Origin of the sequence: Cytobacillus sp. Bac17, from assembly GCF_024519925.1 — a bacterium.
GTDB lineage: Bacteria > Bacillota > Bacilli > Bacillales > Cytobacillaceae > Cytobacillus > Cytobacillus pseudoceanisediminis.
Genome location: NZ_JALJRC010000027.1, coordinates 1 through 57,671, shown reverse-complemented (window position 1 = coordinate 57,671; position 57,671 = coordinate 1). Strand labels below are relative to the sequence as shown.

The following is a 57,671-nucleotide window of genomic DNA, read 5'->3' as shown; positions in this document are numbered from 1 at the left end:
AAAAACTTTTTGTTTGCCCAAACATGATAATCATACAATTCTAATGCATGATGTTTTCTCATCAAGGATACCCTCCTTTTAGTTATTGTTCCCTAACTAAATAATTCGGTCCTCACTGTAAAAAACCCTGCCCGTTTGTTGAAGAGAGCAAAAGCACCATTTACTTTAAGTACAAACCTTCACAAACTCTTCAAACCAACTAAATTTGTACAAAATCATTTAATTGTAAAACTCCATATGTGTTTTTTCCTTTTTGTAAAAATTTAGTCTGTCTTGTAAAGTACCTGTATGAAATTCAAACTTGTGCCCATCTGGATCAGTAAAGTAAATAGACTTTTTATCTTTTTCGTCTCTTGGACGCCCTGACAGAATGTTTACCTTCAATTCTTTTAGCTTACGGTACATATTATCAAATTCCGCTTCTTCTATTGAAAAAGCTATATGTGTATATGATTGGCAAATTTCAGTACGAGGTATATCCTTTTCTTCATTGAGGGCAAGCCATATACCGTTTAAGTCAAAATAGGCAGTACTTCTTCCCTTAACTAACAACTTTGCACCAAACACATTTTTATAAAACTCAATAGAAGCTTCTAAATTGGAAACTGAAAATAAAAAATGATTAATGCCTTTTATTGACACCAAATCACCCCAAACTAAGTTTTTTTATATTCATTATTGCACCTGTATAAAGATTTATGATCCCCATCCTTTTACAAGTAAAAAGCTTGAAGATTCGTATTACCTTCAGCTTTAAATAGGACTAGTGCAATAAAAACTTTATGAAATAATTTTTTGATATGTAGTCTCATCGCAAATGACAAATAGTTTCGCTGAATCGGGAATTAATTCATGATGACGGCGGGCTAAATCAAGAGAACTTCCATCTGAAATTAAGGTCGCTCCTATTTCAAAAAGTTCCATCGCTGCATCCCTGTATGTGCTCCAATGTGGTTTAGCCTTAATTTCATAGAGGTTTTCCCCTTCAGAGCTGCTCAGCATCTGATTAAATAGCTTGCTTGAACCATGATTGATGGCTGCATGAGCCATGAGACGGGAGATAGAATCATTTGAAAGGATCAATTCATCAACGTTTGCGTGTTCAAACAAGGAAACGTGCTTATCTTTTTTTATTTCAACAATGGTGTAGATGCTTTTCTCATATTTCTTTGAGATATGTTCCACCCTGGAAGCGATGAGAAGAGTTTTTCCATCGGAGTATTCAGCATGGTCATTTCGGTCATCCGAAAAAATGGCAACTGATTTTGCTTCAAGGATATTGGCTTTCATTAACACTTCCTCTTCAGCAGGATTTCCGCTGACAAAATGGACCCTCTCATGCTCCATGGGTGTTCTTTCAGAATGGTCAACAATGACAACATCACATTTTTGCTTGCTGTGAAGGATCTCCTCTACCACATTTTCCAATTTTTCTTTTGATGCACCAATTAGTATGTAATGCCCTTTTCCCGAATAAGTCAATCGTCCTTCCTCCTTCCATTTCCGGTACATGCTGAAGCTTTCAAAGACTTTCCCTATGATGATACCCATTGCGCCAATGCCAAATGTGTAAAGCAGCAGCATGGTGAAGATTCGACCAAAATCACTTTCAGGAAAATAGTCGCCATAGCCTACTGTGACAAGTGTTGTCATCGTCCACCACAGAGCATCAATAAAGCGCGGAAATGTTTCCGGCTCGGCTGCCCTCATCGTAATGCTGCTGAAGACAATGAGAAATAGTGCAAGAGCCGATGCTTGAAATATACTTATTTTCGTCATTTTTAAAAAAACTTTATGTAGAATCCACATTTTTTTTCACCCCCCTTTTTTAATCCCGAACGGCAAATAATAGGAGAGATTATTTGTAATCGCTCCTCCTATTCTATATCCTGCAGCCGACGGTTTGCCGTTAAGAAGGAAGCTTCCCAATAAAAGTCTGCCCTTCTGTTTTCCCATTTCACTATTGAAATCAACAGCAGGGTGCTCTACATATTGCTGATAAACTGGCAGATATTCAGTATATGATTGCTGGACGTCAGCATGGGTGAGGGAGCCTTCATGATTATATATTTCGACCGTATCTCCTTCTCTTCCAAATACAGGCTTTTTGACGAATGGCAGCCCTGACATAATAAAAATATCAGGCTCAAGATAGGTTGGAAGGAAGGATTCTTCAATCCATACATGCTCTTCCTTTGTAAAAAATGGATGTTCCTCCATGTGCAATCCCCAAATAACCGCCTGTACCGCTTTGTTTTGCAGCAAAAATGCGGATGGGGGATTTATAATCCCAAGCTTTTCTGCCTCGACCAGTTCCAGGAGCCATAAACCAATCCTGTTTCTATCTGCATCCTCATCGGAAATTAAGTTCTCAATCGGGAAAGTTTGACGGTACAATATATCAATTCTGGATCCCTTTTCATCAAAAAGCCCAATTCCTCTTTGAATCTCCAGTTTATGAAGAGGGATAAAATTAGAAGCCACACCGGAAAGCTTTTGAATATATCGGACTGTTTCCCGGTCTTCGAGGTTGTCTTCATGGGCAGTAAAGACAACATTAGGTGTTTTCAATTTCAATTTCCGTGCATATTGTTCAATGCTTCCACAAACTTCTTTACTCAGTAGACGTTCCATTCCTTCATTTGGGTCTTCTGCTGCAAATTCTTTGCACACCTCACTATTGACATGGAAAAGCTCTTTAATAAATGTTGGGGTATCAGCATTGATTTCAATGCATTTATAGCCAGCTCCGTATGGGATTAGATCAAGCCGGGCAATAACGCTTTCTGAGGCAATGCTTTTCAGTCTGATGAACGAAAGCGTTTCTTTCGGAAATCCCATTTCAATAAGTGTCCGATCTGGCACTTCTCGAAGCAGGCTGCACACCTTAAAAAATATTTTGCCAATTCTTTCACTGACAGTTCGGATACGTTCACGTTCAGTTCTATCGATATAGGCAATATCATATAGTGCATATTCTTCCCCATATAGATCGGCCCAGAAATGATTTATTTTGCGGTAAAACCTTTTTCTTTTATCATGGTAGGCTTTTTTATCCACTATTCCTTCTCTCCTATGTCCTTGATATATAGAACATATACGCCCCTGTCCTCGTCGATTTCAGTAGAAGTCACTTGCTTTTGCCCAATTCCGGGGATATCAACAATATCTTTTAAAAGATAGCGAATGATATCAAAATGCGTTTGACAAGGGATAATGGAAAGCAGTTTATAATTCTCCATTTCACGGTACCTGCGAATCTCGATATTCAGCCCTTTTCCGCGGAAAACTTTTTCGTCCAGCACGTGTGGATTTCTTCCTATGTCTTTAATGACGAGAATCTCCTCTTCTCCATCCATCTCGTTGGAAATAAGCTCGTACTGCTGGCCTCTCATGATAAAATAAGTGCATAGCTGCCTGGCATATAATTCATCAATTCCCACAGATTGAGCAGAATACTCATAAAAAGGTTCGTATTCGCCTTTCCCTTTGTCGATATAATACGTCAGCTTTTTCATCTATTAACCAGCTTTCTTAGTAAGATAGGCACTTTGCCACGATCCAGCCGATTGCCAATGATAAGGAAAACAGCATGACACCTACAGCACGGTTATCATCTTCGATTGCCTTATGTATACTGAAACGAATGGTGATAACTTCTGCCAAAATAAATACAATCACCTGCGAAACGATGCCGATTATTCCCCATATGACCATGTCAAAAAGTGAGATGGAGTATTCAGCTGCAGCCCCCAAAACAATGGCAAGACCAATAATCTTTCCTCCAAGCACCAATGCTGCCGAAACATTCTTTTCGGCAATTAAGCTAATTTCCTTCAATTTTGGTGTACTGATCATAAACAGAACAATTCCGGCAGCCAAAAGAAGCAGCGCTACTCCTAAATACGAAGCAAAATTTACATATAAGTTCATAAACATACTCCCTTTCATCAATTCTTTACCTTATCCTCCGTAGCTCTTTTTGCCACTTCCAAATCCAGAGCTTTTCTGTCCCGATTCAGAATTACTTCCCCCTTTAAAAGACGTGCTATTTTTATAGTTTAGAAAATCCTTGCTTTTGTACAAAGCTGTTTTGTTTTTAAAATATTGGCCCCCATAATAATAATGTCTATAATAACTGGAACGGCTGTCATCACATTCCCATACCCCGTCATCTTCATCCCACTCCCAATCACTGCAGCTCGAATCCTCAGGCGGAGGAGGAATTTCCTGAGATTCTGAACCACAGCCGGAAAGACCAAGCATAAGTGCCGTTGATGTAATGCCCGTCATCATGTTTCTCGTTTTTGTCAATATCATCACCCCGCTTCCTCACACTTTTTAATTTACGAATATAAACCACAAAAGATTCGAAAACATTTATTTTTTGAAACAGCGGATTTCTCTTTTTCGAACATTATGTGAAGACAAGGCGGAAGATTTATGACCCAAGAAAAGTAATCAATCGGGACAATGCACATGTCCCCTCGGCCATCAGCTTTAAATCTGAGGAAACAACTTCTAAGATACCTTTGGACGTTGCAATGGTTTCTGATGTATCGCTCGCTCCTACTGTAATCGCTAAGTCAGCTGTACCTGGAGACCCTAGTGTATACATCCTGTCACCGCTGTTTCCAGCAGCAACAACCGACGTTACACCCGCCAGCACCGCATTATTTTATGCCATACTTGAGATATAAAGAGGATCATTATAGGACATTCCCAGAGAAGGGTTGATGACATCCATTCCATCTGCTACAGCCCGATCGATTGCAGCTAAAATGCTTCTGTTGTACCGGAACCATATTGTCCTAATACACGATACGCAAAAATATCCGCATCCGGCGCAACTCTTGTCATCGCATAATCGGATTTATTTTCACCTTGGCCCGCAATAATGCCGGTAATATGGGTTCCATGTTGAGTGTAATAAGTAGCGCCGGTCAATGGATTGAATTCCGCATGGAGTACTATAGTATTTTTCTCACTAACCTTTATCGCGACCATTTACTGAAGCCGGTATAAGTTCGTCCTCATAATGGTTAAGTTAGGATTTTATTATATTGATATTTGATATAATTTTATTTCCCGCAAATTTCATCAAGTTGATTTTTATGATAAAACACTGTCTGGCAACCCATGTCACTTTGACCGAACATTTTCTTATATATTAAGTGTTGTTTCACATATACAAATTTAAAAACCCCAGCTGACTTCATCTGAAGAGCTGGGGTTCTTAATTTCTTTGAGCTATCTATTTAACTAACTGTCTAAAGGGAAAAATACTAAGTTAGACTAACTGACCGTTCTCTTTTACACCTTGTCTGAAGGATTTATGGGCGGGTCAAGCTGAATTTGTTTATCTGGATAGATTTTAGAAATAACGGAAGAACCCAATAGTCGATTTATTTCATTTGCTGGCATTTCCATTGAAACTCCGTTTAAAGCAGCCTTATAAGTGTGTTTAATCCGATACGGCACTTTATTATCATCTAATAATGAGAGGAGTTCCCGGAACGATTGATGACTTTGTTCAACTCGCCTTTTAGCTTCCTCTAATGTCAGCGTGATTCCTTTCTCTTTCGCCTCTAAAACAGCTATTTTTGCAGGTTTCGTTTTGAATCCTATGATAATGGAAACGAGCTGATTGCTCGAAAGGTCAATGGATGGATCTACCTTGGCTGACGAATGCATCTTTTTTCCACCACCTTGTCATCTTCTTGAGAATCATTCTTTCCTTTATTGGCCTGACATCCCATTTTTTTCAACGATAGATGTTATTCTATGGGTAATGAGGTTCTTTTCTTCGTTGTAAAAAGAGATAATGTCACCTTCTTTAAGGTCCTCTGCATCAATCTCTCTAGTAATAATGACATCCCCCGCTTCAAAGACAGGAACCATACTATTCGACAATACGGTCAGCGGTTTAAATCCAAAAACGGTTAATGGTTTGTTGCTGCTAATGCTTGCAAAGATGGAAAGTATGATCATCAGGATGAATAATATAATTGCTGCTGGGACTGTTTTTTTTACTAAAAACATTACTTTTTCCAATACTCACCCTCTATTCCCGTATATATGATTAGTAAAAATATTGATAGATTTAATCAGAATTTAACTAATATTCTGATTAACAATTATATTATTGCACAGTTCTAAAAGTTGTTGTATTGGGGTTTTAAGAGAGGAAATTACTCATGAAGATACAGGTATTCATTCCTAAAAATCCAGGATTGAGGAACTGAATTTCTTAAAAATATGCGCAGATAGCCGAAGCATGCCTAAATAACCAGTCTATATCACCTAAGTAATTCCCCCAAGCTTTGTCTGCTTAAGGCTTGTACTATTATAAAAATTTCAGCTGCAGCTTGTTTTCAACACGGTAAATCATACAGGCACCCATTTTTTCCAATCTAATAGGATATACAGAAGGAGTGATGGCAATGCCTTGGCAGCAAAAAATCAGATATTTAACAGGCCAGCCTGTTGGGATTTCATTCACCAATGGGCAAGGTGCAACGGGGGTTTTATGCGGAGTATCAGGTACAAAGGTTCTTGTTATTGAATACTTGTATCAAGCTCAATTTGCCTTAAAGCAATATGATGCCTTTATGATTCAGGATATTAATAGATTTCCTCCTTGTCATAACCAGCAGCCGCTTTATTAAAGAAATTGCTTTCTTTTGGGATATTACTCTTTCCTTATCTCTTTTATTAGTCAGAATAAATAAAATGGCTTTCCTATTCTGGTTCCATTTGCTTTGCTCATTGGTGGGACCAGAATTGAAAAGCCGCTGCTCTTTATAAAATAATGTCAAATATCTTCAATTACACAAAGTTATTATATTATAGGATTCTTTCTAAACGATGATTTTATATAACAGGGAATCCACGATTTATTTTACGAGTATTTCTCTTTCTTTCTTTAGAATTTTAAATAGATAGCTAAGGAATTCTTCTCTTAGATCTTCTCTTCTTAGCGCAAAATCAATTGTTGCCTGTAAAAACCCCAGTTTATCCCCAACATCATACCTAGTTCCTTCAAAAGCAATCGCAAATAGTGATTCTGCCTTTGACAATTCCTTTAGTGCATCTGTTAACTGAATTTCACCGCCTAATCCTGGAGGGACATTTTCGAGAATATCAAATATCGTAGGAGTAATGATTTATCTGCCCAGAATTGCTATCTTAGATGGAGCATTTTTAATAGAGGGTTTTTCAATCAGACTGTTTACCTTGAATATGCTTTCTTTAATATATTCACCTTGGATTATGCCGTATTTACTGATTTCATTTGTATTTACTGTTTGGACTCCGAGAATTGTTGTTTTATATACTTCATAGGCTTCTATCAATTGCTTTAAACATGTTTTTTTCCATATACAATATCGTCGCCTAATAGACCAGCAAAAGGCTCATTGCCAATAAAGCTTTTTGCACAATAAACCGCATGACCAAGTCCCTTTGGCTCCTTTTGCCGAATATAATGAATATTGATCATCTCTTAGATAGAGCGCACTTCATTTAGTAATTCATATTTCTTTGCTTCGAGCTCAAGTTCGAGTTCTAAAGATTTATCAAAGTGATCTTCAATCGAACTTTTATTTCTTCCTGTTATTATTAGAATTTCCTCTATCCCTGATTCCACTGCCTCCTCTACAATATATTGAAGTGTTGGCTTATCAACAATAGGCAACATTTCCTTTGGCTGTGATTTAGTTGCCGGTAAAAATCTAGTTCCCAAACCCGCAGCAGGAATGATTGCTTTTCGAATTTTCATATAAGACCCCCCAAAAAAACTCCTTAAGCAGTATCTGCATTTCCCTTGTCTCGTAATACTATTAGTATGCACTACTGCCTACAATCAGAAGAAAAAAACTTCAAATAAGATGCTAGAAAGCCTCTAGATTTTTTAAAGGAATCTTTAACACTGCATGTCGAACCTTAAACTGTATTAAATATTTATTAAAGTGTTTCGAAGCGGTTGCCTGATTTCCCGCTATTTAAAATGCGATTTGCAGGTATTGTTCTCATGTCTAAATAATTATAATTGCTTTCTGCTTTAAATATAAAAATAGGGTCCGAATGCTGTATTTGCTCCAGATCCCAGCAAATTCCGTCAACTTTATTAATTTGCCCCTGAATGGCCATAATTCGTTTAGTGTTGGGTGTTGGCTGTATCTGTAAATTTGTGAAGGAATTTCCGCTGCATTCATTTGGAATGGTTTCGCTCCCTTCCAAGATAATATTATCAATGCAATCATCCAAAGAAATCTTATCAAAACGATTTGCATTCACGTAAGCAAATCCGCTTGCAGGTTTGACTGCTTTTAAATAAAGCCCTCTCGCGAATCCTACAATTTTGATATCCATAAAATTCACAAAAGAGATTTCATGTCCACTCCCGCCTGAATACAAGTGAATTCCAGTTCCTGATACTGTTCCTGACCAATTTACTATCACAATGTTATTTAATGAAGTATTATGCCATGTGTTATAGTACTTATGCTTTCCGTCCAAATAAATAACCTCTTTGGTGTAGCCTTTATAATCAACCATAATTCTGGCGTTCCACAGCGAAGCATCCCTCTCTAATTCAAATCCTCTAACGTTTGCTCCAATGATAAATCTTGTCCCATAACTGCCTTGCAGCTTCACCCCCTGTTTGATAATAACGTTACCTGTCATGTAGTAATCCTTATTTGCTGCAATAACGGTTTTTTTATTATTTTGAAAGGCGAAATTTATTGCCGCCTGAATTTTCGATTGTGCTGTACTGCCGGCGAAATCTTCAACGTAAACAATATTTGGATTTTCTGCCATTATCACTCACTCCATCCAATTTATTGCTATATTGTATGTATCTTTAAATTCAACGAATAAACGAATAGCCTATGCATCCAAAATTAATAATTAAATTGGAAGAATTCGAATGATTGATTTCAATTATTCTTTAGTAAACAATAAGTAAAAGAAAAGAACCAGCCCCTAATTTTTTCTTGAGAGCCGGTTAACTGTTTTCTATTAACTGATTATTGAATGCTTCTTTAAGGCATTTACTGAGTAATTTGCAAAATACCATAGTGCGGAAGCGAAATTAATTTTCTCTACTTTCCTATAGGTATTCCATGTTTTTTGAGCGGATCTGAGTTTATTGCCTGATAGGGAATGCTCTCTCTTTCTATAAATAGCCAACTCCTCATTTAGGCCATATGCATGGATCCCTTTAGATAAAATGGAAAGCCAAAGTCCGAAATCCTCTGAACAATCTCTATATATAGGCATTTGCACGAACCCTAATTGTCTTATATCAAGCATTACAGTAAGTGTCCCTATCGCCGTATTTTTTAGTAAGCTATGATAAGTCGTTCTTGGCGGGACATTAATAACTTCTTTTGCTTTTTCCCCGCTTTCATTCATTATTCTGTAGCTTGTATATGAAAAAGCTATGTGATTTCTTTTCATGAACATTAACTGTCTTTCCAATTTCTCCGGAAGCCAAATATCGTCACTATCAAGAAAGGATAGGTAGTTCCCTTTTGCTGCTGCAATACCTAAATTTCTGGCATAGGCAGGACCCTTGTTTTCTTTCAGCTGTATTACTTTAATTCTGGATTCATCATGCATCTCTTTTTTTACTTTCTCTAATGTGTCATCAGAAGAACAATCATCAATAATAATCAATTCCCAGTTCTGAAAAGTTTGTGCTTTAACGGATTGGATTGCAGAGCAAATATAGTTTGAAGAATTATATGACGGAGTAATGATCGAAACAAGATCCTGAAATGAAGTTCCCATTTTTGGCATCTCCTCAATATTCATTTTTCATGTTGGAGTATATCTTAATAAACAAATGCTTAGAAAGTAATCTCTAAATTGCCTTATCTTGTTTCAGACTTTTTATTAGATTCTGATGTCCATAATTGTTATTCTTCAATAATCCTTGAGCTCTATCTCGCTGAAGGACTACTTGCAATGTTTGAAACAAAATTTTCAGATCCAATGAAAAGGAATAATTTCGCACATATAATAAATCAAAGCGCAGCTTATCCTCAGCGGTCGTAGAATAGTAAGCTAATACTTGAGCAAGCCCTGTAATGCCCGGTTTAACTGATAATCTATAAGGATAATCGGGAAGTTTTTCTTTAAATTGGCTAATGAAGAATTCTCTTTCCGGTCTTGGACCAATTAAGCTCATCTCCCCTTTCAATACATTAAGGAGCTGGGGGAGCTCATCTAAACGAATAGCCCTTAAGAATCTTCCAATTATTGTTATCCTTGTATCCTTACTTGCAGCCAATACTGGGCCGGTTATTTTTTCAGCATCCTCTATCATACTTCTGAATTTATAGATCCAATATGGTTTTCCATTTAGCCCTATCCGTTCTTGTTTATATATAGCTGGACCACTAGAGGTCAGTGGGATTATTATAAGCAACAGTAAAAAAATCGGACTTGCAAGTACAAGCAGGATTACTGATGTGACTACATCAAAACCCCGTTTAATTATCCGCTGCCAAATGTTTAATCCAGGAGCATTAATTGGTATTACCAGCATATCACCAACTTGTTGTGACTTAGCAGATTGTACAAACAAGTCCGAAACATGAGGAACGATCAGGACCTCCTTCCCGTTCTTGATGCATAAGTTGAGGATGTCGCTTTTTAACTGTCCGATTATAGTAGGTGCAAGGAGAAATACATCGAATTTATTTACGTAGTTTTCTAAATGCGCTATTTGATTTAAAGGTAAATATCCTGAAATTTCAAACCACTTATGCCTATGGAATTTTTGTGCCAAAGACTGGCCAGTATTCTCATCCTCACAAATAATGATTACTCTTTTACGGCCATGCAAATTATTAGCAATAAGCCATATTCCAGCATGAACGGCCGCCAGCAAAATAATTTGGATAAAGAATGCCTCAATAAAGAAGCTTTTCCGATAAAACAATAAGGATCCTAAGCAGGATGAAGCGGAAACGAAGATTGAAAATAATATCATTGGTAAAACACGGGAATAAAGCTGTGTTTTTAAAGAATTTCCGCGTAAATTCTTATATAAATCAAAGAAATAGAAAAAGATGAAAGCTGCTGCTGAGGGTACCAATAACCAGAGTAAATTTAAGGATTCTAATTCTGCAGGTATTGAAAATACATGGTAAAACCAAATAGTCACTATATACCCTAAAAAAACCAACCCGATATCCAAAATGGCCAAAATCAATTTACACTACTCCTTTTCACAGTGTCCTTGGGGGAAGTTTGGCTCAAATCCAGAATAGGAAATTCCAGCTTAGAGAGCGGATTTGTATTAGCACATATTAATAACACTTCCGATACTCCCCGAGAGTATTTTCCACCATCCTATCTAATGAGAATTCATCCTCCACTTTTCTTCTGGCATTTTCAATTAGCTTATATTTAAGTGACTCATCAGATTCCATTTCTAGTATTATTCGGCAAAACTCTTCTGCTGAATGACTGCTTATTAAAAAACCAGTCTCTTTATCAATAATGGCTTCCCTTATACCGCCCCGATCTATAGAAATAACGTTGGTTCCCACAGCCATAGCCTCTAAAATAACCATTGGGAATACCTCACGATAAGAAGTTAAGAGCAGAATGTCTATATTTTTTATAAATTCCTCCGGTCTGTTCACAGCACCAATCAATTTAACCTTATGAGACAGATTGCAGGTTTCAATCATGGTTTTGATTTTTTGCTTCCTCGGACCGTCACCCGCAATATAAAATATAATTTGCGGTTTATCTCTTAGCTGATCTGCAATTCTAATAAATAATTCATGGTTTTTTTCCTCAGATAATCTTGCTAATATACCAACTTTAAAAAAATCACCTTTTTCCTCTTGATTAAAGCCAAATTGGTTCAAATCTACTCCGTTATACACAGTCTTAATTTTGTTTGCCTTTATCCCAGCCTTAATAAGGTTGTTTTTTTCAAAGTCACTTACTGTGATAACTCTTTCAACATACCTATTTATTAAATAGGCAAAGACCCTGCGGCTTCTATTCTCAAGGATTGTTACATTATGCTTTGTATACATTATTTTAAATTTAATGCCAGATATTTTTCTAACACATATACAGTAAAGAACCATCCTTAAACTATTCGCGTGAACCAGGTCAATTTTTTCATCAGAAACTACCTTTACCAGTTTCTTCATATTCTGAGTATGGCTCGTTCTGCTTAGTTCGTGAAAACGGTGTTTATTTTTGATTCTTTCGTACAGTTGGCCGTGTCCTGCTGCAAAGTGAAAAGTAATATTTGAATCATGCATGAGGTTCTCTAATTTACAAAAATACATTTCAGCTCCGCCGAAATCTAATTTGTCTGTAATAACCAGGATATTCACGCTTTGCCTTCACCTCCTATTCATTTTTTCTGCGGAATGGACAGGATAAATCCCTGTGCCTCGCTGATTTATTTGACTTTTGTTCCGTTCATTATGCAAATAGGTTGATAAGATCGCTAAGTACAAAAAAAACATATCGTTAATAATGATCGAGAGGAATCCCATTTGAAGTATTATTCCAAAAAAAACAAGTAAGAGATATGGTTTGTTTCTATATAACTTACTTTGGATCAATTGCATAAACACTGTAAGAATAAACACACCGAAACAGGATATGCCGATTAATCCTGATTCTGATAAAATCTCCAAAAAGGTGTTATGGACCTGAAGCGAATCACCATATTGAAATGAATTATATTCGGGAAAATTATAAGCTCCAATTCCTAAATACTTATTGGAAACAAAGAAATCCCAGGCTCTTCCCCATAATTCCAATCTTCCGCTTCCGCCATCCTCTGCAAGATCTTCTATTCTAGATCCTAAGATACTGAAAAGATCTAATTTCATATAGAAGACCGCAAGGTAAACAGCAGCTGATAGAGAAACAACCATCCCAGCTAGAAGCTTTATCCTTTTTAAAGGCTTATCTTTCAAAATATAAAGGCATAGAATAATTAATAATACTAATAGTCCTCCCCTTGAAAAGGTTAATAAATTTGTAAGAATACAAAGGAGCAATCCCACTTTATTTTTCATGGATTTTGAATGGCATAAAAAATAACAGAAAAAGAGAGTATTATAAAAGACAAAGTAATTTGGATCCTGCAGTACTCCGATTAACCTTGGGTAATTACGGTCAAGCATCACACCCCATTCATAGATTCTGTCACCCTCAAAGTCAAAGCCGAGTCTCTGCAGCCCTATCAAATATAAAATGAGGCTTAGGGTATTAAACAAAACACCTGCATCGGCAATAGCTCTTTCGATAGTCCAATTATTAGTACGGCCGATGATTGATTTAATAATGAAATAACATGCAATATAAAGTATAATCCCCAGTAAAATTCTTATACTTGCAGAAGGATATAACGCAAACGCTCCTGTAAAACTATACATTAAGTAAAAAATCAGCATTGCCACTTCAAATCCATGCAGGCGCTGGAAGTAAAATGAACTTATATGGACTAGTAAATATAAAAAAGAAAAGATCAAGTAAGGCTTTATGGCAAAACCGATGTAAATATAATAATTTGCCATAGTTACGAGCAAAAAAAGGAAGAATAGCGTGAAGCTGGCTTTTTGTTTTCTGATCATAATACCTTGGTCCATCTTATCCTCCCTGCGTTTCCTTGACCCTCCATTTATTAAGTACTCTTGACATAACATCAAGAATCATATTCTTCATCTCTTTATCTATGAAAATGACTAGAACCAATAGAAGAAAATGAAATAAGAAAACGATGATATAGTGAGAATCAGTAAACAGTTTTATACTGCAGATGCAGATAGCACAAAATAATAAATATGGAAATAAAGCTTTTTTTGCTATTATCCAGCGATTAGGATTACAGATCCAAAACCCCAAAAGTGCAATTCCTTCAATTGCCGCTCCTGCACATGCAGCACCGGCTATGCCATATGATTTACTGAACTGTATATATAAAAGGATGCCAGTAATAATGGCTATGGCCTGTATGGCAGTTCGGTAAGATTGCAGCCCTTTAGTAGTTAGCCCGTCAGCTAATGCAATATTTATAGCCTGCAAAGTAACCATTAAAGATAAAATCTTTAGCGGAAATGAAGCATCAATCCACATTTCACCAAATAATAAACGGATAACTGCATCCGATTTAGCATACAGGGGAACTGTTATCGTTATACCAGCCAATGCCATCAGTTTAATAAGAGTAATGTTTTTATGTAAGTGCTCCTCTAGTTGATTATTATTATATGCCCTGAATAACACAGGGTAGTAAGCTCCTGCTATAATAAACGGGATTTGCTGCAGTGCCTGGGGGATCCGGTATGCAACTGCAAATATGCCTACTTCACTTAAGGTCAAAGTTTTTTCTATAATAAGAGGGCCTAAATGAGGTAAAATGACAAAAAGCAGGCCACCAAGCGAAAATGATCCAATATTTCGCAATAGTCCCTTATGAAACGAACTTTTCATTCGTATTTGCACGTATTGGCGTACTTTATATATTCCAAACGCTCCTGCTGCCAGGTAAGAAAAGCCGTATAAAGTGCAGATGATTAAATGGTTTAAATTAAATATTAATCCAGCAGACAATGTGACAACTAAACAAACAGAGGCTATAATCCGGATTAAGCCGCAATAGTGCATTCTCTCAATCATTTGAAAGAATATGGTTCCAATACTTTGCAGAGTAAGCCCTAACACCATAGGAATAATTAAAAAATATGATGTTAAAATGAACTCTTTATTCCACGCATTTGTAAAATGAATTATGGCAAATCCACATAAGAAAGAAACAGCAAGTAAAATGATTCTAACCTTCAAATAAGAGGAAATTAGAATTGATAGGTCCACGTCTTTCTTAGATCCTTCTCTTAACACAATGCTGTTCAGCCCGGCATCTGTTAAATATCCCATAATCATTGCAAAAGCTAACGCTACACTAAACATGCCATAATAATAGGATTGCAGATAATTAGCTAAAATAATTAAGGCAGCAGCATTTAAACCACTCGATAAGGCGGTACTATAAAATAAGTGAAATATATTTTTTCCTATAGTATGTTTCTGTAATTTTTTCAATGGCATAGCCACCCGCGTGTTAGTTAAGCATTAACCTGTTTGATAAATAACCCCTAATATTTTGCTGTTTTTCCGTTCTAACTTCATTTTTGCTTTGAACGCATCATCTTTTTTTGTCTTGTTTTCCTTAAGTACTAATATGGTTCCATCACAATAACTCGCTAACACTTGAGAATCTGATGCAGATAAAATAGGCGGTGCCTCAAAAATAACAACATCGTATTCTGTCCTGCAGCAGCTTGCCATATCCTTTATTTTGCTGGCTACCCATATTTCTGATGGATTTGAAGGAACTGGACCTGCAGGCATTACGAATAAGTTTGGAATAAGCGTCTCTTTACTATTCAAATGGATGCTTTCCGCATACCTAACTGCATTTGTAAATCCATTTTCATTCTTCATCTGAAACCAATGATGGAGTGAAGGGCTGCGAATATTTGCATCTACCAAAAGCACCTTTTTTCCCTGTTCGACAAAAGCAATCGCCAATTTAGAAGAGATAATAGATTTCTGTCCCTCCTCACTGGGTGAAGTTACCATTAATAATGGGGATTCACTATCATATAAATGTTCTATATAAGTACTAATCATACGAATTTGCTCTGAACAAATGGATTGGCCACTTTGTTGGACCATCTTGGTATATTTTTTTATTTTCTTTTTTTTAAACACCGATTTGTCTCCCTTTTTCATTATTTACTAAGGATGCCTGATGTTTAACTCCAGTTTTATTCTTATACATTCTTTTGCTTTTTTTTAAATTAACCTGTCCCAGGACAGAAAGTCCCAAAGTCATTTCTACTTCGTTTACATTTTTTATTGATTCATCCCAATACTCTCTGCACATGGCAAGTCCCACTCCAAGAAAAAGGCCTATTACCAGACCAATTGCGATATTCAATGACAAACTTCCGACAACTTTAATCGATGGGTCTGTATCATTGTCGCTTAATAGTTTTATATCCTGCACATCAAACTGAGCATTCATTTTATTCACTGTTGTTTTAGCAATCGTATTGGCAATTTCCTTGGTCGTACCCAAATCATGCCCTCTTACCACTACGTTGACTATTTGTGAGTCTCGATTGTTTTGGACAGCTAACTTTTTCTCTAGTTCATCATCTTCCAAATTAAACTGTTCTTTAACAGAATTCAGGACAATCGGACTCTTAATTAGATCAATTGTTGAAGCAAGCAGCATGTTAAGTTCCTGTGAATCTCCATATTGCCCATCCTTTTTTGTCAGCTTGCCGATAAGTATATTCTCAGTTGCTTCATAAGTCGGCTTTATAACATAAATGGACAGACACAAAGTCAGAAGGAAAATGCAAATCACAGTAAAAATAATGGTCAGCCATCTTTTTTTCATTATCTTGAAAAATGTTTTTAGATCTATATGTTCGTTCATGGAAACCTCCAAAACTATTATGCCTTTAATTGAATTTGGTCCATAAAGGCAACCGTTTCTCTTAAACCATCTATAAAAGTATACCGGGGCTCCCATTTCAGCAATTTAAGAGCTTTTTTATTTGATAAACAGCTATGCCTTATATCTCCTTCCCTTTCCTCATGGTAAATTGGCATAACTTCAGACTCTAATAGATAGTTCAGCTCGTTTACAATATCTTTAATGGAAGTTTGAGTATTATTACTTATGTTAATTATTTCATTATCACCATAAAGAATAGCTGCTGCATTTGCTTTGGCAACATCCTTTACAAATACAAAATCTCTTGTCTGGAAACCATCTCCATAAATATTCATGGATTGACCAGTTATTGCCCTCTCAATGAAAATAGCAACTACTCCTGCTTCACCCTTTGTATCTTGCCTCATACCATAAACATTCGAGTACCGTAAAATTGTGTAAGACAGTCCGTACAAATCTGAAAAAAGCTTAATATAGGATTCAGCATTTAGTTTCGATAAACCATAAAAGGATATAGGTGATACAGGATGTTCTTCGTCAATCGATAAATAGTTTGGATTTCCATATAATGCAGCTGTGGATGCGAATATAAATTTCTTCGTTTGATGCCTTACACATGCATTCAAAAGATTGATTGTTCCAATAATATTTGATTCTCCATCTAATTTTGGATGAATCAATGAATTAGAAACTGACACTTGTGCAGCTTGATGAATTACATAATCCGGTTTTTCTGCCAGGAAAATTGGATCTAAATTTCCGCATATATCAATATGGTAAAATCTAGCCCCGGCAGGAATATTGTGTTCTTGTCCAGTTACTAAACTGTCCAAAATAACGACTTCATAATCTTCTTTAATAAGCTCTTCGGCAATGTGGGAACCAATAAATCCTGCTCCGCCTGTTAACAAAACCTTCATAGTATTCACCTTTCCGTTTAAAGAATTTTTCTCCTCGAATTGATAGTTCATTTTTCACCATTGATTCGAGAAAACCTGACTCTTCAAACAAATATATGTAGTCCTAGCCATTATATAACCATACTTTTTTACTATTATTTTCAAATAATATCCAGTATTAAGAAAAACTGTATAGTCGATTTAAAGTGAACCTTAATCCTATTATTTTTTTATAGACTTAAACACGAAAAGCTGTCCCTAATAATGGGGACAGCTTTTCTTCGTCTAGAATTTATCTCTCATTTGGCATTGTAATGATTACTTTTGTCCCTTTCCCCTCCTCACTTATCAATTCAAAAGTTGCATTCTTTATTAATTTCACCTTGGTATATGGATTAATGAAGCCTATCCGGTGGTTATATCCCCTATAAAGCTGATTTTGCTTTTCCTTTGACATTCCAATTCCGTTATCCTCTACTACTATTTCAGCCTTATTTCCTTTTTGACGAATGGATAGCTTAATTCGTCCACCGTCTTTCTTTTTGGAAACGCCATGCTGAACGGCATTTTCTACTAGCGGCTGAATTGTCATGGATGGAAGCATTATATCTATGCTTTCATCTATATCCCAATCAATGAATAATAGGTCACCAAACCTGATTTTTTCAATTGCTAAGTAGGATTCGACTAGTTCCATTTCTTCCTCTATCGAGACCATGCTATGATGCTTTGTATAATCTAGTTTAGATCGAAAGTAAACTGCCAGATGTTCAAGCGCATCCCTTGCCCTATCCGCGTTTTGATAACTCAGCCCAATGATAGTGTTCATAGTGTTATATAAAAAATGCGGTGTAATTTGTGCTTGATAGTAACTTAATTCATTGTGAATGGACTGGCTAACAGAATCCTTCATAGCGAATAAGGATTTGATTTTGGCCAGTAACTCCAGTTTATCAACTGGTTTTTGAATATATTCGTTGGCTCCAATTTCCATACTATCGAGTATCGGCACTATTTGATTTGTTGACCCAATCATGAGAATAGGAAGTTCTGTTAAGAGGTACCTTTTCCTAATCATTTGGCAAAGTGCAATTCCAGACTGATTCCCCAAATTTAAATCAATAATCAGCATATCCGCCATCACACCTTCAACCTTTTCAAAAGCAGTTTTTTCATCATGAGAAATTGTAATCGAGTAACCAGAACTCTTTAAATAGTAATTAAGATATTGATTATTTTCGGTATTGGCACATGCAAATACAATTTCCTTTTTGCTATGATTGCCAATTTCTCCAGGATAATCACGTAACAATTCCAAGTCAGCAGAAACTTCCTCAAGTAAATCTTTATCTTCGTAAAAAAGATTTTTATCGGCTGGGAGCTTTATAGTAATGGTTGATCCTCTGCCTTTTGAAGCATCTGCCCAAATCTCACCTTTCATAAGATGGACAAATTTCTTTGAAATGCTCAGGCCAATTCCAATCCCATCATGTTTGGAATGGTTAGGTATCTGGTAAAATGTTTCAAATATTTTTTCCAGATATAAGGAATCCATCCCTTGCCCCGTATCTGATATTTCGATATGCACACTCTCTCTCACTCTAAAAGCCCTGATGCGAATTTCACCTGAAGCTGTATGCCGAATAGCATTATCGAGCACATTGAAAATTACTTCTTTCAATATATTGCTATCAGCTATTACACTTAGCATCTTCTTGGGTATGTCATCTACCAGTTTGACTTCATTAGGAAGCTTTAGGACATCCCGCAGCTCAAGCACCATTTCTGAGATAACGTCTAGAGGAACTGGTCTTAATCTCAATGAATGGTTTATACTGGAACTTGCATGCCTTAGGTTGTTTACTAGACGATCTATTTTTTTCCCTGAACTTTGCATCTCCAGGATATATTTAAGCTGCCTTTTATTTAACGGCCCTTCCTTACCTTCCATTAACTTTTTGGAATGCCACATAAAAGTACGCAATGGTTCCTTTAACTTATCGGATGTTTTGATCAAAAACTCATTTTTTAGCTGATCCTGGACCAGCAAGTCTTTTGAGAGATTATCAATCATAATAAAAGAAAGCTGTCTTAAATAGCCTATATAGAGAGACAGGCTTATCGTCATGATTAAAAATAAAAACAAGGGTATCCTGCCTATATCAATCTGCAGCAATAATTCAATGCCTAACGCAGCACCATAGCAGGTGAAAGATATGGCAGCAGTTAGAATATATTCACATCCGCTCACCTTTTCCCTGTAAGCTCGAAAAAGGATAAACAGGATATAGATGTAAACACTCCCAAGTAAACCAATTAGGCTAACCTGCATAAATATCATAGGTATCAATGAATAAAACCAAAATAATAATGGCGTTATACTTATATAGGCAATTTTTATAATAAGCAGAATAGACATCCACTTCGTTATTTTTATTGAAGACTGCTTCTTGAATGTACTATGGGCAAACCATAGAAAAAACAGAACCGATAAATGAATAAAACCCAGCTGTAGGCTTAAGAGCACCTTAGAGGAGATGTCTGGGTAAAATAAATAGATAAGTTTTTCTTTTTGGGTAGATATGTAAATACTTTGTGAAAAACAGAATGCGGCAAAATACAGTTCATTTTTTGCGTGTCTTTGCTGGAAATACTGAAATAAAATAAGCAAAGACAGAATCAGGTATCCTGCTGTAATAAATCCCTCGGTCTGCTTCTCTTGAGCGGCTTGAAGCACTATTTGGTCTGCCTCGCCGAATAGTATGGGTTTTACAATTCCACCGTTAGGACTTGCTCGATTGGCAGCGTGAATAATAACTTCCATTTGTTTATCCTTGCTTTTTCCGAAAAATAAAAAGGGGCCCTCACGGAAATCATATTCTTTTTTATTTATACTTGGATTACCAATTCCACCCGCTTCTTCTCCATTAATAAAAACTCTGCTGGATTGCCTGATAGACTCCGCTCTGAATCCATACATTCCGTCCTCTGGGACAGTTATAGTTAGCCGATAGGTTCCCGCCTCAATTTTTAGATGGTCTTTATAACTATATAGAGAATCCCACTTCATCGGCACTTTTAAAAAAATAGGCTTTTTATTACTGTTCTCAAGAGCTGCTGGGTCAATCAATTTCTCAGGATAAAACTCCCATTCCCCATTTAATTCCTCAAGGTCAACGGATGATGTTAGGTGAAAATGACCTTTTTTTACTGCAGAATGATTTCCCCAGTTTAAACTAGACTCTCTAATAATACTGATTAGTGTAAAACCGCAGACTAAGATAGAAACAAAAATTGATATTTTACGCTGCATGACAGATCTTTCCCCACTTGCATCACATTTTTCCATATTTTTATGCTTTTTAATAATAGTAAGGTATAATACCAGAAAAGGAAATACTTAGTAATTTTTAAAAGGAGGGCATAATGATAAGAACCATTATTGTAGATGATGAAGAACTTTCACTGCTTGCACTAAAAAAAAAACTGAGTGTTTTTCCGGATGTGAAAATTGTCAGAAGTTATACCTCACACGAGAATATCTTGAGAGATTTAAAAACCGAATCCATAGATGCAATATTTTTAGATATTGAAATGAAAGACATAAACGGCATTGAACTGGCACAGGAAATTTTAACTTCCTACCCTTCAACCCAAATTGTTTTTGTATCCGGACATACAAACTATGCCGTCAATGCATTTGAACTTGACAGCATCGATTACCTGCTAAAGCCTGTTACAGCCAAGAGGCTGGAGAAAACGATAGTCCGTATGCAAAAACACATTAAGTCACAGCATGGCGCAGAACTGAATAAAACCAAATCGTCCCTTAATATTTATTGCTTTGGTGAACTTCATGTATACTTTGATGATAAACCGCTGCGATTTAAGACGGCTAAAGCAAAAGAGCTTTTTGCATTCCTGACGGCAAATATGGGAAAATATGTACACCGCGACATTATAATAGAAAAGATCTGGCCAGAGCATGATTATAAAAATGCAAAAACCTATTTGCACACCAGTTTGTCGCATTTAAGAAAAACGCTTTCTGGATTAGGCTTTTCAGATGCAATTCGCTTTTTGAACCAATCTTACTGTTTACTGCTTGATTCTGTATATTTTGATGCTGAAGAATTTAATAAATTAGCTAACGGTGTAGTGAACAGTAAAGTGCTGGACCATAAAACAATTGAGTCGGTAATCGAAATTTATAAAGGCGCATTTTTGGAGCTAAACGCGTATGAATGGGTTTATGAATATTCCGAAACCTATCAGGTAACCATACTTCACTTACTGATAGAGGCCTATAAGGATATAAAATACAAAGATCCTTTAAAAGCCCTATCATACTTAAAAATCTACCAAAAAATCGAGCCATATTCAGAGTATGCTGTACTTAATCTCATTCAAACCTTTGCTGAAATAGGCTGGCGGTCAGAAGCCATACGAACCTATCAGAGCTACGAAAAGCTGCTGGAAGAAGAAATGTCATTAAGCCCTGCCCCCCAAGTAAGAGACCTTTACTCTATGCTCTTTGATTAAGAAAGTTCAGATGGCCAAAGCCCTCTGAACTTTTATTGGTAATTTCATATACTCATTTATATATATTGTTCATGTATTTCCCCACTAGCTATATACAATCAGTTAATAAAGACTTTTTAGCACTGAATTGATTATTTATCGGTATACTTAATAGTCTTTACACCACTTATTTTCATTGAGTATCCCTAGTTTTCCTTAATCTGTTTGAAAACTTCCAGAGTGCCTTCTGTTAGCCCTCCAGCCCTCCAAATTGAAATGTTCTTATATCCCCCATTTTGTTTTAAACGCTCACTCCAAAGTACTAAGGTTGTAGAATCAGCGTACCAAACTTCTATTGTTTTACCTTTTTCATAATACACAAAGGACAAAGCTCCACTTTTTTCATCACGCTGAAGATCAGGCTCATGTTTCAAAACAAGGTCACTTATCTGTTTATCTGTAAGTCCTGCAACTTTTGTTCCTTCCCAGCTAAATCCGCCTGTGGCCAAAGCTATTTCCTTATTTCCATTTTTATTTGGAAATTTGTCTGCCAGACTATCCAAAAAGGCGAAATCTGCTTTTGGCCCCGGACCACTATGGTATCCATGCAGATTGTATCCCATAACAACATAATTCACTTCGTTCGATAAGGGATGTTTTTCAATAGGGAAACCTGGTTCAAGCAGAACTCTTAAGGAAAGATTATCTTTAGCTAATGTGTTATGCAGTTCATTTGTAAATGCTAAGAATTCTTCTGTTAAATTAATGGGTATATTCTCATAATCGATTTCTAGGCCATCAACCGGGTATTGTCTTACATATTCCACTATTTGTTTAATATGCTCTTTGCGGCTTAAAGATGATCTTAGTAATTCTTCTAGTAATTCCGGGTTTTTTTGAACTATTGAGCCATTATTCAAAAATTGATCATTTACAATCGTAATAAAAAGATTCTTCTTACTTAATTCTTGATCCATTAAAGCAGATTCTATGAGTTTGTCCGAGTTTTCAGTATGGTGAAAATCTCCCGACTCATTAAAATAAGTTGTAAATAACATTATATTATCTATGTCTTTTATGACACTAGATACTTCCCTCAGGCTTTCTTCGTACGACCATTCCGTAAGCCATAAAGAAGTGCTGATATTAGATTTTCCATCTTGCTGTTCTGTACCCTGTAACGTTTTATTCGGAGAAGAGGTACAAGCAGCCAATAATACAGATATTATAGTCAATATACCTAACTTTTGAAATCTACGAAATGGCACACACAATCCTCCCTGCTAGAATGTGTCTATAAAGAAATCAACTACATTAGAGCCTATCTTTGAGATTTCACGGAGTAAAGTTTCTATTCTCGAACCAGACACTGTGTAAACGTTTTTCCCTTCAGTTTGAATGGTAACATCTTCAATAATAGAATCATAAATGTTATCACTATAAGCCTCATGAACTGTTTGCTGAGCAATATTCGATCCGCCTAATATTAAACTGTAAGAAGAATTGCCAAACGGAAGATCGATAGAAGGTAAGGATTGATTATTGATCTCAACCTTTAATGATGTTTTGTCTAAAGTTAAAATCAAATGGTGATCATTTTTAAGTGTGCTTGGGTATTCGTCTTTATGTATACGACTTCCTTCCTGTGTATCCAAATAATCATAATTTGTTGCTTTGTTAAATGCGTAATCTTCACCGCTCCATTTTATTTCCTTTAAATGCTGTGAAAAAATAAGTTTTTCTGCTTCTTGCTTTTTCTTATGATATGCAAACAGCTTATTTTTCTCCAGAGCCAATTTGACATATTCTTGTCCTGATCCCTGGATATATACTGTCTGTTTTCCCATTACATTACCTTTCAGATCAAAACTGGCAGTAAAGGAAGATGGGAGCCCTTCATTTAAAGTAGCTCTGACTTCTTCTCCTGGTTTCGAGGTCAAAATGATTTTGTCCTGGTCAAATTCCCCCACTCCATTTGTTACCGTCCATCTGCTGCTGGTTTTTTTATCTCCAGGAACAAAGTCCAGAGACTTCTTAGAATCATTTTGTATCTTCATTAATAAATGGTTAGTAGGCCAGTAAGGAGCAACCTGAAGTCTTTTTAAGTTATAAATGTTATCCTCTTTACTATTATAGGAATTTAACTCACGATTAAAATGGATAGCAAAATTCTCTTTGATCATTTTTTCATTTACAGACTCAACCGATGGGTGCATATCATTATAAAGCGAATTAGCATGCATAATTGCATACGCTTTTGGCATTTTTCCAAAGTGTTTTTTATAAATACTGTTCATTAGTCTATAATCAGAAGAAATGCGCTTTTCCATTTCTGCTCTTGTTTCTTTTGGAATCATATATTCATCTCTCAAAAAGTCCATTAAGTAATGATTATAATATTCTATAGATGTTTTATTTGGCACTCTATTTTCTTCAATCTCCCCCAAATATTGTCCTTTGTGATTGAAGATGTTGATGTAAGTGAGTCTATACCCATTTGAGCCTAATTCCCAGTAACCACTCTTGATCATTTGACTCAAGTGATTCGGCTTCAAAAATTTTGTATCTTTTGTGCTCATTTTATCAGCATACGTAAACATAGTTGCTTTGTAGTTTAACTTTTCCAAAGTTCTTTGGGAAAAAATACTGGAATCGTTTCGCCCATCTTCAAATGATAGAAAAAGGGCTTTTTCAGGTAAAGGCTTTCCCTTTTGATAAAAATCGATTATTTGCTGCTGTGAGATTGTTTCAAAACCTTGTTCCTTTAGTGTGGTTAATTGCTTCCTAATCTCATCTTTTGATATATATTTTGGTGAACCAGACCGGTCTACACCAAAATAAGAAAGGGCAATAAAACCTTCTGAATTTATCATCTTATCTTCAGAAAGCGGATCAAATGTGTCAGTGATGAATACCGATCGAATTATTATTACAGATAGAAAAGCAAGAGCTGCTATCTGAATGATTGCACGTACAGCCTTTCTTCTGTCTTTCTTATGATGTTTGAACTTGCTTTCACCCGAATGAGACAGCATTTTATCCGCCCTTCTTTAAATCTGCATTTTGTTTTTTCTTGATTGCACGCACTCTCTTTTTTTCAAGCTTCTTTTCTTTTACCAATACGTCCTGTGGTGTGTCCCGTGTCCCCCAGGTCGATTTCCAAAATGTTATCCAAGCCACAGGCATTTGCCAAAGTAGAACAAACTCATAAAAAAGCACAAACACGAATCCAAAAAACCACAGCTTACTTTTGCGGAAGAATAAATGTGCAAAACTCATCATTAGTGCCATCAGCAGCAGACCCAGCAAAAAAGTTGCAGGGAAAATGCCATGCATTAATGGCACATACAAAAGATTGTACATCACTACAATTGGAGCAGCGATTGGAACGATTAAACCCACAATAAAAAAGACCATCATGAATGGTTCCTTTTTCCACATAAACGAAAGAGCACGCAGAGATTCTCGAAGCCAAGAGCGCTTCCAGCGCATCTGCTGGTTCAGGAAAGTCTTTAAGCTTGAAGGAACAATAGTTGAACAGACTGCTTGGTCCTGATAGCTTGTTCGATGGGTCTTCAAGATAAAGTTGGTCATACTTCGATCATCACCAAATGTAGCTGGATGTCCAAGAAAGCGCTGTTTAAGCCATGCATCTGCATTTTCAAGTACCAAGCTTTTACGGTAGCAGGAAAGTGGACCTGACAGGCAGGTAACACAGTCAAAAGTTGATTCCGCAGCCTTCATAATTCGAAAGGCAATATAGTAGCGAACAGTTTGAAGCTTTGTTAATGCATTAGTAAATTTATTCTCGACTTCAGTTCGGCCTGCTACCCCTCCCATTTTGGGATCTTGAAAGGGCTGAACTATATTTCGAATTGCATTCGGCTCCAGAAAGCTGTCAGAGTCAACAAACACAACCAGATCATGCCGAGCCATTTCAACACCTGCGACTAACGCTTCCCTCTTCCCCCCATTTTCAGGTAAAATATGAAAACGGAGGCGTTCTTTTGTATTAAACCGCTCTCCCTCTCTGTGAATGATCTCCATAATTTCTGTTACTTTCATAGCAGTCTTATCTGTTGAACAATCGTCTACAATAATGACTTCCAGTTTGTCTATTGGATACGTCTGATCAATACAGCTAAGTATTGTCCGTTGAATCCAACTTTCCTCATTAAAAACTGGAACAATAATGGAAACACTGGGTTCATAATTTAGATTAATGGGGACATTTCTATACAAAAGTCCGAATATATACCGACTGAGAAGAAAAACAGCTGCCAATATACTATAAAAGTATAGAAACTTATTGAACTTAAAGTAAATTACACTTTCCGCCCGCATTAATATGACCAGGAGCGTAATAAAAAATAAAAACAAACTGGCAGCAAATATTGAAAATCCCCAACGCCTCCCCTTTAGGTAACGCTCGATTGATTGTTCAAACTGCAGGGCAATAAAAAAGGAAGTATTATCACCATGTTCATTGCTAAATTTGCGGACTACTTTCGCGTTCATTGAAATTCTCGATTCGAACCCCTCTGGCATTGCACCTTCAGGGATAGTACATTTTACCTTAATACTATTTCCAATGCTCAATTTACTTTCATCTATATTATCTGCAACTTCAAGGAGTATACCTGTATTTGAAATATCAACGCAAAGACTTTTCTCTATTTTTTTCATAGATGGGATGAGAAGGGTTACTGGAAAGTTTGCCACGTAGCGCTGCCCTTCTAAACGGGATTTATAGACTTTGTTTGGATCCACATCACCTGCTGGCCCGTTCAATCCTCTCCTGTCCGGGATTCTTCTCAATCTTTCTGGATCAGGAATATTGGACAATATTCTTCGGTCTTTTCTTGGTTTTGTTATAATTTCACGAGTAGACATATGTATATAGCTGACTTTACACAGCCATCCTCCTTATTTGTTTTTTGGAATCATTTCTGAAATTTTTTTAAATTTATAGCCGTTTTGCTGCAAGTGTTCGATAATTCGCGGAAGTATACTTACCGTGTGAGATTCGTCCAGTATATGCATGTCCACAATACTTCCTGGACCTACCTGGCTAACCACCCGATTGTATACCTCATCTTCTGAAAGGGAGAGGTCCCAATCCAAAGAAGCCACATCATAAAGCACGATATAATCAACACCTGTTGCCCCAATGGCTTTAGCTGTTACTTCATCTAAGACACCTTGGGCAGGCCGGAAATAATTGAGTGGCTTTATTTGTAGGGCATGTGTAAGTATTTGGTCATTTTTTACAAGATCCTCTTGAAGTGCACGAGGATTCATTGTTGTAATAACTTTATGATTATAAGAATGGCTTGCCACCTCATGTCCTCGTTCAATAATGAGGCGAGCTAGTTGTGGATTCGTCTCTACTCCTTTTCCAATTAAGAAAAAGGTCGATTTGACATTATAGTTATCTAGTATGTCTAACACTGCTGTAATGGTTTCATCGCTTGCCCAATCATCAAATGTAAGGGCAATCTCTTTTTCTAATGTTGAAAACTTCTCAATAATGGCTGGCCTACTATTTTTATAGTCAGTATTAACTGCCAGATTGTTCGTATCTACCAATTCATCTACTAAATAATTTGTCTGATGGACCTCTTCAAGAGTTGTCAAAGTATATCCATCGGCACTGGCATATTGATAAATCAATGGTATCGCTCTAATTACTTCCGGGTTGATATAAGTATTTAATTCGATGATTGCTCCTCTATTCGCAAAGCGCCTAATATAATCGGCGATCTCTTCAGCACTTTGCATTTGGGTATCTTTTGGATTGATAGTATAGGTAACAACCTCCATATTAAGCTGTGCAGCAGCTTCCTGAAATGAATCTGATGAATCGCCTGAACGGGTTCTTGCATATTTAGGCTCTATATTTAAATGCTCTTTAAATACTCTGTTAGCCAGTGCAAGCTCAATATATGCTTCTTCATATTTCAATTTGTCAGGCAACACATGATTGAGTGTATTATTTTGAATTGTATGCCCCTGTTTTATAATCTCTTTTGCTAAGTCAGGGTCTTCTGCTACTCGAATACCCGGCAGAAAAAAAGTTGCCTTAATATCAAAACGATTTAATTCATTTAAGAGCTTGTCCATAGTTTGCTCATCAGCTAATCCATTAAAAGTTAACGCCATTATTTTTTGAGTGGTAGCTACATGATTAATCACACCTTTAGGGACTCTTTCACTTTTAGGTGCTTCAACCTTAGACGTAATTGGCTTTATTAATTTGGGTTCTTTCTCCATATAGCATCCGGACAAACAGACAGATAGTGCCCAACATAACAAAAATGTAATTTTATTCATAACCTTGGAGTTGTGTACATGATTTCATTTTAGCCACAATTCTCCTCATTCTCTCCTCTCAAAACATTTATAACAATTATTATAAATAGACCTTTATTCCTATTCAGATTTATCATAATTTAAATATTTCCTAATAACAAAGGATTTTTAAATTCGTAAAACATTAATTTTCTACAAATAGTTACCACACACTTCTAATACCCGGAAAATTATAGTTCCATCATTTATCAAATAAATCTTTTGAACAAGAAATTCATTACTTTAATACTGTGTTATTAGGTGTTCAAATAAAAAGGGCATCTTACTTCATATAAACTTTTTATACTCCATTTTTAGTTACTTTGTCGCATCTTTTCTTTATACATTTCCTTATCGGCATGGTGTATAAGTGATTCCTCATCTATCCCGCAAGAAGGGTAAATACTTAGCCCAATACTCACACTGACCCCCCTCACAGACTTTCCTATTATAAAATCGTCAGATAAGCGCCTTTTTATTATTTTTGCAGCCTGCTCTGTTTGTTCCCCTTCCTCGACAATGACAAGAAATTCATCCCCGCTTTTACGGAAAGCATACATTTTTTCACCTAATGATTCTCTGATCCTATTTGCAAATAACTTTAGAAATTTGTCTCCTACAATATGCCCGTGCCGATCATTTATTTCTTTGAAATTGTCAATATCAATAAATAAGAGTCCAAACGACTCTCTTTCTTTTTTGATAGCGGAAAGCTTTTCCCGGAATTTCCTCCAGTTCGAAAGTCCTGTCAGCTCATCCGTATAGGCAAGCTCCTTCCATTTCTCTTCCTCTGCACTCTTTGCTTCGTCGTCTCTATAAAACAAAAGCATGTATATAGGATTCTGATGCTGATATCCATTTACGCACATAATTCTGACCTGTGCCTCGGAAAAATAGCTGGAACTACCTCTGATGAACATAAGTTTTCCCGACCATATTCCGTTAATTTCTACATTGGATAATATGGATTGAAATAGTTTCTGGTCTTTTAGTTCTATAAAAACATCGGCTATGTGCCCCTGATTACTGATGTGAAAACCCCTGCTTTGAGTAAAGTTTTTAAATATCTGGCTGTATTTTAAAAAAGCTCCATTAGAATCGATAAAAAATACGTTGTAAAAATCTAAAATTGAAAGCAGACAAGTCATTATTTCAGTCTCTGAATACTCACTAAGCCATGCAAACTTCCCTTCAGGTAAATGTCCATAACGCATGAAATACCCCCTCATAAAAAACGTAAGCAGTACTTATAATAAAGGGCCGCTCTTACAAAATTCTTAAACAATGTTAGTTTGTCTTCAAAAGTCCTAAATAAAAAGACTTTGACAGATATCAATCTATCAAAGTCTTTAGTTAACTACGCAGCTGTTTTTCTCCTATACAGCAGAATCCAAACGCCAAATATAATAAAGCCTGCCCCAGCAAGCATACCTATATTTGCCTTTTCCCCTGTTTTTGGAAGCGTGGTTCCTGGCTTGGTTAATCCGTTATCACTATGGTGTCCATTTTGATTTAATTCCTTGGATATTCCGGGAGTGTGTGGTTCCTCTGAATCAGGCCTTTCTTCGTTCGGATTTTCAGGATCTGGTTTTTCTCCGCCTGGATTGCCCGGATCTTCAGGATCTGGCTTTTCTCCGCCTGGATTGCCCGGATCTTCAGGATCTGGCTCCCCTCCGCCTGGATTGCCCGGATCTTCAGGATCCGGCTCCCCTCCGCCTGGATTGCCCGGATCTTCAGGATCCGGCTCCTCTCCGCCTGGATTGCCCGGACCCTCAGGATCCGGCGTTTCTCCTCCACCTGCAGGGATCCGTCTGTTTAGTTTAGTTAATGATACTGTGTGAATTTGCTCCTCTTCAATGGTAAATTCCACAGGAGCTGTGTCTAGCAAATAACCCGGAGGTGCCTTTGTCTCAATAAATTGATAAAATCCCGGTTCCAGATCTTCTTTATAAATAACCCCAGTTTCATCTGTAGTATATTCTCCTTTTACATCTGCTAAGGCATACTCTGAATTCTTATCCTTTTTATACATAAGTATAAACCTGGCTTCTTTCAGCGTTTTACTTGGATTGCCTAATTCGGCTTTCGTCAATTTAACTGCATGAATAATTTTATGATTTTTTACTGTCAGTTCTTTTGTTGGAGCATCGATTGTTATAGGTATATTAACCGATGCAGGGTCGATTGCATAACCGCTTGGAGCTTTTGTTTCTTTTATTAAATAGGAATCAAAAGGTAAATCTTTAAACACAGCCAGACCTTCTGCATCCGTTGCTGTCCTATCAATAAACTGTCCTTTTTCATCATATAATTCGAACTCGGCTCCCTTTAATCGAGTCTTCTCATCTGCCGCATCAACCTTCTTAATTGTCAGACTGCCTTTCCCGCGTTCATTGGCCTTTTTAACTTTTACAGCAGCAGTCTGCTCTTCCTCAATCGTAAAGCCTATTGGGGATGTATCAAGCAGATAATGCAGGGGTGCTTTAGTTTCTACAAACTGATAATCGCCAGGCGGCAGCTCATTTATAATTATTTGACCGTTTTCATCTGTTGTATGTGAGCTTACCTTAAAGAAACCCGCATTTGATTTTTTATACAGTTCAAATTCGGCTCCTTCTAAGTTTTTGGAAGCATCAGCCTGATCCAATTTGGTTAACTCTACTGCCTGGAGAAGTTTTTTATTAGCTACGGTAAATGTTTGATCCGTTTCAGTAAAAGTGATTTCTTTTCCAGTCTTATACTCATCAGAAATAACAAATCCTACTGGAGGTGTTAATTCTTTGAGCTTATAACTCTTGAATTTATAGGCTTTAAATTCAGCTTCTCCTTTTTCATCTGTTTCAAGCTTTTCAAGCAGTGCGGTTCCTGACTTATCATAAAGCCCAAATATGGCACCGGCCAATGGCATATTCGTATCCGCATTTGTTTTGACAACCTTAAAGTTGCCTTTACCAGAAGGAAAAGCACCTCCTCCAGCCTCGGAGAAACTTACTGCAAATTTCTCATTATCACTTCTTTGGATGTCTCCTGTCGATTTGCCGGCAAACTGAACTTTATTACTGACTTCCTCTCCATGATCAGCATTAATAAATGCTTTATATTCTAAAACATATGACTCTTCCACTTCATCGTTAAAAGTGAGTTGAATTGTATTTCCGGAAACAGCTAACGTGTACTTCGAAGGGTCTTCTAAATTTGCTTTTGTTAAAGTACCATTTTCTGATACAGCTGTTTTATAGAGATTTATAGAATCCTGAATTAGGATTTGATTCTCAGATAATGTATCGGACAATACGGATGCAGCTTTCAGGTAGGATTGGCTTCGATTAATATGGACACTCCAAAGTGAAAATTCTAAATCTGCCCCTGTACCTTGCGTTCCATTCTTTTGGATGTATTCTCCGCCGTGCTTTGGTAGAACAGAAACAGATTGTTTAAAAATGGGGGTTCCTCCATCTCCATCCTGCAATATAGCATTGTTCGAGTATGAAGCGTCCACCGGAAGACCTTTTAGACTTGTTTTATAGGTTATACGATACGCAGTATTAATCGTTCCCAATTTGATTTCAAACCCGTCTTTCCCCTCAGGATCTTCTTTCACTTCCATTGAAAAATCGGTCTTTTCCTCTCCAAGGCTTACACCATCGGGACCGCCATTTAAGCGCAAATGATGTACCTTAAGCGAATCTTCGACAAGTGTTTGTTCACCTGAATAGAAATCCCTGATAAGAGCATCCTTAATTTCATGAAGATTATAATTGACATCAATCGTCCAAGTAATTTCTTTTGTCCTGGCATTATAAACACCTGTTTTATTGCCGTTTTTGTTCGTGTAGCTATCTGGTGCAATTTTAGCTGACTTCGTAATCGGAGACTGCTGGACTCCTTCTTCAAACCAATTTAGTGTTGCACTATTTTTATATCCTCCATTTGGAATGGGCTTTCGCGGGTCAAATATTGTCTTATATTTAATAAGATGGCTGCCGGTGATCGAATTGTTAAAGAAAATCTTAAAACCTTCTCCATAATTGAAATTTGGCACTAAAGTATAGTCTTCCGGTTCTAGACCTTCAATAATTAGACTATCTTCAATCAGTTTAAGGTTTTGACCTTCAAAGCTATCTGTAATCGTAACTTGGTCCATTTTTTTATTGTCATCATTCAGCAGTATGTTCCATTCAATCGTTTTCTGATTGTAATCGACATTAGCTGAATTTTTTTGGAAAATAACCTGTTTAATATTCCTCGTAGCACTTTCAGAAGTGCCATCATATATTTCTGCTTTATTTGTTACAGAATAGCTGTCCTCGTGTACACGGTTTATTGCTTTTGTTTGATAGGTAATTTCATATGCTGTTGCAACATCATTCTTAAACTGCAGTTTAAAGCCAGACACATCCGGCACTACTGTATAATCGATACCTTTTTCTAATGGAGTGCCGCTTTTGCTCGCCGAACCGTCTTCTTTAATAGTCATTGTGTAGACTTCAAAGGACGAATCCACTAAAACTTGATGATCTGTGTCAAATGTATCCTTGATCCACGCATCTTCTGATAGTATTTCTTGTTCATTATAGTTATATTGAATAGCCCATGTAATAGTTTGATTAGAAGAATCATAGGCTATTGAGCTTTTACCAAGCGGCTGGCTGAACTTCACAGGCACATTCGCCGTTTGCTTTATATCAGATAAGTCTGTGCTTGACACGGTCGCTTCATTTGTAAATGTTTTATCTGCAGTACCAGTTATTTTTGTTGAATATTTTACCCGATATGCACTATCGATTTCATTGAAAGGTATTTCAAACCCGTCCGCTGTCTTGATTGGTGTATAATTGTTTAACAAGTTACCCGCTATTACAGACCCGTCAAGATTTACATTCAATTGATAAACCTCGATGGAATCCATATCAATTTCCAAACCGTCTGGCAATGTGTCTTTAAATAAGGTGCTATTCATTTTGTTTTCTCCCAAGTTAAAATCAACAACCCATTTGATTTCACTGGGATTTATCACTTTATTAGCTGCCCCTGTTTTATCCATTTCACTCTTATTATTTTTGAAGTGCACTAAAATAACTTTTTCTGTCCCTTTTATCGGGAACTGAACTTCCTGTTTAGTACTTCCAGAAAATTTCCCCATATCAAATTCTCTCTCTACATAGAAGTTCCCTGTTAATCCTGTTCCATCATCAATTGTTTCATTAAAAATGAAAGTGACAGCACCATTCGAACTCACTTCGTATGTTCCAGCTCCACCATCTAAATTACCTGTCAGCAATCGGTCCGTTTTAAATTTATCAGGCAATGTGAATGTAAACACTGCTCCCCCACTGTAATCATGACCTGCTGGAATAGACCATTGATATTCGATCCGCACCTTTGAACCTTGGTCGACGCGAATATCCTCAATATTTTTCCCGGCTCCATCCTTTAACACTACATCCGTCAGAATGTTTTCAGTAATCACTTGCTTTTCTACATCTGTTTCTTCCCCAGAAACATATTTACTTTCTTCTCCGGAAGCATCTTCTGAATTCAATCCGGTTTCTGCATCTGACTCAAGCTGTTCTGACTGCGGGCTTTCTTCAGTTTGGATGTCCTTATTTACGGATTCTTCAGGGCTGGCATTTTCTTCAGAAATACCTGATTCCTTTTCAGCTTCAGGAGGAGATTCTGTTTTCTTTTCATCCGCTGCCGATGTTTCTCTCTGCTCAGGTACAGGAATTGTTTCCGCGGGATCTATTGTTGCCTCATCAATCCCAGCTTCATTTTCAGTACCATTAATTTCTCCCTCAGCAGGCTGAACTTGTTCCTCGGCCTGGACATACCCTAATGTTGAACTAACTAAACCGTTAATCAAAAGCATTATAGTCATAAAAATAATACTAAATTTTCTTTTCATCATTTCCTCTTTTCATTCCATTTAATTCAGTTTTTTTTAATTCCATTAACTTTTAATTTTGCCTGCACAATTAGTCTTTTTTTAGGATTTTCTTCCCCTATTGGCGTGCACGTTACTAATGTAATATAAGGATTGCTTTTATCCCTGAGGACTTCCACTTCAGTCCGATCCACAATTAAAGTTTGATCAACAACGAACTTATAATTACCTTGCTGTGTCTTTATTTCAATTTCATCATTGACCGAAAGCTCGTCCAATCTATTGAATTGTTTACCATAAGCAAATGCACGATGCCCAGCAATCCCCACATTATGAACCCCAAATTGCTTTTCTGGTTCAATCATGCTCACTCCAAGACTTAGTGACTTTTCATCTGCACCTTCAAAGATAGGGATCGCTGCATCAATTCTTGGAATAAGAATTACCCCCCTTATCCCATCTTCCAATGAAGTATCTTTGCCCCCTCCAGCCGTTGAAGAGGTTATTGTTGTGCTATTCATTTCCCCTATCATTTCAAAAGCTGCTATTAATTTCTTTTGCTTCGAATCCAGCAACATTTTTTCGATTTGAGGATACAATACTAAACCCAGTCCTAAAAATACAGAGCCTGCACCTGATAAAAGCCGCAACTTATTTCCTCTATACACTCCGCTTATCAGCCTCCTGTCGTGTTCATACATAACTAAAACGCACACCCTAAATAATATCTTTGTTATCTTACAAATCTCTTAAACTGCCTTCTTACTGGAGGGACCTGCGGATAGAGCAGAAAGTATTAATTACCCTAAACTAATGATCCATTCTTATAAAACTCCAAACACCCCTACCCCCATCTAATTTAAGATGGGGGTCATAGATCTTTAACAGGAAGATATAGGGATAACCTTATGTCCTTTAGAATCCTTCAAGCTGAGGCATGTAAGTTCCAAACTGAGGCTTGGTCTTGGGCCTGTTTTTTTTGGACGATCATGTTTTTAGTGTTCAACTCCTGGCATCATCGGCACCCTTATTATTTCTGAAAAGGCAATCCTATGTAAATTCACTCCGGAATGGATTCGCGCTTCTCTCCACTCTCCCCTATAACCGCTTTATATTGACCTATTAGATTATCAAAGATTCCATCCCACTTCTGCGTCAACGCATATTCCCTGCCATCAAATCCCATTCGGGTTCTGACTTGATGGTTCTTGAGAAGACTTGTGATCGAAGAAGAGAAATTCTTCGCATTTCCAGGTTCACACAAATAACCTGTTACACCATTCTGAATAATGCTTTTAACTCCCCCCGCATTCGCACCAATTACAGGCGTCCCGCTGGCCATTGATTCAAGCACAACGTTTCCGAAGATTTCTGTAGGAGATGGAAAAACAAACAAATCTGATGCTGAGTACACTTCGGCTAGCTGCTGGGCTGTTAAATAACCAGTAAAGGTCATGTTTTTGGGAGCTGCTTCCTCTATTTGTGCTCGAAGTGGTCCGTCCCCAACTATTAGCCAATGAATATCTTCGTCAAAATGAGGAGGGAGTAATTGCGCTATATCAAGGAGGATATCTACATTTTTTTCAGATGCCAATCTGCCTGCATAGGTGAGAAGGTATTTTTTGCTGATGGAGTATTGCCTGCGGACTGATAATTTATCATAGTATGGGTGGAACAGCTTGCAGTCGACACCTCTTGGCCATAATTCCAAATTTGAAAATCCATGCTGCTTTAATTGCTGCAGTGTTTCTGCCGAAGGAACAAAGATTTTTTCTAAGGCGCTGTGAAACCAGGTCATGTATTTCCAAAGTATGTTTGACAGAAATTTGAGATCATAGAATTCAAGATAATAGTCAAAGTCAGTATGGTACGATCCCACTAAAGGGATTTAACTTTTTAGCACAGTAAAGACCGCTAAGCCCCAGATTAAAAGGTGTGGCAACATGTATTAAATCGGGCTTAAACTTTTCAAGTTCCTCTTTGATTTGAAAATAATTCGGAAAAGCCACCCTGCATTCTGGATATAGGAAAAAAGAGGCACTTTTGAATCGGCGAATATAGGAAGAAACATACTCATCTGATTGGCTGGATGGCGCAAAAATTTTCAAGGTGATTTTCTGTTCGCTTAGATAATCTGTAAATCTTTTGAGTGTTTTCGCGACTCCGTTAATGTCGGGGTAAAAAGTATCAGTGAAGAAAGCTATTTTCATATAATCTTCCCTTCCATTATTTTATCTTGTATGATAGATGGCCTTCCAATTGAAATATAGCTGATAGAATGTCTGCGGATGTCTCGAAGAGAGTAGTAGTTTCTCCCGTCAATTATAACGGGGGATTTCATTCTTTCTATATATAACTCCAGCGGAAGATGTTTGATTTGATCCCATTCCGTTGCAATAATAGCCAAGTCCGCATTATCTAAGGCTATTTGTAAATCCAGCGTATATTCAATTTCATCGCCTAAAACCTGCCTCGCATTGGTGACCGCGGCAGGATCATAGGCGATAACCGATGCATCATTTTCCAGAAGTCTTTTTGCGATCTTTAATGACGCGGCTTCCCTGACATCATCTGTATCCGGCTTAAATGCAAGACCCAGAAGAGCCACTCTTTTGCCTTCTAAGGAACCCAATACATTCTTGGCTAGGCTGACGGGCAAGGTCTGCTGACGATTATTCACTTTGATAACCGATTCGAGAAGATCAAATTTGTGTTGTACATTACCCGCTAATTGCACAAGTGCTTTTGTATCTTTTGGAAAACAGGTACCTCCGTATCCAATTCCAGCCTGCAAAAAATACGGCCCTATTCTCTTGTCTTTTCCAATCCCATATGCAACTTCTTCAATGTTGGCTCCAGTTTTTTCACATATTGCAGCAATTTCATTAATAAAACTGATTTTGGCAGCGAGGAAGGCATTTGATGCATACTTAATCATTTCAGCACTTTTCGTATCGGTCTTAATAATAGGTATTTTTAGAGGAAGATAAAGCTGTTCCAATTTTGCTGCTGCGCTTTTTGACTCGGTTCCTAATATTATTCGGTCGCCGTTGAAAAAATCAATGATTGCCGAGCCTTCTCGCAAAAATTCAGGATTGGAAACTACCTCTGCCTGGTGGGGCGGAGGCTTTACACTTTGAATAATTTCTTTGATTTTGTCATTTGTCCCAACAGGAACTGTGCTCTTTGTGCAGACAATAACATCATTTTCAATGCACATTCCAATAGAATAAGCTGCTGCATGAACGTAATCCAGGTTAGCTGTCCCGTCATGGTTTTCCGGTGTACCAACTGCAATAAAAATTATTTCTGCATCCTTATAGGCCATTTTAGGGTTTGAAGTGAATTCTAATCGGCTGCTCAAGAGGTTATTCTTCAGCATTGGCTCCAGTCCTGGCTCAAAAATAGGAGACCGCCCCGTTTTAAGAAGCTGAATTTTTTCCTCCTTAATATCTGTACAAATCACATGATGGCCCATTTCTGCTAAACAAACCCCTGTAATTAATCCCACATAACCTGTTCCGGCAACAGCTATTTTCATGCGATCCCTCCTGATTTATCTTTACTGACATTGTACTGATGGAAATTTAAAACATTCTTTAGGACGTGTTAAACTATTGTAAAAATATGTTTCAGCTTTTTTTGGCAATAAGTACTTATTAGCCTTTCTTACATTAAAAAAACAGCCCTAATTGGGCTGCCTGCAATACTTACTCCTCTATCCGCTCATCCTTCCCCGCCAGCCAAAAAGCCGCGGCAATGGAAGCAATGATCACAATAAACGGCGCATAAAACATCACAAATTCCGCCATGAGTTTTCCCTCCTATGCATGATCGTCCCGCTTTCCCTGAACATAGTCTTTATTGAAAAGGAACAGCCTGAGAAGCAGATAAAGGGACGGCAGGAGCAATCCCAGTCCTGCTATGAAGGCAATGATCAGGGCGATGGCCATAGCTTCGTTTGTAAAGCCGTCATAAATGGTCAGGTATGAATAAAGCAGGTACGGATAATGCGAGATTCCGTAGGCAAAGAACGCCACAAGGAATTGCCCTGCCAAGAGCCCGAATGCAAGTCCGTACATTTCTCGCTTCCATATTAGATAAACAGTTCCTGCAAACAGAATGAATGAAATGCCGAACAGCCACCATAGGTCCATTAATCTGCTGAAATGCTCAGGATTGTGATCCCGCAATTCGACAATAATGCCTGTCGCTGTTACGATAGCAGGCACCGCCCATATAAGGGCATATTTTCTAAGCAGCTCAGTAGCTGGTTCATCGTTTGCTTTATTGGCATACCACGTCAGGAACACTGCTGATATATATAATACTGCTGCCAAACTCAGCACAACAATGCTCCACGTAAGAGGACTTGTAAACAATGCCCAATAGTCAAGCTCCAGTCCCGCTGATCCTTCACTAACGAATCCGCCTTCAGAAATGGTCAGGACAATGGACAGGGAAGCTGGGATGAAAAGACCTGAGAGCCCATACAGGTAGGTCCACCTTTTTTGTCTTAGCCCTCCGTATGTGGTAAAGGCGTAATAAGAACCGCGGATGGCAAGAAGGACTACTGCAATGCTTGCCGGCACCAGCAGGATCGTTCCATAATAGTAGGCTGTTTTCGGAAAAAATCCGACAATGCCTACGAAGAAAAACACCAGGAACACATTTGTAACTTCCCAAACCGGTGATAAATAACGCTGTATGATTCTCGTTAAAATATGCTGCTTACCGCGGAATAGACTGTATGCGTTGAAAAACCCTGCTCCAAAGTCAATCGAGGCAACGATGACGTAACCAAATAGAAATAGCCATAAGACGGAAATTCCGATGATCTCAAGAGTCATCGCAGCTCACCTTCTTTCTCCAGTTCCCGGTCGGCCAATTCCTGTTCGACAGGATTTTTGCGGAACATTCTAGTGAGGACAATGATGCTTCCGATTGCCAGCACGAGATATAAGCCTGCAAACAGAAGAAGCATTAAGTCTACTTGGCCGCTTGAGGTTGCCGCATCTTCAGTACGCATGATACCCCTCAGAATCCACGGCTGCCGGCCCACTTCCGCAAACCACCAGCCTGCTTCAATCGCAATGATGGATAAAGGGCCGCCCAGAACGATCAGCCAGCGGAACCATTTCGACTTAACAAACCGCATTTTAAACCAGGTGCCTAAGACATAGATGAGTGAAAGTGCCGTCATCCACATGCCGATAGTCACCATCAGGTCAAACAGGTAATGGATATAAAGCGGCGGAATTTCATCTTCTGGAAATTGATCGAGTCCGATAACTTCTGCATTTGGATTGCTGTGCGCAAGGATGCTGAGTGCATAAGGAATCTTAATCGCATATTTCACTTCACCGTCTTCAAGGACCCCGTAGAGCATTAACGGTGCCCCTTCTTTTGTTTCAAAATGCCACTCGGCGGCAGCCAGTTTTTCCGGCTGGTATTCTGCGAGATATTTTCCGGAGAAATCACCAATTACCGCTGTAGCGATCGAAAAAATCAATCCGATTTTCATTGTAAGCAGCAATGCCTTCTTATGGTAGATATGATTCGATCCTTTTAGAAGGCGAAAGGCTCCTATTGATGCCAGAACAAACGCTGATGTCATATAGGCTGTTGAAAGCACATGCGCTACCTTCGTTGGCATGGCGGGAGTGAACATCGCCAGTATCGGGTTAATATTTACAAGCTGCCCATTCACAATGTCAAAACCCTGAGGTGCGTTCATAAAAGCATTTACAATTGTAATGAAAATAGCTGAAAATGAAGCCCCAATTGCAACCGGGATCAATAAAAGCATGTGCTTCTTCTGATTCTCAAACCGATCCCACGTATACAGATAAATCCCAAGGAAAATCGCTTCAAAGAAAAAGGCAAATGTCTCCATAAAAAGAGGCAGTGCAATGACATTGCCTGCGAGTTCCATAAAGTTTGGCCACAGCAATGAAAGCTGCAGGCCGATGGCAGTGCCCGTAACAACACCGACTGCCACCGTAATGACAAAACCGCGCGTCCATCTTCGCGCGAGCAGAATATAATGCTCATCCTGTTTTTTTATCCCCACCCATTGTGCAATCATAATCATGAGCGGAATGCCAACACCAATGGTTGCGTAAATGATGTGGAAGGATAATGTCAGCTCAGTTAAGACACGGCTGAAAAAGACAGATTCTTCATTTCCCATTTAACATTCTCCTTTTCCTATCCTGCAAAAATGCGGCCAATAAAAGAAAGCCCCATAATGATAGCCACTGTAAAAGCAAGCCACATTAATATGCGTTCCTGTTTTTTATACATTCATTCGTTCACTCCTCCAGAATGCTCACTACATCACATTATTCCCCAGTTCCGGACTAAAAGCTGTGACACTTAAACAACATTTATATGAGGAAAATGTGAAAGTTATGTAATTCCTTTTACAGCTTCCTATTCCCTTTTGAGAAGCAATTAAAACGAAAAGGACATTGGAATTTCCAATGCCTGTAACTTATATGTGTTTTGGCGTATAAATAGCCATAAGCAATATAATTTTTACCCTTTTCTTATGGGCAGACACCTGTGTTTTATAATTTAATCTTCTCTAAACGGCACAATATATACTTGATTTTGCCAATAAAAAACCCGGTGCATACACACCGGGCAAGAGTTATAAATTATTCACTGCAGTTTCTGCATCTTCTTCACCTGATACCAGGTCAAATGCACGTTTATAGGTGTTCTCTTTATCCAGGACAGCGTACAGGGTTTTGGCTACATCCTCACGGGGAATGAAGCCACGCTCCAAATTTTCTGCTGCTTTGATTTTGCCGGTTCCGGCTTCATCTGTCAGGCCGCCTGGACGAACGATAGTGTAGTTCAAGCTGCTGTTTTCCAGAATTCTGTCGGCATAGTGCTTTGCCGCGTAATAAGGCTTGATCGTTTCACTCCAATTATCACGATTATTCGCCTGAATAGCGCTGACCATAACAAACCGATCCACACCAGCCTTCTCCGCCGCTTCTATTGTTTTTACAGCTCCATCAAGGTCAATCAGCAGAGTTTTGTCATAGCCTGTATGTCCGCCTGAACCTGCAGTAAACACAATTGCATCACAGCCTTTGGCAGCTTCAGCCAATTCATCAACCGTTCCTTCAAGACTTGCAACTGCCGTCTCAACACCCATATCTTCAAACTGCCGGGCCTGCTCTTCTTTTCTGATCATCGCTCGTACTGTATGTTTATCTTCTTCTTTAATAAGCTTTACCAGCTGCTTTCCGATTTGTCCGTTTGCTCCGACGATTAGAACTTTCATGGATACCGCCCCTTTCTGTGTTTTTGTGATATTTATTATTTCAAAAGAAAAATGCTATATCAAATGAACTGTTTAGGAACCCATCCGGACAATCCGTTTTTTATAAAGAGCCGCAATCGTATTCATGATTAATACAGGAATCTTCTTTGGAAAATATTTTTTTCTGTAAAATTTATAGAATGCATGCTTCAAGTCGTCCCACTGTGTACAATTCTTCGTCTGTTTAAATCGGGCAACATCAATGATCTTAATATGGCCATCATCTGTAAGAATAATATTGCGCAAGTGGATATCCGAAGGGTTCAGCCCTTTTTCCCTCGCAAGCTTTAAAGCCTCATCTATCTGCCTGATTTTCTCCTCTTCTATCGGGACTCCCTTTGCGAGACATTCAAAGAGAGTCAAACCCTGTACATAATCAATCACAATATAGTTATCTCCAGACCCATACAGAGATGGGTAATATGGGTGGTCAGGGAGCGCCTTGTAAATTTCCGCCTCTTCCCTGGCAATTTTCTTAAACTCAGGGAAAAATACTTTTAATACAAGATTAGTTCCTTTTATCCTAAAGGCAAATGCACTTCTTCCTGCTCCTATAAATTCCAAGCTGTCATCTTTCTCAAGAAGTCTGGTCCAATTAAGGCTCCTGGAAAATTTCACACTTTCTGCAAGCTTTTGATATGGTTTCATTTTAAACCTCCCTGTTCCAGACTCTCCCCTAAAAATAAAAGGCACTGAACCATTTATTGGTCTCAGTGCCTTTTAAACAAAAGAGACCTTACCAAATTAATGGTAAAGGTCTCGCAAGCAACGTTGTGTTGCCAGTAAAGCCGGAGATTTATCATCTCGTATTGACGACTCTACTTAACAGCTACTCCCCTTCAGGAAGAATCCGAACTATTTTGTTAACTTAATTATATGATTCAATCATCCATTAGTCAAATGATACGTTCCTCCCGAAACTGAATGGGTACTCCCTAAGGGGACTTTACTTTTCAAAAATAGAATTTGAAAGCAATCGGAAGAGGTAATCAGTATGATCACGGAAGCCGGCTTCAAGGCCAATTAGTGTAACATCCTTATCCTGCTCTTTCACCATGATGGCCTGGCCCTGTGCAGCACTGCGGTTTTTCCAGTGTCCCGCTACGAAGAAGTTTTCTTCATCAGCAATGGCTGCAAGCACGTCATCATTCTCTGTGCCCGTATACCAGACTGGACGGTAAACGAATCCAAGATCATCTCTACTGTAGCCTGCTGTTGCGCCAGTGCCTTTATAATCTACCTTAATAATTCCGTTGCTATTGGATCCTCCAGTATTGATAATATCATCTGTCAGGCCCAGGGTCTTTGTTGCACGGGAAGCACCGGCACCTACAGCAATATATTTTCCTCCTTCAGAAACGAACTTTTCTACATTTGCTTTAAATGCAGCCAGTTCTTCCTGATTTTTAAGGCCAAATTCTTTATTGGCATTACTCAAATTCAAAGAAATTAAATTTTCCGTTCCACTGTAAACAAAGACATCATGGGAAGCAAGGCCAGTATTTGCAACCTCCGCTGGAGTCAATTCCGTTACACTAAAGCCTAATCTCTCAAGAGACAGTTTCGTGCCTGAATGAGATTGCGCTTTGTTCATCCCTCCATCTTTTAAAATGCCTACACTCATTTCTTTAATTGTCTCTGCATCTGCAGGAACACTTCCTGACATGATATCTAGGCCGGACTCTTTAACAGCCGCTGAAATAGCACTTGCTGATCCTTCAGCATAGAAGTTTCCTTCGCTGTCGCGTTTAACCATAACCCCCTGCTTAAGCAATTCGTTCACAAGCTGAACTGCTTTCACTGAGCTGTTCGGAATAATAAATGGCCCTTTTCCGCTTAGTGAACCCTGTTCTTTTACATTATTCACCTTTGTTGCCGCTGCCTTTACATCATTTTGAACAGCGATTGCTTCAAAGCCCCATAGTTCTGGAAGACTCCAGGCAGAAATATCATACATGGCCGGTGTATCATCTGTTATATCCTCACCATCCCACAGCATGGTGTTTGCCAGACCTGCCTTTGCCTGATCCATTGGAACGATGTAAGTGCCCTTTGGATAGGAATTGCCGTCTGCTGCAAATGCTTTTGACGCCTGAACAACCTCGATATCATTCTTAATTAAATGATTAACAGCCTTATTTACTGCGGTTGGATCTTCCTCATTCACTGGAAGAATATATGCTTTCGGGAAATGCCCTTCTTCATGAAAAGGATGATCAAAATTAATGCCGCGCTTAAACATTTCAATTTGGTCTGTAATCATTGCTTCCTTGTTATCGGTTGAATATTTCAGTGCTCCCATAATGGCATTGTACATCCAGCGGACGCCGTCTTCGTCATTTGTCGGAGCTTCAAGGGTATGGCCATAAGCACCATGATACATGGCATACATCGGGGTGAAAATTGGCGGATAATCGTCCCAGCCGGCGGAATCATCCCGCTGCGGAATATATGCACCATCCATTTCTTTATACAGGGTGCCTGTGTAAAGAGCCTTGTCTCCCATAATTTCTGCTTCCATTGCTTCTGCCTGATGATTAGCCCATTTTTGATATAAATCATATTCATAGTTAGGATTATGCGGAGGTGTACAAGGTTCAATCAAACCCTGTTTGTTTGGTGCATAATTTTTCACATATCCGTGAGTATCCAGGAAGACCATCGGATTCCACTCTTTAATAAGAGACACGGTTTCTTGCGTTTCAGGCTGTGATTGCGTGATAAAATCACGGTTCAAATCAATTCCTTCGCCATTAAAACGGGTCGCATCCACACGGCCATCCGGGTTCTGCACCACGTTAAAAATAAGGATATTATTGTCCAGAATCTCCTTTGTTTCCCCGTCATTCTGTGTGGCAAAACGTTCAATAAGCTGCATCACAGCATCGCTTCCCACAAACTCTGTCCCATGGATCGACCCATTGATCATGATTGGCACTTTAAAGTCCGGGTTATCAGCAATCCAATCCTGGGCTTTCTCCGGATTTTTGAACATTTGCTTTCTTAAGGCCTGAATTTTACCGAACTTGCCCTGAGCACCCGGATCTGCAATGGTCACGACATATAGAGGGTATCCATCCGCGGAAGTACCTTTTACCTCCACTTTCACTCTATTAGACTGTTTTTCAATTTCTGCAAGTTTTGTCCCTATTACTGAGAATTTCATAAAGTCATAGTTTTCACTATTGAATAAACTTCCTTCCTTTTCCTCTGACACATTAACATTGACCCACTTTGGGCTGATCGCATGAGCAGCACTTAAAGGAACAGATGCCAAAATACCCGCTGCCAAAACTCCTGATAAAGCTTTCTTTTTATTCATTATGTACCTCCAGATGCAATAGTTTTGTATATTTATGAGATAGATTTTATTTTAATTCAATGTATTCAATTGTGGCAATGCAACTATTTTCCTAAAAAGAAAAGAGGGACCCAGAAATGATCCCTTCTATTTTTCTACTTAAATGCTTTAACTCCACCTTGCACAGGAAGCATTATATGGCTTCTCTCCGGGTCGATGGTTATTTTCGTGCCTGCCCCAGGTCTGATTGTATAGTTATAATCACTTGATAGAACTACTACTCCCATACGATCACCTTTTTTAAATACATAATCATCCGGCTGCATATCCCATGTAAAAGTGTATTCACGGTCCGGCGTCAGTCCTGAAGATCTATTTTTACTGTGAAGGTTTTGCGGATCCATCCACCCTCTAGTAACAATTTCCGGCTTTCCTTCCCCATATTTAACAAGGAGGGCAGTTAAGTTGGCCGTTTTCCGGTCAATGCTTGCACGAATTTGAATTTCCGGGGTTCCGCTCATCCGAATGTCGTTTTCTAATGGAGGCGTCAAATAGACGAGCCTATGAGGTAATGAAGAATCAGGATTCAGGGCCAATTCTTCAGCCTTGATTGTGGCATCATCCACAAAATGCTGATTCTCCTTATTCTTGTTCGGTACAGGATGCAGTTCTAAGCTGCCCCCTCCATCGGAAGCCGGTTTAAAATGCAATTTTGCGTCAGAGGTTCCCTTAGCCGGCCAGTTTGCCTCAGTATGCCATGTTTTATCCTCCCTCTGGATGTCAACCATTGGTTCATCCATGACATTATTTTTAATATCATAGAGCCAGTAATCAAACCATTTATTTAAAGTTGGTAGCCATACATCGCGTCTGAAGCTGTATGGGCTGGAATGGCCGCCTTGATGAAGCCACATTTTTCTGGGAACATTATTATCGCCAAGCGCTTGCCACCAATCTGAAAAATGCTTTGTTTTAACATTCCAGTCATTTAACCCATGGACAATAAAGACACTTGCTTTAACCTGATCAGCATCCTTTGTATAATCCCTTTTACTCCAGAATTCGTTGTAATCCCCGGTTTCCCTGTCCTGGCCTTCCGTTAATCCTTTTATGACATTGCTGCAAGCTTCAGGGTTTTGCCTGGTTAAAATGGCTTCTGCCATGTTATCCGCATCTTCCCCCTGGTATCCGCCTGGCGCTATCACAGCACCATTCGAACGATAATAGTCATACCAGCTGCTTATGGCCGCTATTGGCACAATCGTTTTCAGGCCTTCAACTCCTGTTGCTGCCACAGCATTAGGGAGTGTTCCATTATAAGATACTCCTGTCATCCCCACATTCCCTGTTGACCAATCAGCTTGTATTTCCTGTCCCTCTGCATTAAAAGCTTTCGTTCTGCCATTCAGCCAATCGATTACAGCACGAGTTCCAAGGATCTCATGCTCATCGCCGGTTGTAGGACATCCATCCGACAAGCCTGTCCCTACACTTTCTGCAAGAACAACCGCGTAGCCTCTTGGTACAAAATAGTCATCATAATAACCTGGGAGATTTGCCTGAGGGTTACCTTTTTCACCTTTGCTTTTCCCTTTCTTGGGTACAGAGTTCAGTTCTGTATCCACGTCATAAACCGGGACACCTTTAATTCCAGAACGGTAAGGACTCATTTCATAAATAACAGGAACCTTTAAACCTTCCTCTGTTTCCTTTGGCCTGATAATATCAGCACGTATTCGATCCAGCTTTCCATCTCCATCACTGTCAGTTGCTGTTTCAACAAATACTCTTTCGACAATGGCATCATCCAGAGAAAAAATGGGCTGTGTCATGCCATTTTCGACTTTAATCCGAGATTCAGCCAAGGCCATGCTGCTTTGATTGTCTTTACCTGCTGCAGGCAAAATCCCTCCTGCAATTAGCGGGAAAACGATAACTGAGGCCATGACCACTTTTAATGCAGCTTTTTTCATAAAAATCCCCCTATTTAAAATAATGTTATAATTTTCAGAATAAATCAAAAGTACGTAAGTTTCGATAGTCGAAAGACCTGTATTTTTCTAGTTGCATATGATCATAAACTATCAGTCTCCTTCAAAGGTCATGATTTTACATGTCTGCTGTCCAGATTTAGTACTTTAAATCTACCATTTTTTACAATTCGAAAAGGTAGAATCTTACTTTTCTCACACATCTGAAATATCTGCTAGTCTAATAGATTCGTTTTAACTCTTTATTAAAGGAAGCGGAGATATGTAAGCGAATACATATAGCTGGATTACTAGTCGAGGAGGAATAAAAGATGAAAGTTGGAAGGAAAGCTTCTTCAATTATGCTTGCAGCCGTTCTGACAGCTTCAAGTTTGTATGCAGTGCCTGTTCAATTTGTGCAGAGTGCTGAAGCAGCACAAAGTAAAGCTTTGGATCCTGGCTCCAAAGCATTTGATCAGAAGGTAATTGCAAGGGTCGATGCATCCCGCATGATGGAGGATGTCAGCTATTTATCTGAAACCATAGGGCCGCGGGTTGCAGGAACAGAAGCAGAAAAGCAGGCAGCTAATTTTATACGCAAACGCCTGGAGTCCTATGGCTACACAGTAGAAACACAAGAGTTCAGCATACCGGATAAAATGGCTGGAGATTTACACACCAGTGATCTGAAGGAGGTTCTTATAACCATTCCTTCCGGATCAGGATCAACGCCTGAAGAAGGAATTACTTCTGAATTATATGATGCTGGATTAGGCAGGGCAGCTGATTTTACAGAGGAAGCCAAAGAAAAAATAGCACTTATTTCACGCGGAGAGATTAGTTTTGCGGAAAAAGTTACAAACGCAGTGAATGCCGGTGCTGCGGGAGTTCTAATTTATAACAATGTGGATCAGCCAGCACCCATGAATCCTTCAATTGGAGGCCCATATGACATTCCGGTGGGAAGCATAACAAAGGCAAGCGGAGAAGCACTACTTCAAGATGTTGCTGCACATAACAAAACGGTAACACTGACTGTCAAGAGCTTTAAAAACATAAGATCGCAAAATATTATTGCCACCAAGCACCCTAAGCCTAATAAAGGCGGGGAAACTGACATTGTCCACATTTCTGCACATTTTGATAGTGTACCATTTGCTCCTGGGGCTAGCGATAACGCATCCGGAACCGCTGTTGCCTTAGAGCTGGCCAGAGTCCTGAAAAGCTATCCCGCTGACAAAGAATTGCGTTTTGCTTTTGTAGGTGCAGAAGAGATTGGTCTTCTTGGTTCTCAATATTATGTGAGCCAGCTGAGCGGCAATGAAATAGAGCGAAGCATCGCAAATTTCAATATGGATATGGTAGGCACAGCATGGGAAAATGCCACTGCGATTTACATGAATACCCTTGATGGCCAGGCAAATATCGCAACAGAAGCCGCCATTGCCACAGCCGGGCGGATTGGCACCCCATCTGAGCTGGTTCTTTATCAGCGCGGAGCTTCAGACCATGTTTCTTTTCATGATGCAGGAATCCCGGCAGTCAACTTTATCAGACGAGAACCTGCCACTGCCAATCTTGAACCGTATTACCACACACCACTTGATTCCATCGAGCACATTAGTGCCGAGCGGATGAAAGAAGCCGGTGATCTAATAGGCGCTTCGGTTTACAGCTTAATTCGAAAATAGAATTGACTTAAAGAATCCCCGGATTTTCCCCGGGGTATTTTTTTTCGTTTTTTTACTTTCAGGCTATTTAGTATAAACGATGCGTTTACGAGCAAAATATGAGGGTAAATTATATTCGTTCTAAATTTCATGTTCAAATTATTAAGGGATTTACCGTTTAAATGGAAAAGAAATCGGGTAACATAAATGTAACAATACTAAGGCATTTACTATCTGCCCGATAGTCCTATATATCCCTAAAGGAGGGAGTCATCATGGATTTTGAACACGAGGCTGTCATACTACAAAGAGAACTCTCCCTTCTCATGGATGAATATGAAAGGTGCGAGATTGACGACGTGAAAAATGAAATATCAAAGGACATTCAACTGCTGAGCCGTGCAATAGACGATATACTTAATTAAAGTATATGCTGGCATGGCTTTTTTTTATATTCTATGCAGCTGGCATTTTTTAGCAGTCAGCTGCTGAAACCTTTTTGAAATTTAGGAGGGGTAATATGCCTCAGCACATCTATTACAGTTTCATACGTTTGCCCTTAGTAATCAGAATTCTGCTGATTGCCCTGATGGTGATCTTTCTATTTGGCGGATTAATACATATTATTGAACCCTCCTCCTTTCCGACATTTTTTGATGGAATCTGGTGGGCGGTTGTAACCGCTTCAACTGTCGGTTTTGGAGATTTTTATCCCAAAAGTACTGCAGGGCGAATAGTGGGTATTGCGCTTATTTTTACAGGAGCGGGCTTTCTGTCTACCTATTTTATTTCACTTGCAACAGCAGCAGTTACCAGACAGAATGACTTCCTGGAAGGAAAGATCGAATATCGGGGTCAAAACCATATTGTTGTGATCGGCTGGAACGAGCGCTCAAGGGAGATCGTCAATACTCTTGGAGGCGATGGGATGAACCATTCCATTGCCTTAATAGATGAAACACTAAAGTCTAACCCTGTTCCCCACAATAATGTACATTTTATTCAGGGTCGCGCTAACAGAGATGATGTACTTGTGAAGGCAAATATCTTTGATGCCCAAAAAGTAATTATAACAGCTGATCAGAACAAAGATGAACTGCATGCTGACATGAATTCAATATTAACCTTATTGGCAATCAAAGGATTAAACCGGGATGTACAATGTATTGTTGAAATATTAACTTCAGAACAGGCAGCCAACGCCAAAAGAGCGGGAGCCGATGAAATTGTTCAAACGAATGTTCTTACTAGCTTCGTCATGATCAACAGCGTCTCTTCCCAGGAGCTTGTTACTTCATTCCTTGATTTGCTGGGACAGCTTGATAAACGCAAATTAACTTTTCAGCCTGCATCAGAAGAAGTGGAAAATAAGACTTTTGTTGAACTTAGTGCTGAGCTTATGAAAGAAGGCATTCTGCTTTTGGGTGTTAAAAGAGGGGAAGAAACTCTGGTTAATCCTCCCCAGCCTTTTAGAATTCTTCAGCAGGATCAGCTGATTGTTATACTCGGTTAATCTCTTAATAATTTAGACTCCAGCTCTTCGACAAGCGCTTTGCCGAGATCAATGAATTCTTCCGGAAAACTGGCATCCTTATCCACAGGCTCCGAGAATTGATCAAAGGAGGCGCTGAAATTCCCTGTATAGGCGTGGTCATCCAGGCCGCGCTGATACTTATGGGAAAGCAGAAACGGCCTGCCTATTTCCACCGTACAGCTTGGATCATCAAGCTGCCCATCAATTGCCTTAAATGGGACCCTTAAAAACTGGTACCCCACCTCATCATCAATTTTGTAATCAAAAGATCCGTGATCATAATCCCAGTTCCCGCCAATCGAATAGCCAATCGGCTTCAAAGCCTGCTCCAGCTTATATAAATCAAAATGCTTTCCTTCCGCTTTTGAAGGTATCTCAATCACTGAATCCATCCCCTTTTACGCTTTTTGCTTAGTTTCTCCAATGTAAGGGATATCATGAATGCGATTTCCGAAGATTATGTTTAGGAATTTGAGGTTTCGCGAATATAATTTAGTTTTCGCGATTATCTGCAGAAAATCGCGGATAACTCTGTGTTTTTCGCGGATATATGTAAAATCTCGCGGAAATTATTAAGGTTTTTGCGGTTAAGTGCTATTTTCGTTTTTGGAAAGAAGGAATTCCATTCTTAAAAGCGGAATTATCATTACTTAGAAAGGAGTGAAACCTATTTGATAATAAAAAATCGTTTAATACCTATCAGAATCCGACAGAACGAGGCCCTAATCAGGCGAATCCCAGCTACTCATCCACAGAGATCAACTATAGAAGGTGATTTAGCTAAAAGAAGAGTCAGTTATCGAGGGGAACAGTCGCTGGATTATTATTTAAGTCACCTGCCTGATAAGGAATTTACTATCCTGCATGATTTAAGGCTTTTTAATGGAAGCACTTATTCCCTCATTCTTTCCCCATACTTCGCTTTAATTATTGAAGTGAAAAATATCCTTGGAACCCTCCTTTTCGATGAGACCTTTAATCAGTTCATAAGAACTCGGAATGAAAAAGAAGAAGGCTTCCCTAATCCTCTTATACAAGCCAAGCGCCCAGAAAACACAATTAAAAACCTGGTTAATCCAAAACTTAGCAGCCGATATACCAATAGAATATCTAATTGGCATAAGCAGCCCCTCTACTATCCTGAAAACTTCTGCAGATAGCACACATGTTCCATTTCGCGTTATTCACATCGAACACCTTATTGAAAAAATTAAGTTCTTCAAACAAAGTTATCCTATAGAAGTTATTACATCTCGACAGATTAAAAAGATTCCGAGAGCACTGGTTATAAACCATGTACCTGGATTTTTAAATGTCTTGGACCGTTACAATATCTCTTCTCAAGAAATTATTAGTGGTGTTCAATGTCCAAGCTGTCTTATTTTCCCCATGCGGCGGATCCATGGAGATTGGCTGTGCCCCCAGTGCGGGTGTAAGAATAAGAAAGCTCATCTGCCCGCTATCCAAGATTATCTTCTTCTGATTAGTCCTGCTATACAAGCAAGCCAGAGCCTTCCTTCATTTAGCTTCTGAAGATACCGCATCTCGACTTCTGTCTGTAATGCCCAGTTCAGGCACTAAAAAAAGGCAGAATTTACTTTCTTCAATAAAAAAACGCCCACCCGCAGGCAGACGCTTTTCACTATTACTTTAATCTCTTTTCAAGTTCAGCTTTTTTCTCTTCAAATCCTGGTTTTCCTAACAGAGCGAACATGTTCACTTTATATGCTTCTACTCCAGGCTGGTCGAACGGATTCACTCCCAGCAGGTAGCCGCTCATTGCACAGGCTTTTTCAAAGAAGTAAACCAGGTAGCCAAATGTGTAGGCATCCATTTTTGGTATGGATACGATCAGGTTTGGCACTCCGCCGTCTGTGTGTGCAAGCATTGTCCCCTCAAAGGCTTTGTTATTTACAAAGTCGACAGTCTCACCCGCAAGATAGTTCAGGCCATCAAGATCATTCTCTGCTTCTTCAATGGTAAGCTCATGGCGTGATTCTTCCACCTTGATAACCGTTTCGAAAAGGTCCCGGCGGCCTTCCTGCACATACTGGCCTAATGAATGAAGGTCAGTGGAGAAATTTGCTGAAGAAGGGAAAATTCCTTTCTGATCTTTTCCTTCACTTTCACCAAACAGCTGCTTCCACCACTCTGCAAAATATTGAAGTCCTGGTTCGTAGTTGATCAGCATTTCAATCGTTTTGCCTTTGTTATAAAGAACATTGCGGACCGCTGCGTACTGGTATGCTGCATTCTCCTGAAGCTCAGATTTGCTGAAGTCATCGCGTGCCTGTGCAGCACCGCTCATCATATCTTCAATGTTTGCACCGCTGACAGCAATCGGCAAAAGACCAACTGCTGTAAGGACTGAATAGCGGCCTCCTACGTCATCCGGAATAATAAATGACTCATAGCCTTCTTCTGTCGCAAGAGTCTTTAGAGCGCCTCTTGCTTTATCGGTTGTAGCATAGATTCGTTTACGCGCTTCTTCCACACCATATTTCTCTTCCAGCATTTTGCGGAAAATACGGAAAGCCAATGCAGGCTCAGTTGTTGTGCCTGATTTTGAGATAACATTGATGGACCAATCTTTGCCGTCAAGAAGGTCCATTAAATCCTTCATATAAGCGGAACTAATATTGTTGCCGGCAAATAATACCTGCGGAGTGCCGCGCTTTTCTTTTGGAAGTGCATTATAGAAACTGTGCTGAAGCATTTCAATAGCCGCACGCGCTCCAAGATAGGAACCTCCAATTCCAATGACGATAAGAACATCGGAATCGCTTTTAATTTTCTCAGCAGCTTTTTGAATGCGGGAAAACTCTTCTTTATCGTAGTTTGCAGGCAAATCGATCCAGCCTAAAAAGTCACTGCCAGCTCCAGTTTGTTCATGAAGGGAGTGATGGGCTACCTTCACGGCATCCTGCAGATATGTAATTTCATGTTCGCCAAAAAAAGGAAGTGCTTTTGCGTAATCAAAACGAACGTGTGTCATGAATGTCCTCCAATTTTTCTCAAATTTAAACAGCCTTCAGTAATTCTGGCTGTCATCCTTATACCACTTTAACGAAAGCCTTAAAGTTAATCAAGAATCATCCTCTAATGTAAGCGTGTCCAATTTTGACATATTTTTTACGCGCAAAAGGTGATTGTCATTTTTCGGCGAAAATTGTAAAAGGACTCTGCTTTGGCAGAGTCCAGCCTAATATTTATAAAGAAGCGCGGTAGATTGAAACCACGTCATCATGATTTAATTTCGCGAAATTGCCGAATTCTCCGTTGACAGTCGCTTTGTCTGCCATCAATTCGATCTTGCTGTCATCAATATCATAATCAGCCAGGCGTGAAGGTGCACCAATGCTGTTCCAGAATTCACGAAGCTTTTCAATGCCTTCAAGCGCAGTCTCCTCATCTGTTTTTCCTGCCGGATCCACGTTAAATACACGGATAGCCAGCTGCTTGAATCGCTCAGGCTTCACGTTCAGATTATGCTTCATCCAGTTCGGGAACAGAATGGCCAGACCCCCGCCATGAGGAATATCATAAACGGCCGATACAGCATGCTCGATGTTATGTGTAGCCCAGTCTCCCCGGTAGCCCATATTCAGAATACCGTTCAATGCCATTGTGCCGGAATATAAGATGGAAGCACGATGCTCGTAGCTTTCAAGGTCTTCAAGGAGCTTAGGAGCTGCTTCCATAATGGTAATCAGCAGGGATTCACACATGCGATCCTGAAAATCGGTATTTTCTTCAAGATGGAAGTAATGCTCCAGTACATGGGACATCATGTCCACAATTCCATATACCGTCTGATTCCTTGGCACCGTGAACGTATTAACAGGGTCAAGAATTGAAAATTTAGGGAAAGTCACAGGACTGCCCCAGCCATATTTTTCGTTTGTTTCCCAGTTTGTAATTACAGATCCTGCATTCATTTCAGAACCGGTTGCCGCTAGTGTAAGAACGGTTCCAAACGGCAGAGCTTTTGCAGCAAATGCTTTCTTGATGACTAAATCCCAGGCATCGCCATCATATTTGGCACCAGCTGCGATAGCTTTTGTGCAGTCAATTACACTCCCGCCTCCAACTGCCAGCAGGAAATCAATGCCTTCAGTTTTGCAGATTTCAACGCCTTTGCGGACAGTGGAAATTCTTGGATTAGGCTCAACGCCTGATAGTTCAAATACTTCAGCCCCAATTTCATGAAGCTGTTCCTTCACTTTATCATATAAACCATTGCGCTTAATGCTTCCCCCGCCATACACAATAAGAACCTTCTTGCCATACTGCGGGATTTCAGTCTGCAATTGGGAGAGCTGATCTTTCCCAAAAATTAATTTAGTCGGATTATAAAAGGTAAAATTTTGCATATCACCATCTCCTTTTCCACATCATTATCTTTCAAATTTTCAGCTAATGCAAAAAGTACGATTCGAAAGGCGGACATTATATATGCCGGTTCTCAGATCATCTATTTCATTATGGCTCTTAACGATTATTACGATGAATATTTTTTATTTCCGTGCAGCAACATAATAGTGAACCTATACTACAAGGAGGAAACATCATGAGTGGCATACAGCGTATTGCACTGGTTCTAACAATTATTGGCGCTATTAACTGGGGTTTAATCGGATTCTTCCAATTTGATCTTGTGGCAGCTATCTTTGGCGGTCAGGATTCAGCCCTTTCAAGAATAATATACGGTCTTGTGGGCATTGCGGGCTTAATCAATCTGGGGCTTCTCTTCAAACCAAATGAAGAGCTGGAAAGAGAACCTGAAGCAAGGCCAACCCGTTAATGCATGCAAAAAATCCTTGCACATTGTGTGCAAGGATTTTTTTGTTTTATATATCGATTACCGAATTACACCCAGCCTCTGAAGCGGGATGCTTCAGACATTTTTCTCGCGCCGACCATGTAGGCAGCAAGACGCATATTTACTTTTCTTTGCTGTGAAGTCTGATAAACATTATCGAAAGCTTGAACAAGCACTTTTTTCAGCTTTTCTGTAACTTCCTCTTCAGTCCAATAGTACCCCTGATTGTTCTGTACCCATTCGAAATAGGATACCGTCACACCGCCTGAACTGGCTAACACATCAGGAACAAGCAGGATTCCCCGATCTGAAAGAATTTTTGTCGCTTCAAGAGTGGTTGGGCCATTTGCTGCCTCTACTATGATGGAAGCTTTAATATTATGGGCGTTTGCAGCGGTAATCTGATTGGACACAGCCGCAGGAACCAGGATATCGCAATCCAGTTCAAGCAATTCTTCGTTTGTCAAAGTGTTATCGAAAAGGGTCGTTACCGTTCCAAAGCTATCGCGCCTATCAAGAAGGTAATCAATATCCAGGCCATTTGGATCATATAGAGCACCATAAGCATCTGAAATGGCGACCACTTTAGCGCCTGCATCATGCATGAATTTTGCCAGGAAGCTTCCTGCATTTCCAAACCCCTGAACAGCCACACGTGCTCCTTCAATGGAAATGCCGCGCTTTTTCGCAGCTTCCTCAATGCAGATCACTACACCCTGTGCAGTTGCCTTTTCCCTTCCTTGCGACCCGCCGAGAACAAGCGGCTTGCCTGTGATAAATCCGGGAGAATCATACTCACGGAGTCGGCTGTATTCATCCATCATCCAGGCCATGATCTGTGAATTCGTATAAACATCCGGAGCAGGTATATCTTTTGTAGGGCCAACGATCTGGCTGATTGCCCTTACATATCCTCGGCTTAAGCGTTCCAGCTCTCCCATTGACATGGAACGGGGATCACAAATGATGCCGCCTTTCCCCCCTCCATAAGGAAGATCCACAATTCCGCACTTTAAACTCATCCACATGGATAAAGCTTTTACTTCATCCTCATTTACTTCAGGATGAAAACGGACACCGCCCTTTGTCGGTCCTACCGCATCATTATGCTGTGATCTGTAGCCGGTGAAAATTTTTGTCGACCCGTCATCCATCCTTATCGGGATTCTTACCGTGAGCATCCTCAGCGGCTCTTTCAGCAGCTCATACATCTCATCTGCATAGCCGAGCTTGTTCAAAGCTTCTTTGATCACAACTTGAGTTGAAGTAAATAAATTTAAAGACTCTTCCATTTTTTGTTCAGTTTCTTTACCAGCTACTCCTGCAGCTCCCATCATGGCACCTCTTGATTTTAATATTTAGGAAAATTACAGCAATACTCCATAACCGGCGGCCCTGCATCACAAATTCAGACACAAGGGCCAACTGTCCGTATAATTGTATTAGCTTAATACTTTATTGATTCTTTCAATTGCCCAATCAAGCTCTTCTTCAGAAATGACTAAAGGAGGGGCAAAACGAATAACCGTGTCATGCGTTTCTTTGCAAAGCAATCCTTGTTCTTTAAGCTCTTCACAATATTTGCGAGCTGGCTCATTCAGCTCAACACCGATAAATAAGCCGCGGCCGCGCACTTCTTTAATAACCGGATTATTAATTTCTTTTAATTTGCTCATGAAATAGTCGCCCAGTTTAAGGGAACGGTCTGCCAGCTTTTCTTCAACCAATACGTTCATGGAAGCAACAGATACGGCACAAGCCATTGGGTTTCCTCCAAATGTTGAACCATGTGATCCAGGATTAAATACCCCAAGAACATCTTTATTCGCAACTACGCATGAAATCGGGAATACTCCTCCACCAAGCGCTTTCCCTAAAATGAACATGTCAGGATCTACATCTTCCCATTCGCATGCAAACATTTTTCCGGAACGCGCAAGGCCAGCCTGAATTTCATCTGCAATGAATAATACATTGTTTTCCTTACAAGTTTCATATGCTTTTTTCAGGAAGCCTTCCGGAGGAATCACAATTCCAGCTTCACCTTGGATTGGCTCAATTAAGAAAGCCGCCGTATTCTCAGTGATTGCTTCTTTAAGAGCGTCAAGATCTCCGTAAGGAATCAGCTTAATGCCTGGAAGCATAGGTCCGAAGCCCCGCTTATATTCTTCTTCAGAAGAAAGCGAAACCGCTGTCATTGTACGGCCATGGAAGTTACCTATACAAGCAATGATCTCTGCCTGGTTATCTGCCACGCCTTTTACATCATAAGCCCAGCGGCGTGCAGCTTTGATTGCCGTTTCAACCGCTTCCGCACCAGTGTTCATCGGAAGGGCCATTTCTTTATTTGTCAGTTCACAGATCATTTCATACCAAGGCCCCAGCTGATCGTTATGGAAAGCACGGGAAGTTAGCGTTACGCGGTCAGCCTGATCCTTCAGCGCCTGGATGATTTTTGGATGGCGGTGCCCCTGGTTTACTGCTGAATAAGCACTTAGCATATCCATGTATTTATTGCCTTCAGGATCTTCCACCCAGACACCTTCCGCTTTCGAAATAACGATTGGAAGCGGGTGATAGTTGTTTGCACCGTATTTTTCAGTTTGTTCGATTAGTGAATGTGATTTTGTCGCTTCAGTCAATTAAAATTCCTCCTTTTTCAGAATAGTCCTTTATATTGTAACGTTAAGCTATTCTTCTTTAAACTATTTAGGGTTTTAGCATGCACAGGATATGAAAAATCCTGTGCATGCTTTACAAGTCTTAGTACATTTCAGAAGTAGTCTTCGCCTGCATGTGCAGAAGAATGTAGTCAGGGCCGCCCGCCTTGGAGTCAGTTCCTGACATGTTGA

Annotated in this window: 47 protein-coding genes and 3 pseudogenes (1 of these 50 running past the window's edge); 7 read left to right on the top strand and 43 right to left on the bottom strand. The window is 39.0% G+C overall.

Annotated features, from left to right (window positions below; translation table 11 throughout):
• From NR125_RS23235 to NR125_RS23190, 10 genes and pseudogenes are all read right to left on the bottom strand, one after another.
• A protein-coding gene (locus NR125_RS23235) for a DinB family protein (protein ID WP_009331579.1) crosses the window boundary here: on the bottom strand, positions 1-62 show its start. It extends 457 nt beyond the left edge of the window; 62 of the gene's 519 nt are visible here — the first part of the coding sequence; its start codon is at positions 60-62; the stop codon falls past the left edge of the window.
• Between the two features lie 157 nt (positions 63-219).
• A complete protein-coding gene (fosM, locus tag NR125_RS23230; RefSeq protein ID WP_009331580.1) occupies positions 220-642 on the bottom strand; it encodes a FosM family fosfomycin resistance protein in 423 nt (140 codons plus the stop codon).
• A 138-nt stretch (positions 643-780) separates the two neighbouring features.
• Positions 781-1,809, bottom strand: a complete 1,029-nt coding sequence (locus tag NR125_RS23225; protein ID WP_034296026.1) for an ion channel — start codon at positions 1,807-1,809, stop codon at positions 781-783.
• 6 nt (positions 1,810-1,815) lie between these two features.
• Positions 1,816-3,060 (bottom strand): glutathionylspermidine synthase family protein, encoded by a 1,245-nt coding sequence (locus NR125_RS23220; protein ID WP_009331582.1) that lies wholly within the window; start codon positions 3,058-3,060, stop codon positions 1,816-1,818.
• Positions 3,060-3,518: a hypothetical protein gene (locus NR125_RS23215; RefSeq protein WP_009331583.1), complete on the bottom strand. Its 459-nt coding sequence runs from the start codon at positions 3,516-3,518 to the stop codon at positions 3,060-3,062. The genes NR125_RS23220 and NR125_RS23215 overlap by 1 nt, the downstream gene beginning before the upstream one ends.
• A gap of 16 nt (positions 3,519-3,534) precedes the next feature.
• Positions 3,535-3,933: a DUF350 domain-containing protein gene (locus NR125_RS23210; RefSeq protein WP_009331584.1), complete on the bottom strand. Its 399-nt coding sequence runs from the start codon at positions 3,931-3,933 to the stop codon at positions 3,535-3,537.
• A 30-nt stretch (positions 3,934-3,963) separates the two neighbouring features.
• Positions 3,964-4,320 carry a hypothetical protein gene (locus tag NR125_RS23205; protein ID WP_009331585.1) on the bottom strand — a complete coding sequence of 119 codons (357 nt, stop codon included), beginning with the start codon at positions 4,318-4,320 and terminating at the stop codon, positions 3,964-3,966.
• Positions 4,321-4,537: 217 nt separating this feature from the next.
• Positions 4,538-4,941: pseudogene (locus NR125_RS23200) on the bottom strand (S8 family serine peptidase); the annotation flags it as partial.
• 372 nt (positions 4,942-5,313) lie between these two features.
• Positions 5,314-5,694 (bottom strand): protease inhibitor I9 family protein, encoded by a 381-nt coding sequence (locus NR125_RS23195; RefSeq protein ID WP_009331588.1) that lies wholly within the window; start codon positions 5,692-5,694, stop codon positions 5,314-5,316.
• Between the two features lie 45 nt (positions 5,695-5,739).
• Positions 5,740-6,042, bottom strand: coding sequence for a signal peptidase I (locus NR125_RS23190; RefSeq protein WP_256816201.1), 303 nt, complete (start codon positions 6,040-6,042; stop codon positions 5,740-5,742).
• Positions 6,043-6,443: 401 nt separating this feature from the next.
• Here NR125_RS23190 and NR125_RS23185 point away from each other — a divergent pair, with 401 nt between their 5' ends.
• The gene (locus NR125_RS23185; protein ID WP_009331590.1) at positions 6,444-6,668 is read left to right on the top strand and encodes a hypothetical protein; all 225 of its coding nucleotides are present in this window, start codon (positions 6,444-6,446) and stop codon (positions 6,666-6,668) included.
• Between the two features lie 228 nt (positions 6,669-6,896).
• On the opposite strand, the pseudogene galU reads toward NR125_RS23185, so the two are convergent.
• The 11 genes and pseudogenes from galU to NR125_RS23130 form a co-directional block, all read right to left on the bottom strand.
• A pseudogene (galU, locus tag NR125_RS23180) lies at positions 6,897-7,780 on the bottom strand (UTP--glucose-1-phosphate uridylyltransferase GalU).
• 185 nt (positions 7,781-7,965) lie between these two features.
• Positions 7,966-8,823: a hypothetical protein gene (locus NR125_RS23175; protein WP_157380174.1), complete on the bottom strand. Its 858-nt coding sequence runs from the start codon at positions 8,821-8,823 to the stop codon at positions 7,966-7,968.
• A gap of 201 nt (positions 8,824-9,024) precedes the next feature.
• Positions 9,025-9,798, bottom strand: a complete 774-nt coding sequence (locus NR125_RS23170) for a glycosyltransferase family 2 protein (protein WP_009331596.1) — start codon at positions 9,796-9,798, stop codon at positions 9,025-9,027.
• Between the two features lie 73 nt (positions 9,799-9,871).
• Positions 9,872-11,227, bottom strand: a complete 1,356-nt coding sequence (locus NR125_RS23165; RefSeq protein ID WP_192907819.1) for a sugar transferase — start codon at positions 11,225-11,227, stop codon at positions 9,872-9,874.
• 97 nt (positions 11,228-11,324) lie between these two features.
• Positions 11,325-12,377 (bottom strand): glycosyltransferase family 4 protein, encoded by a 1,053-nt coding sequence (locus tag NR125_RS23160; RefSeq protein ID WP_009331598.1) that lies wholly within the window; start codon positions 12,375-12,377, stop codon positions 11,325-11,327.
• Between the two features lie 9 nt (positions 12,378-12,386).
• Positions 12,387-13,646, bottom strand: a complete 1,260-nt coding sequence (locus NR125_RS23155) for an O-antigen ligase family protein (protein ID WP_256816200.1) — start codon at positions 13,644-13,646, stop codon at positions 12,387-12,389.
• Between the two features lies 1 nt (position 13,647).
• The gene (locus NR125_RS23150; protein ID WP_192907820.1) at positions 13,648-15,099 is read right to left on the bottom strand and encodes an oligosaccharide flippase family protein; all 1,452 of its coding nucleotides are present in this window, start codon (positions 15,097-15,099) and stop codon (positions 13,648-13,650) included.
• A gap of 30 nt (positions 15,100-15,129) precedes the next feature.
• Entirely contained in the window at positions 15,130-15,771 is a 642-nt protein-coding gene (locus NR125_RS23145) for a CpsD/CapB family tyrosine-protein kinase (RefSeq protein WP_034296032.1), read from the bottom strand.
• On the bottom strand, positions 15,764-16,507 hold the full coding sequence (locus tag NR125_RS23140; protein WP_256816199.1) for a YveK family protein: 744 nt from the start codon (positions 16,505-16,507) through the stop codon (positions 15,764-15,766). The genes NR125_RS23145 and NR125_RS23140 overlap by 8 nt, the downstream gene beginning before the upstream one ends.
• Before the next feature lie 17 nt (positions 16,508-16,524).
• Positions 16,525-17,448, bottom strand: coding sequence for an NAD-dependent epimerase/dehydratase family protein (locus NR125_RS23135; RefSeq protein WP_256816198.1), 924 nt, complete (start codon positions 17,446-17,448; stop codon positions 16,525-16,527).
• Positions 17,449-17,719: 271 nt separating this feature from the next.
• A complete protein-coding gene (locus NR125_RS23130) occupies positions 17,720-20,740 on the bottom strand; it encodes an ATP-binding protein (RefSeq protein ID WP_256816197.1) in 3,021 nt (1,006 codons plus the stop codon).
• A 113-nt stretch (positions 20,741-20,853) separates the two neighbouring features.
• On the opposite strand from NR125_RS23130, the gene NR125_RS23125 reads away from it, so the two are divergent.
• Positions 20,854-21,969 carry a response regulator gene (locus NR125_RS23125; RefSeq protein WP_256816196.1) on the top strand — a complete coding sequence of 372 codons (1,116 nt, stop codon included), beginning with the start codon at positions 20,854-20,856 and terminating at the stop codon, positions 21,967-21,969.
• Between the two features lie 185 nt (positions 21,970-22,154).
• Here the strand turns inward: NR125_RS23125 and NR125_RS23120 are convergent, their stop codons facing one another.
• From NR125_RS23120 to NR125_RS23050, 16 genes and pseudogenes are all read right to left on the bottom strand, one after another.
• Positions 22,155-23,216 carry a glycosyl hydrolase family 18 protein gene (locus NR125_RS23120; RefSeq protein ID WP_256816195.1) on the bottom strand — a complete coding sequence of 354 codons (1,062 nt, stop codon included), beginning with the start codon at positions 23,214-23,216 and terminating at the stop codon, positions 22,155-22,157.
• 15 nt (positions 23,217-23,231) lie between these two features.
• Positions 23,232-24,821, bottom strand: a complete 1,590-nt coding sequence (locus tag NR125_RS23115; RefSeq protein ID WP_232292471.1) for a polysaccharide deacetylase family protein — start codon at positions 24,819-24,821, stop codon at positions 23,232-23,234.
• 163 nt (positions 24,822-24,984) lie between these two features.
• Entirely contained in the window at positions 24,985-26,841 is a 1,857-nt protein-coding gene (locus tag NR125_RS23110; protein ID WP_256816194.1) for a glycosyltransferase family 2 protein, read from the bottom strand.
• 33 nt (positions 26,842-26,874) lie between these two features.
• Positions 26,875-28,221, bottom strand: a complete 1,347-nt coding sequence (locus tag NR125_RS23105) for a polysaccharide deacetylase family protein (RefSeq protein WP_256816193.1) — start codon at positions 28,219-28,221, stop codon at positions 26,875-26,877.
• Positions 28,222-28,613: 392 nt separating this feature from the next.
• Positions 28,614-29,513 (bottom strand): GGDEF domain-containing protein, encoded by a 900-nt coding sequence (locus NR125_RS23100; protein WP_256816192.1) that lies wholly within the window; start codon positions 29,511-29,513, stop codon positions 28,614-28,616.
• 143 nt (positions 29,514-29,656) lie between these two features.
• Positions 29,657-34,177, bottom strand: coding sequence for a collagen binding domain-containing protein (locus tag NR125_RS23095; protein ID WP_256816191.1), 4,521 nt, complete (start codon positions 34,175-34,177; stop codon positions 29,657-29,659).
• A 53-nt stretch (positions 34,178-34,230) separates the two neighbouring features.
• Positions 34,231-34,851, bottom strand: coding sequence for a class D sortase (locus tag NR125_RS23090; RefSeq protein ID WP_009331612.1), 621 nt, complete (start codon positions 34,849-34,851; stop codon positions 34,231-34,233).
• A 392-nt stretch (positions 34,852-35,243) separates the two neighbouring features.
• Positions 35,244-36,393, bottom strand: a pseudogene (locus tag NR125_RS23085) (glycosyltransferase family 4 protein).
• On the bottom strand, positions 36,390-37,724 hold the full coding sequence (locus NR125_RS23080) for a UDP-glucose dehydrogenase family protein (protein WP_256816190.1): 1,335 nt from the start codon (positions 37,722-37,724) through the stop codon (positions 36,390-36,392). Before NR125_RS23080 ends, NR125_RS23085 begins: the two are co-directional and overlap by 4 nt.
• Positions 37,725-37,893: 169 nt before the next feature.
• Positions 37,894-37,995: a cytochrome bd oxidase small subunit CydS family protein gene (gene cydS / locus NR125_RS29965; protein ID WP_019383178.1), complete on the bottom strand. Its 102-nt coding sequence runs from the start codon at positions 37,993-37,995 to the stop codon at positions 37,894-37,896.
• A 12-nt stretch (positions 37,996-38,007) separates the two neighbouring features.
• Positions 38,008-39,033: a cytochrome d ubiquinol oxidase subunit II gene (locus tag NR125_RS23075; RefSeq protein ID WP_009331615.1), complete on the bottom strand. Its 1,026-nt coding sequence runs from the start codon at positions 39,031-39,033 to the stop codon at positions 38,008-38,010.
• A complete protein-coding gene (locus NR125_RS23070; protein WP_009331616.1) occupies positions 39,030-40,376 on the bottom strand; it encodes a cytochrome ubiquinol oxidase subunit I in 1,347 nt (448 codons plus the stop codon). Before NR125_RS23070 ends, NR125_RS23075 begins: the two co-directional genes overlap by 4 nt.
• A gap of 462 nt (positions 40,377-40,838) precedes the next feature.
• Positions 40,839-41,483, bottom strand: a complete 645-nt coding sequence (locus tag NR125_RS23065) for an SDR family oxidoreductase (RefSeq protein WP_009331617.1) — start codon at positions 41,481-41,483, stop codon at positions 40,839-40,841.
• Between the two features lie 72 nt (positions 41,484-41,555).
• Positions 41,556-42,170, bottom strand: coding sequence for a serine/threonine protein kinase (locus NR125_RS23060; RefSeq protein WP_009331618.1), 615 nt, complete (start codon positions 42,168-42,170; stop codon positions 41,556-41,558).
• Between the two features lie 298 nt (positions 42,171-42,468).
• The gene (locus NR125_RS23055; protein ID WP_009331619.1) at positions 42,469-44,844 is read right to left on the bottom strand and encodes a M14 family zinc carboxypeptidase; all 2,376 of its coding nucleotides are present in this window, start codon (positions 44,842-44,844) and stop codon (positions 42,469-42,471) included.
• A 134-nt stretch (positions 44,845-44,978) separates the two neighbouring features.
• Entirely contained in the window at positions 44,979-46,796 is a 1,818-nt protein-coding gene (locus NR125_RS23050) for a Xaa-Pro dipeptidyl-peptidase (protein WP_009331620.1), read from the bottom strand.
• Between the two features lie 329 nt (positions 46,797-47,125).
• Between NR125_RS23050 and NR125_RS23045 the strand changes: the two genes are divergently transcribed.
• The 3 genes from NR125_RS23045 (at position 47,126) to NR125_RS23035 (ending at position 49,976) form a co-directional block, all read left to right on the top strand.
• Complete coding sequence (locus NR125_RS23045; RefSeq protein WP_009331621.1) at positions 47,126-48,484, top strand: DUF4910 domain-containing protein; 1,359 nt, start codon at positions 47,126-47,128, stop codon at positions 48,482-48,484.
• A 254-nt stretch (positions 48,485-48,738) separates the two neighbouring features.
• On the top strand, positions 48,739-48,888 hold the full coding sequence (locus tag NR125_RS23040; protein ID WP_009331622.1) for a hypothetical protein: 150 nt from the start codon (positions 48,739-48,741) through the stop codon (positions 48,886-48,888).
• 95 nt (positions 48,889-48,983) lie between these two features.
• Positions 48,984-49,976, top strand: coding sequence for a potassium channel family protein (locus tag NR125_RS23035; RefSeq protein WP_019383172.1), 993 nt, complete (start codon positions 48,984-48,986; stop codon positions 49,974-49,976).
• On the opposite strand, the gene NR125_RS23030 is transcribed toward NR125_RS23035, so the two are convergent.
• The gene (locus tag NR125_RS23030; protein WP_009331624.1) at positions 49,973-50,380 is read right to left on the bottom strand and encodes a YugN-like family protein; all 408 of its coding nucleotides are present in this window, start codon (positions 50,378-50,380) and stop codon (positions 49,973-49,975) included. The two genes, NR125_RS23035 and NR125_RS23030, sit on opposite strands and share 4 nt — an antisense overlap.
• A gap of 288 nt (positions 50,381-50,668) precedes the next feature.
• Between NR125_RS23030 and NR125_RS23025 the strand changes: the two genes are divergently transcribed.
• Positions 50,669-51,157 carry a nuclease-related domain-containing protein gene (locus NR125_RS23025; protein WP_256816189.1) on the top strand — a complete coding sequence of 163 codons (489 nt, stop codon included), beginning with the start codon at positions 50,669-50,671 and terminating at the stop codon, positions 51,155-51,157.
• A 148-nt stretch (positions 51,158-51,305) separates the two neighbouring features.
• Here the strand turns inward: NR125_RS23025 and NR125_RS23020 are convergent, their stop codons facing one another.
• From NR125_RS23020 to NR125_RS23010, 3 genes are all read right to left on the bottom strand, one after another.
• The gene (locus tag NR125_RS23020; protein WP_157380175.1) at positions 51,306-51,449 is read right to left on the bottom strand and encodes a hypothetical protein; all 144 of its coding nucleotides are present in this window, start codon (positions 51,447-51,449) and stop codon (positions 51,306-51,308) included.
• 193 nt (positions 51,450-51,642) lie between these two features.
• The gene (locus tag NR125_RS23015; RefSeq protein WP_009331625.1) at positions 51,643-52,992 is read right to left on the bottom strand and encodes a glucose-6-phosphate isomerase; all 1,350 of its coding nucleotides are present in this window, start codon (positions 52,990-52,992) and stop codon (positions 51,643-51,645) included.
• 214 nt (positions 52,993-53,206) lie between these two features.
• Entirely contained in the window at positions 53,207-54,370 is a 1,164-nt protein-coding gene (locus tag NR125_RS23010; RefSeq protein ID WP_009331626.1) for an iron-containing alcohol dehydrogenase, read from the bottom strand.
• 197 nt (positions 54,371-54,567) lie between these two features.
• Between NR125_RS23010 and NR125_RS23005 the strand changes: the two genes are divergently transcribed.
• The gene (locus tag NR125_RS23005; RefSeq protein ID WP_009331627.1) at positions 54,568-54,801 is read left to right on the top strand and encodes a DUF378 domain-containing protein; all 234 of its coding nucleotides are present in this window, start codon (positions 54,568-54,570) and stop codon (positions 54,799-54,801) included.
• 65 nt (positions 54,802-54,866) lie between these two features.
• Here NR125_RS23005 and NR125_RS23000 read toward each other — a convergent pair whose 3' ends face one another.
• Together NR125_RS23000 and NR125_RS22995 are read right to left on the bottom strand one after the other, a co-directional pair.
• A complete protein-coding gene (locus NR125_RS23000) occupies positions 54,867-56,111 on the bottom strand; it encodes a Glu/Leu/Phe/Val family dehydrogenase (protein WP_034296254.1) in 1,245 nt (414 codons plus the stop codon).
• Between the two features lie 150 nt (positions 56,112-56,261).
• The gene (locus NR125_RS22995) at positions 56,262-57,461 is read right to left on the bottom strand and encodes an ornithine--oxo-acid transaminase (protein WP_009331629.1); all 1,200 of its coding nucleotides are present in this window, start codon (positions 57,459-57,461) and stop codon (positions 56,262-56,264) included.
• Between the last annotated feature and the right edge of the window lie 210 nt (positions 57,462-57,671).

Bases quoted from the DNA above. Each gene is read 5' to 3' on its own strand.
- NR125_RS23065 (WP_009331617.1), bottom strand. From the start codon at position 41,483: ATGAAAGTTCTAATCGTCGGAGCAAACGGACAAATCGGAAAGCAGCTG.
- NR125_RS23215 (WP_009331583.1), bottom strand. From the start codon at position 3,518: ATGAAAAAGCTGACGTATTATATCGACAAAGGGAAAGGCGAATACGAA.
- NR125_RS23135 (WP_256816198.1), bottom strand. From the start codon at position 17,448: ATGAAGGTTTTGTTAACAGGCGGAGCAGGATTTATTGGTTCCCACATT.
- NR125_RS23045 (WP_009331621.1), top strand. From the start codon at position 47,126: ATGAAAGTTGGAAGGAAAGCTTCTTCAATTATGCTTGCAGCCGTTCTG.
- NR125_RS23080 (WP_256816190.1), bottom strand. From the start codon at position 37,724: ATGAAAATAGCTGTTGCCGGAACAGGTTATGTGGGATTAATTACAGGG.
- NR125_RS23170 (WP_009331596.1), bottom strand. From the start codon at position 9,798: ATGGGAACTTCATTTCAGGATCTTGTTTCGATCATTACTCCGTCATAT.
- NR125_RS23175 (WP_157380174.1), bottom strand. From the start codon at position 8,823: ATGGCAGAAAATCCAAATATTGTTTACGTTGAAGATTTCGCCGGCAGT.
- NR125_RS23115 (WP_232292471.1), bottom strand. From the start codon at position 24,821: ATGATAAATTCAGAAGGTTTTATTGCCCTTTCTTATTTTGGTGTAGAC.
- NR125_RS23125 (WP_256816196.1), top strand. From the start codon at position 20,854: ATGATAAGAACCATTATTGTAGATGATGAAGAACTTTCACTGCTTGCA.
- NR125_RS23205 (WP_009331585.1), bottom strand. From the start codon at position 4,320: ATGATATTGACAAAAACGAGAAACATGATGACGGGCATTACATCAACG.
- NR125_RS23210 (WP_009331584.1), bottom strand. From the start codon at position 3,933: ATGAACTTATATGTAAATTTTGCTTCGTATTTAGGAGTAGCGCTGCTT.
- NR125_RS23195 (WP_009331588.1), bottom strand. From the start codon at position 5,694: ATGCATTCGTCAGCCAAGGTAGATCCATCCATTGACCTTTCGAGCAAT.
- NR125_RS23050 (WP_009331620.1), bottom strand. From the start codon at position 46,796: ATGAAAAAAGCTGCATTAAAAGTGGTCATGGCCTCAGTTATCGTTTTC.
- NR125_RS23020 (WP_157380175.1), bottom strand. From the start codon at position 51,449: ATGAGCTTTCTTATTCTTACACCCGCACTGGGGGCACAGCCAATCTCC.
- NR125_RS23185 (WP_009331590.1), top strand. From the start codon at position 6,444: ATGCCTTGGCAGCAAAAAATCAGATATTTAACAGGCCAGCCTGTTGGG.
- NR125_RS23140 (WP_256816199.1), bottom strand. From the start codon at position 16,507: ATGAACGAACATATAGATCTAAAAACATTTTTCAAGATAATGAAAAAA.
- NR125_RS23010 (WP_009331626.1), bottom strand. From the start codon at position 54,370: ATGCAAAATTTTACCTTTTATAATCCGACTAAATTAATTTTTGGGAAA.
- NR125_RS23040 (WP_009331622.1), top strand. From the start codon at position 48,739: ATGGATTTTGAACACGAGGCTGTCATACTACAAAGAGAACTCTCCCTT.
- NR125_RS23055 (WP_009331619.1), bottom strand. From the start codon at position 44,844: ATGAATAAAAAGAAAGCTTTATCAGGAGTTTTGGCAGCGGGTATTTTG.
- NR125_RS23000 (WP_034296254.1), bottom strand. From the start codon at position 56,111: ATGGAAGAGTCTTTAAATTTATTTACTTCAACTCAAGTTGTGATCAAA.
- cydS (WP_019383178.1), bottom strand. From the start codon at position 37,995: ATGGCGGAATTTGTGATGTTTTATGCGCCGTTTATTGTGATCATTGCT.
- NR125_RS23155 (WP_256816200.1), bottom strand. From the start codon at position 13,646: ATGGACCAAGGTATTATGATCAGAAAACAAAAAGCCAGCTTCACGCTA.
- NR125_RS23130 (WP_256816197.1), bottom strand. From the start codon at position 20,740: ATGCAGCGTAAAATATCAATTTTTGTTTCTATCTTAGTCTGCGGTTTT.
- NR125_RS23190 (WP_256816201.1), bottom strand. From the start codon at position 6,042: ATGTTTTTAGTAAAAAAAACAGTCCCAGCAGCAATTATATTATTCATC.
- NR125_RS23105 (WP_256816193.1), bottom strand. From the start codon at position 28,221: ATGGAGAAAGAACCCAAATTAATAAAGCCAATTACGTCTAAGGTTGAA.
- NR125_RS23070 (WP_009331616.1), bottom strand. From the start codon at position 40,376: ATGGGAAATGAAGAATCTGTCTTTTTCAGCCGTGTCTTAACTGAGCTG.
- NR125_RS23095 (WP_256816191.1), bottom strand. From the start codon at position 34,177: ATGACTATAATGCTTTTGATTAACGGTTTAGTTAGTTCAACATTAGGG.
- NR125_RS23035 (WP_019383172.1), top strand. From the start codon at position 48,984: ATGCCTCAGCACATCTATTACAGTTTCATACGTTTGCCCTTAGTAATC.
- NR125_RS23075 (WP_009331615.1), bottom strand. From the start codon at position 39,033: ATGACTCTTGAGATCATCGGAATTTCCGTCTTATGGCTATTTCTATTT.
- NR125_RS23110 (WP_256816194.1), bottom strand. From the start codon at position 26,841: ATGTCTACTCGTGAAATTATAACAAAACCAAGAAAAGACCGAAGAATA.
- NR125_RS23005 (WP_009331627.1), top strand. From the start codon at position 54,568: ATGAGTGGCATACAGCGTATTGCACTGGTTCTAACAATTATTGGCGCT.
- NR125_RS23015 (WP_009331625.1), bottom strand. From the start codon at position 52,992: ATGACACACGTTCGTTTTGATTACGCAAAAGCACTTCCTTTTTTTGGC.
- NR125_RS23100 (WP_256816192.1), bottom strand. From the start codon at position 29,513: ATGCGTTATGGACATTTACCTGAAGGGAAGTTTGCATGGCTTAGTGAG.
- NR125_RS23225 (WP_034296026.1), bottom strand. From the start codon at position 1,809: ATGTGGATTCTACATAAAGTTTTTTTAAAAATGACGAAAATAAGTATA.
- NR125_RS23060 (WP_009331618.1), bottom strand. From the start codon at position 42,170: ATGAAACCATATCAAAAGCTTGCAGAAAGTGTGAAATTTTCCAGGAGC.